This is a genomic window from Pelagibius marinus (genome assembly GCF_014925385.1).
Lineage (GTDB): Bacteria > Pseudomonadota > Alphaproteobacteria > Kiloniellales > Kiloniellaceae > Pelagibius > Pelagibius marinus.
On the sequence record NZ_JACSDK010000001.1, the window covers coordinates 668,551 to 722,546 of the forward strand.

Below are 53,996 nucleotides of genomic sequence, written 5' to 3' on the forward strand. Positions count from 1 at the left end.
GGGGGAAACGGAGGCAGTGTTCGGCGCCCCGCGGCATCCCTACACCCGGGCGCTGCTGGCGGCGGTGCCGCGCATCGGCGGGCCGCGCCGGCGGGCCGTCTAAAACCTCTACAGCGGCGCGCCGTGCAGCAGGGACTGGGCCAGCTCGGCCCACTCTTCCTCCAGGCTTTGGCGGCAGTGCGGCTTGCCGGCGCGCTGGTACCAGTAACCGGCATTGCTTTCATCACCCTCGACCCGGTGCAGGTAGGCGTGCACCCAGGCGCCCTCGGCGCTGCCGTCGTCCTGGGCGATGCCGTGGGCGGTGTCCCAGTTGCCCTTGGCGGCGTGCCACAGCGCCGTCAGCAGGGGCGGCTGACCCGCCGGCGGTTCCGCTTCCGTCAGGCTGGCGCGGAAGGCTTCGAAATCCATTGCGTCCTCTCCTGCAGTCAGTCGCGGAAGATCCGCTCGCCCTGCTCGTCGATGATCTGGCGCGCCTTGATGACGGCGAAGTCGTTGGCGGCTTCCGCCGAGGCGTGGGTGTCGGCGCGCAGGAAGCGGTGCTCCTTGACCTCGCCGCCGACCTCCTTGCGGATCACGCCGGCGGTCAGCCACTGACCGTTCTGCGGTTGGGCGGCCGGGGTAATCTTGAACCCCTGGTAGTCGACCTCGTTGCCTTCCCGGGCATCGCCGTCGGCGCTGCCGCCGCCACCGCCGAAAAACTTGCTGAAGAGGCCCATGTTCCCGTTCCTCCCGGCTGCTTGTTGTGCATGACAGGTTAGCGCGCGCAAGCCCTTCTTCCTACCGCCTCCTGTGATCTATGCTGACGGCCCGTTCCATGACCCCGCCCGGGGCCCCCGTCGGAGCCGTTTTCTTGAGCAGCCTGTACCATCCCGCCCTCTATGACCGTGATCCCCCCGTCGGCAGCTATTGGGAGGCCTCGGCCCCGCCGCTGGGCCGCGAAACGCCGCCGCTGCACGACACGGCCACCTGCGAGGTCGCGGTCATCGGCGCCGGCTACACCGGGCTGACCGCCGCCCTGACCCTGGCCGAGCAGCACGGGGCCGGGGTCGCGGTGCTGGAGGCCGGCACGCCGGGCTGGGGCGCCTCCGGGCGCAACGGCGGTTTCTGCTGCCTGGGCGGGGCGAAGCTCGGCTACGGCGTCATGGCCCGGCGCTACGGTCTGGCGGAGACGCGGCGCTTCTTCGCCGCCCAGATGGAGTCCATCGACCTGGTGCAGCAGACCTGCGCCGAGCGTGGCATCGACGCCGACATCACCGGCGGCGGCGAGATCCTGCTGGCGCACAAGGCGAGCCGCGGCGGCGCGGTGCTGCAGGCCGAACGCGAGGAACTGCGCGAACTGGTAGGGCTCGACTGCCCGGTGCTCGACAACGATGCCCTGGCCGCGCGCGGTCTCGCCGGCGCCGGCTTCCACGGCGGGCTGGAGCTGCCGCTGGGCGTCGGCCTGCATCCGCTGAAATACCTGCGCGGCCTGGCCCGCGCCGCCCTCGACGCCGGGGTAACAGTCTATGGCCACTCCCCGGTCACGGCCCTGCAGCGCGAGGGCGCGGACTTTCTTCTCGTGACGCCGCGCGGACGGTTGAGGGCGCGCAAGGTGATCCTCGCCACCAACGGCTACACCGAAGACGACAGCATGAGGCCGCTGGCCGGCCGCCTCATGCCGGCGCTCTCCAGCATCATCGTCACGAGGCCGCTGAGCGCGGCCGAGCAGAAGGCCCAGGGCTGGACCTCCATGGTGATGTGCGCCGACAGCCGCCGCCTGCTGCATTACTTCCGCCTGCTGCCCGACGGCCGCTTCCTCTGGGGCGGGCGCGGCGGCATCTCCGGCTCGCCGGCGGCGGCGGCGCGCTCGCAGGCCCGCCTGCGCCGCACCTTCGAGCATCACTATCCGGCCTGGCGCCACGTGGAGACGGAATACTTCTGGCGCGGCCTGGTCTGCCTGACCAAGCCGCTGGTGCCTTTCGTCGGCAAGCTGGAAGGCGAGGGGCTCTATGCCGCGCTGGCCTACCACGGCAACGGCGTCTCCTTCACCGCCTGGGCCGGGCGCGCCGTCGCCGCCCAGGTGGCCGGGGCGCAGGGCGCCGAGGCCCTGCCGGCGGTGCTGCGCGCGCCGCTGCCGCGTTTTCCGCTGCCCTTCCTGCGCAAGGCCTACCTGACCGGTGCCTACGCGGTCTACGGCGCGCAGGACGCGCTGACCTGATGCGCGCGGCGGCGCTCCTGCTCGGCCTTTTCTGCTGGGCGGCGCCGGCACTTGCGCTCGAAGATGTGCCGGGCTGGGGCGCCACGCGATGGGGCATGACCGCCGACGAACTGCGCGCGGCGCTCGGGTCGCGGGTGACCGAGCTGCCCGGGCGCTGGGTCTACGGCGGTGCCTATGCCGAGCTGGCGGTGGAAGAGGTCGAGATCGGCGGCCTGACCTTCACCGCCTATCTGCAGATGAATGACCGGACGGAGCGCCTGCAGCAGGTGCTGCTGGAGCGCCGCCGCACGGGGGCGGTGCCGGCGGCCTTCGAGCAGGTCATCGACGCCCTGACGTCACGCTACGGCCCGCCGGCTGAGGATTGCGCCCAGGCCAAGACCGGCGGGCAGCCGCTCGACTACGAAGTCACCTGGCGTTTCCCCACCACGATCCTGCACGCCAAGTTTCTCGACTTCTCCACCACCGCCGTCTTCTCGCGCGATCCCGAGGCCGAGCTCGACCCGCTGGTCATCGAGCGCAAGGTGCGCCGCAACCTCAGGCGCTCTATGCCGCGGCGCATCCTGCTGCGCTTCCACGACGCCGCGCGGGCGGACCTCGATCCGTCCTGCGCTTAGAGGTAGCTGCCCGTCAGCGTGAAGACCTCGCCGCCCAGGCCGAGCTTGAAGCGGGCGAGGCCGCGCTGGCTTTCGGTGTTGAGGCCGCCGAGGTCGAGCCACTGGATGCCGCTTTTCCGCAGTTCTTCGATGCCGTGCCACAGCAGCAGGTTATGGGCCTGGCCGGCGCGCCCGACGCCGCTGGTCCAGGAGGCCATGTAGGTGGCGCTGGCGCCGTGGCGCAGCAGGATGACGCCGGCCACCAGCTTGTCGCCCTGGCGGGCGGAGAGGGAAAGCAGGGCCTTGCCGTCGGCGGCGTCGATGGCGGCGATGAAATCGCCGGGCGGACCGACGAAGCGCTTCTTACGGCGGAAGGTGTCGTAGAGCAGCAGCGCCGCCTGCTTCTGTCGCGCCTTGCCGTCGAGGGAGATGGCAAGGCCCTCGCGCTCGGCCTTGTGCAGGGCCGCGCGCCACTTGCCCTGCAGGCCGGCCAGCAGGGCCTCCGGGCTTTGGCGCAGGTCGAGCCAGGCCGAGGCATAGCCGGTGACGACGCGGCGGAAGCCCAGGGCGTTCAGCAAGGCTTCACTGCGCGGGTCGTCGGGCAGTTCCGGCAGCCAGGAGAGGAAGTCGAGGCGCCGGCCGCGGTAGCGCCGGGCGATGGCGGCGCAGACGGCGGCGCCGCGCGGGTCCCCGAGCGGGTCCCCTGGCGGCTCGATGAGCCACACCGGGCCGCGCAGGATGCGGGTCACGCCGATGTGCCAGTAGGTCTTGCGGTAGGCCTGCACCAGGGCCAGCGGCGTCGAGCCGGCGGCGATGACGTGGCGCTCCATGGTGTAGTTGTGTTGGCCGGCGACCGCCTCGCCGTAGGCCCAGGACTGCTCCAGGCCGCTCCTGCCGGCCCGGCGGTAGAGCTCGTCCCAGGCCTCCCGCGCCGCGGGCTGCCAGGTCAGGTCGTCACCGATATCATCCAGGGAAGCCGCCAGCATGGGCGGCAGTTTCCCGGTTTTCCGCGATCACGGCAACGGCTAGTCTCGCAGCCATGACGGCGGATGGAAGAGACGACGACAAGAACGGCGGGGCCGTGCTGGGCCACGTCATCCCGCGGCGCCGCTTCACGCGCTGGGCGGTCTTCTATTTCCTGCTCTACTTCTGCCTGCCGGTGCTGCTGCTCGGCCTGGCGATCGACCTGGCGCTCTACGCCGTCTTCTCCGGGCTCTTCGGGCGCTGCTACGCCCTCTTCTGCCTTTTCGGCTAGCGCCTTTTCTAATTCGCCGGCCGGCCGGAAGTCTCCAGGGCGCGGCGCCCGGTCGTGGTGAGGGAAACCGAGAAGACCCCCGGGCTCACTTCCTTCTGAAGGATCCAGTGGGCCTGGCGGCACTCCTGCAGGGTGCGCCACAGGATGGTGCCCTCGGCCGACTCCAGCACGGCGATCTCGCCGGACATGCGGAGCAGTTCGAGGACAAGCTGCTGTTGGGGAAGAAGAGCCACGTCTGAGAGGTTTCCTGCAAGGTTGTCGAGACGGCCCGCTTCGTTCGCGGCGACGCCCGCCCTGGGTATGCCGCGCAGGTTACCTGCTTCGCGCGCTCCCGACGAGGGGGGAGGAGTGAGAGGCCGGTTTGCCGCGGCCGACCTCTCTCCTTTGCCTGGTGCCGGAAGGCCGGCACTCAAGTCTGTGGCGTCGGTCGCCTGTTTCCGGGCAAGCGCCGGATCAGTGCTGCACGCCGTCGGCCAGGACTCTACAGAGCTGGCTCACCGCCTCCTGATGACGGTCGTTGCTGATCCGTGTGAAGTTGCGGGCCAGGTCGAGGCACATGCGCTGGCGCTCGTTCAGCCGACTGTCTTCACTGTTCAGCCCTTCGTAGAAGAAGCCGATGTCAACGCCCAGGACCTTGGCGATCTCGAACAGCCGGCCCGCCGACACGCGGTTGATGCCGCGCTCGTACTTGTGGGCTTGCTGATAGGTCACACCGATCATCTCCGCGAGCTGCTGCTGGGTGAGCCCCAGCATGGTACGGCGCTCACGAATGCGCTGACCGACATACTTCTCGACGCTCTGGATGTTTGCAGACACAGTTTCCACTCGATCCCACCGTTGCAGTTGAGGTATGACCCCTTTTTTCATCAACCAGACTAATCATTATGATGCATATCATAATCACTTCATCGAGTAAATAAGACAAAGGGATTTTCGCCAGGATCGTGAGAGCGTTGTGGTGAGGTCCCGGGCCTTGGCCGGCCCCGGATCACCGACGCATCTCCTGAACTCGCGATACTATAATTTAAAAACAAATAGATAGTCCCCCTTTGGGGGGTGTTCGGCGGCACGTTGTCCGCCTTGGTGAAATGAGGGGCCGCTACTTAAACGTATGGCGCTAGGCCGTTGCATCAACCCACGGCGGCATGCTTTCCACAGCTAATCAAACGGAGGTCCGCTCGGGGCGGCCTTCCGCCGCGCGGCGCGGCCATGCCGCCTGTTGCCGCATTGCGTTTATTAGAGGGCGGCGCTCCGGGTCGGTACCAGGGGCAAATTAGAGGCCAACTCCCCATCCGCACTGTGTTTTTTGGTTCCCTGCGACAGCCGAGGTCGCCTGCGCGCGGGACAGCGCCCGCCCGGCCCGCTCGACTGGCTCGGGTCGATCCGCCCCGGTTCCGTATTGCGGGCCGGGCGGGACCGCGGGCACGGGTCCAGGGACAAGAAGGAACGCGTTTTGGACAAGACCATTCAGGCAGACCGCAAGCTGCGGCTCGCCGTCGCGCAGATCGAGGCCGGCCACGGCGACATCGAGGCGAACCTGCAGAAGCACCTCGACGTGATCGACGCCGCCCGCGCCGTCGGGGCCGAGGCGCTGCTGTTCCCGGAACTCTCGCTCACCGGCTACTGCGTCGGCGAGCAGAGCCTGGAACTGGCCATCGCCCGCGACCACGAGTTCATCCAGCGCCTCGCCGCGGCCAGCGGCGACATGTGGACGGTCTTCGGCTTCATCGAGGAAGGCGTGGCCGCCCAGATCCACAACTCCCTGGCGGTGCTGCACCAGGGCAACGTCAGCTTCCTGCACCGCAAGCTGAACCTCGCCACCTTCGGCAAGCTGGAGGAGGGCAAGCACTTCGCCGGAGGGCGCTTTCTGGAGACCTTCAATCTCGGGCCGCGCTGGCGGGCCGGCACCCTGATCTGCGCCGACTGCTGGAACCCCGCGCTGGTGCACCTGGCGGCGGTGCAGGGCGCGACCCTGCTGATGCTGCCCGTGGCCTCGGCCCTCGACGTGGTGGGCGGCGAGTTCGACAATCCGCTCGGTTGGCAGCGGGTGCTGGATTTCTACGCCATGGTCTATGGCATGCCGCTGGCCATGGCTAACTTCACCGGTGTGCAGAACGGCGCCACCTTCTGGGGCGGCAGCCGCATCCTCGACCCCTTCGGCAAGAACCTGGCCGAGGCCGGCGACAAGGAGACACTGATCCACGCCGAGCTGGATTTCCAGGCGGTGCTGGCGGCGCGCTATCACCTGCCGACGCTGCGCGACTCCAACCTGGACCTCATCTACCGCGAACTGGGCCGCCTCACCTGGCAGGTCGGCGTGCCGCCGGAAAGCCGCCCCGTCTAGCATCCCCGTCTAGCATCCCCGTCTAGGGTCAGGACCCATTAATTTCCCGATCTCGAATACGCATGGGGAATGCCGCATTTGTGGTTGCTAAAGATGGCGGTTGGCCCAAATGCGGACATTGGCAATCGATAATAATGTCTAGTTCGCGACATCCGACCTACCGGAACTTTGTGCCAGCAGCGGCCGGCCGCGTTAGCTGAGCCGAATGCCTGCTTCCGTATCGCGCTCCTGACTCCTGGCTCGCTCGCAATGCCTCGCGGGCGGTCAGGTCGGTCTCAGTCAGCGGCACTACTCTCTACCCTCGACGATGTCGCGCATGAAGCCCAGCCGCTCCATGATAGGTGCATCTGAGAACCGGAATAGATCGAACTGCGTCTCAGCCTGAAGCGACCAGGAGACCCAGCTTGGTACAACGAACAGATCGCCCTTCTCCAATCTATTCGTTTCGCCGTTCAGTACCACGGCGCCCGAACCTTGGAATACCTGGAACACGCTCGACCCGACCTCCTGACGCGCAGATGTCTCGACACCTGCCCGCAGACGATGGAACTCACAACGAATCGTCGGCATAACATCGCCGCCATTGGTCACGTTGACGTAACGAATTGCCGCATGACCCTGCTGGATCGTGGCGGGATTGCCCTCGTCCTCCAGCAAAAGCTGCTGGGTCAGGGCGTTGTCGGTGAACTCCCAGCGATATGCGCCGATCGGCGACGACACCGTATCCTGCAACTGCGATAGCGGACGCAGGCCGGGGTGGCACCACAGCCGCTCGCCCTGGCTGTAGTTCGGCGTAGCATTGTCAGTCACCCGGTCCGCGCCGAACTCAAAAAATCCCACGTCCATTTGTTGGCTGAATGGGATATCGAGCCCGTCGATCCAAGCCATCGGCTCGGTTGCGACATTGTGGTGGCCGTGGAACTTCCAGCCCGGCGTCAGCAATAGGTCTCCCCGCGACATGCGTACCGGATCGCCGTTAACCACGGTCCAGACGCCCTCGCCCTCGACGACAAAGCGGAACGCGTTCTGCGAATGGCGATGTTCTGGCGCGTTCTCGCCCGGGCAGAGATACTGGATCGCACACCACAGCGTCGGGGTTATATAAGCGCGTCCACCCAGACCGGGATTGGCCAGGCCAATGGCCCGGCGTTCGCCGCCACGACCAACGGGCACCAGATCACCCGACCGCTCAGCCAGCGGTAGCAAATCCGACCATTTCCAGACATGCGGCACGGCTCTAGGCTTTGGGTGCACAGGCATCAGATCGCCGGTCTGTGTCCAGAGTGGGTTCAGATGACTTTCCTCAAACCCCTTGTAAAGGGCGCGCAATTCTGGCGTGTCCTCGGGTTGCATTGTGTTGTCCATTGCTCTGTCCCTACTGAGGTTTCAGGTGGCATCGGGTTGGCGCGGCGGCGCGGCGTCGGCAAAAGCGGGCAGAGCATCGAGCTCCGAGAATATCCGCGCAATGTTTGGCCAGGTCTCGAGTTGAACGTAATTCCCGATTACTCATCCTCGGTCGATGCCTGTCTCGCTCTCATTGCCGAAATCCTGCCCGACTGGCATTGGCACATCGGGCACGGACCGGATGGGATCCTGCCTTATGCCGCGTTACGCAATCAGATTGGTCTGGACGATGACACGCAGATAAGTATCACGGCAAGCGCACCGACTTTACCGCTTGCGTTGCTCCATGCAGCGGCCAAGGCAATCATAGCCAGTAAACGTCGATAGAACGCCTGTCCCCGCAACCCACCCCCACCCCACGGGGGGCTTTGGGTTCCCAAGGGCGCGGTAATTCACGAATGGCAGCTTGGGGTCATTTTTCCGAATTGTCCGCTCGCAACCTGCTCTAAATGCGACACATTGCGAAAGTCTGCTTTTGGGGTTCCTCTCCTGCGCAACCCTTGATTCAAATGGCCAGGAGGAATTGCCTATGTCTGATCACTACTGGCTTACCGAATCTCAACTGGAGCGTATCCGACCCTACTTCCCACGATCCCACGGCAGGCCGCGTGTCGATGACCGCCTTGTCATCAGCGTGATTATCCACGTCATCCGCAACGGCCTGAGATGGCGGGACGCGCCTGAAGTTTATGGATCGCACAAGACCCTCTACAATCGCTTCGTCCGTTGGTCGCGAATGGGCATCCTTGATCGAATATTCAGTGGGCTGGTATCTGGCAGGACAGAGCCCGACACAGTCATGATTGACGCCACGCACCTGAAAGCTCACCGGACTGCTTGCAGTTTGGCAAAAAAGGGGCTGTTCCCCGCCGTATTGGCCGAACCAAAGGCGGCTTGAACTCCAAGCTTCATGCGCTGTGTGATGACAAAGGAAGACCGATTGTCTTCTGCTTGAGCGAAGGCCAGTTATCGGATCGTGTTGGAGCCAAACTGATCTATCCGGCAATGCCGAATGCCAAAGTCCTGATTGGCGATAAGGGCTATGACAGCAACGAGTTCCGCGATGCACTGAAGGCCCGCAAGATCAAAGCCTGTATCCCGCCGCGATCAAACCGTACCGCACCAAGTACCTACTCCAAGACGCTGTACAAGCAGCGTCACAAAATCGAAAACATGTTCGCAAAGTTGAAAGATTGGCGGCGCATCGCGACCAGATACGACCGCTGTGCACATACATTTATGTCGGCCATCTGCATTGCCGCAACCGTCATCTTCTGGATCAATCAACGAGTCCTGAGCGTAGCATCCCCATCTGCTTCTTCCGCGATGCTTGTGGTAGCTTGCCGGAATGCTGCTGCGTCTTGACAAAGAGGTGAAGGCCATCGCCGCCGGGGGGCTCTCCGCGGCCGAGGTCTATCGCCGCGAGGACCTGCACCGCCGCCGCGCGTCGCGGCCCCTGGCGCAGGGGCTGCTGCACTGCCCGGTCTGCGGGCACAGCGCGGCCGCCTTCCTGCCTTTCGGGCTCGGCGGCCGGCGCAACGCCCTCTGTCCGACCTGCGGTTCGCTGGAGCGCCACCGTTTTCTCTGGCTCTACCTGACACGCCATACGCGGCTGCTGCGCCAGGTGGCGCGGGTGCTGCACACGGCGCCGGAGCCCTGCCTGGAGCCGCGTCTGCGCGCCCTGCCCAACCTGCGCTACCAAAGCCTGGACCTCTTCGATCCGGCGGCCGACGTGCAGGCCGATCTCTGCGACCTGCCCTTCGACGACGGCCACTTCGACCTGCTGCTCAGCAGCCACGTCCTGGAGCATCTGCCCGACGACCGCCCGGCGCTGCGCGAGCTGGCGCGGGTGCTGCGTCCCGGCGGGCGCGCCGTGATCATGGTGCCCTACGATGCGGACCTGCCGGTGACCGAGGAGGGCGGCCAGGTGACCTCCCCGGCCGAGCGCCTGGCCCGCTTCGGCCACCCCTACCACTACCGCAACTACGGCGCCGACTTCCCGGCGCGTCTGGCGGCGGTCGGCTTCGAGGTGACGCCGGTGCGCGTGAAGCGCCTGCTGACGCCGCAGCGGCGGCGCTTCCACCGCCTCAACGACAACTTCCTCTTCGACTGCCGGCGGTGCCGATGACAGCCGCGCCCGCTCTGCGCCGCCGCCCGCGGCGGGTGGCCAGAGAGGTCATTGTCCTGCGGCGGCATCCGGGTATGCTGTCGCCCCGAAGGGCCGATGAAGTGAGGGTTTCGGGCGCGTGAACAGCGGGTCGAATGGAGGAAAGGCCGCCGGGATGAACCCGGGGGCAGGGGCCAGGCACAGCGGCGAGGCGCGCCAGAGCTTCGCCTTCCTGCTGCTGCCGCAGTTCTCCATGCTGGCCTTCAGCTCCGCGGTGGAGCCGTTGCGCGCGGCCAACCGGCTGTCGGGCGAAGCGCTTTACGACTGGCGCATCCTCACCGCCGACGGCCGGCCGATCAATTCCTCCAGCCGCATGCACCTGCTGCCCGACGGCGGCCTGGACGACGTCGGGCGGCCCGACTTCCTCATCGTCGTGGCCGGCCTGGAGGTGCAGCGCCTGCGCGAGCCCAGCGTCATCGCCGCCCTGCGCCGCCTGGCGCGCAGCGGCTGCCGCCTGGGGGCACTGTCGACGGGCAGCTACCTGCTGGCCTGGGCCGGGCTGCTGGACGGCTTCCGCTGCACCGTGCACTGGGAGAACCTGGACGCCTTCCGCGAGGACTTTCCGGATCTGGAGGCCACCGGCGAACTTTTTGAAGTCGACGGCGCGCGGCTGACCTGCTCGGGCGGCACCGCCTCCATGGACATGGTCCTCAGCCTCATCGCCGAGACCCACGGCCGCGACCTGGCGGCGCAGGTGGCCGAGCAGTTCATTCACGAGCGCATCCGCGACACCCACGACCATCAGCGCATGAGCCTGCAGGGACGTCTCGGCATCAGCCATCCCAAGCTGCTGCAGGTCGTCTCCCTGATGGAGGAGCATCTGGAGGAGCCCCTGGCGCGGGCCGAGCTGGCGCGCCGGGCCGGGCTCTCCACGCGCCAGCTGGAGCGGCTGTTCCGCCGCTACCTGGGGCGCACGCCGACCCGCTATTACCTGGAGCTGCGCCTGCATCGCGCCCGCGCGCTGCTGACCCAGACGGCCATGTCGGTCCTCAACGTGGCGCTGGCCTGCGGCTTCGTCTCGGCCTCGCACTTCTCCAAGTGCTACCGCGAGTTCTTCCACAAGATGCCGCGCGAAGAACGCCAGCAGGCCGAGAAGCGCGCACCCCAGCCGGGTCCGCTGCAGCCCGAAAGCGCGCGCCTGCCCAAGGGCGGCTGACTCTTCTTTTCAGGAACTGGAAGGGTGGCCGGAGTCTAGACGGCCAGACGCACGAAGGTGGCGTCGTCGGGCAGGATCTCCGGCTCGCCGCCGGCCTTGCGGTAGATGTCGCTGCCCAGCAGCGCGGCGTCACGGTGCCCGCTGAGGCTGGTCTGCGGCATGGCGGCCTGGGGTCGGCCTGCCGCGGCCTGCTGGCCCAGCACCTGCACCATGAAGGGCATGGAACTGAGGCGCGAGAAGTTGATGAGGCGCCCGCTGGCCGTCTCGCTGCGCGCCGGGGCGGTCCCCGTCTGGCGACGATCTTCGCCGGTCCTGCGGTTGTCCGCCCGGCGCTGATTGTCCGCGCGCGCGTTGCCGAGCTGCTCGCGCGCCTGGCGCTCGTCGATGGTGGATTGCTGGAACTCCGGCCGGCCCTGCCGGATCGCCTTGGCCGCCAGCACCGGCTGCACCCGCTGTTCGCCCTGGTCCGGCAGGGCGACAGCCGTCGCGCCCGGCGAAGCGCCGGGGGGCGGGAGAAGCTGTAGCCTTGGAACGGTGGTCATACCAGGGGTTTCCCAGGGGCTCCACGGAGTTCTATTTCTAGCCTCTACAATAGATGCATGCTGTGAAAAATTTATCAAGCATTGAATCTATTATGGTTTAAAAATTAACTAAATAAATTCACCATATTTTCTGTGACTTTATAGTGATTGCTCTCTTTTACAAACTATACACCATGGATGTTGTTCGGATGGCAAGGTTCCTCCGGCAGTATTTCATCCTTCATTAAGGGCCGCCTGTCACATTCGTTTAGGTTCGGGCATCGAGAGATGCCCCGGTCGGCTGGAACCCCGGGTTCATCCTCAGGGGTTCGACTTCAGGTAGGAGAGCGGAGCCGTGACCAAGTCCACCGTCGACAAAGCGCTCGTCGACAAAGCCCCCGGCGGTAAAGCCAGGACGAGGGACGATTGCCTGCAGACGCTGGCGCGCCTGGAGACGGCAATCCGCGCCTCCGGCGACGTGGTCTATGAATGGGACTTGGCGACCGACGAGATTATCTTCCGCGGCGACACCACCTCTCTCTTCGATAGCGAGGGTAAGGCCATGCCGCGCAGCGGCGAGGAGATGCAGGCGCGCGTCAGTCCCGAAGACGTGCCGCGCCGCCGCCGCGCCCTTTCCGACCACTTCGCCGGCACCTGCGACTACGACTGCGAGTTCCGCCTGCGCACCCGGCAGGGCGAATTTCAGTGGCTGCACGACCGCGGCGCCGTGGAATACTCCCCGGCCGGCACGCCGGCGCGCATGTCCGGCGTCATCCGTCTGGTGACCCTGCGCAAGCAGCAGGAAGAGCGCCTGGAATACCTGGCGAACTTCGACGACCTGACCGGCCACTTCAACAAGGTGCGCCTGCGCGAGGCGCTGGAGCACGCCCTGGCGCAGTCGATGCGCTTCGGCCAGTCCGGTGTCTACATGGTGATCGGCGTCGATCACCTGGACCGCATCAACACGGGCTACGGCTACGAGACCGGCAACGCGGTGCTGGTCGAGCTGGGCCGCCGCCTCGACAATTACCTGCGCGCCGCCGACGTTATCGGCCGCCCCGGCGGCGACTTCTTCGGCGCGATCCTCAGCGCCTGCTCCGAGGACCACGCGCAGATCGCCGCCGAGCGCGTGCTGCAGTCGATGCGTGACAATCCCATCACCGTCGGCGCCGACCAGGTGCATGTGACGGTCTCCATCGGCGCGGTGGTCATTCCGGCCCAGTCCAAGACTGCCGTCGACGCCATGACCAAGGCCGAAAGCGCCATGCAACAGGCCAAGTCCGCGGGCCGCGACTGCCTGCGCTTCTTCGCCCTCTCCGAGGAGCAGCGCCAGGGCTACCGCGCCAGCATGGACATCGGCGAGGAAGTGCAGCTGGCGCTGAAGGAAAACCGCATCGTCCTGGCCCATCAGCCGGTGGTCGACGCGGGCTCGCACAGGGTGACCTACTACGAGTGCCTGGTGCGCATGTACGACCGCGACGGCAAGCTGGTGCCGGCGGCGCAGTTCGTGCCGGCCATCGAACAGCTCGGCCTCATGCGCTCCATCGACAACCGCGTGCGCGACCTGGCGATTCTCGAGCTGGAGCGCAATCCCCAGGTCTCCCTGGCGATCAACATCTCCGGCCTCACCGCCACCGAGCGCTCCTGGTTCCGCGGCCTGGTGGCGCGGCTGAAGGAGCGCCGCGACATCGCCAAGCGGCTGATCGTGGAAATCACGGAGACCGCGGCCCTGCAGGACATCGACGAGACCTCGCGTTTCGTCTCGGCGCTGCGCGCGCTGGGCTGCAAGGTGGCGCTCGACGACTTCGGCTCGGGCTTCACGACCTTCCACCATCTGAAGGCCCTGACGGTCGACGTGGTGAAGATCGACGGCTCTTTCGTGCGCGACATCACGACGGACACGGAAAACCAGATCTTCATTCACAACCTGATGGCGCTGGCGCAGGCGCTGGGCGTCTCCACCGTCGCCGAGTGCGTGGAAACGCGCGAGGACGCCGACTATCTCTCCAAGGCCGGCATCGACCTGCTGCAGGGCTACTACTTCGGGCGTCCGGAAATCGATGGCCACCTGCGCGACGCCCAGCAGCCGGCCGCGCTGCTGGCCGCCGCGACCTTGGGCGCCGCCGGGGGCGACTGAGCCGCCGCCGGACCGGCCGTCGGCCGGACTATCTTCCGCCGATCAGGGCTTGTCTTTGTTGAGGGTGTCGATCTGCTTCTGCAGCAGGTCGATCTGCGCCTTCAGGGCGTCGAGGGATTCCTTGGCCTGGCCGCCCGCGGGCGTCTCGCCGCCGGCCTGGGGCGCGGCGCTGCCTTCGCCCGCCGGGCCTTCGTCCCCCTTGCCCTCGGCGCCGCCGAAGGGCGAGAACATGCGCATCGCGCTTTCGAAGAGCGCCATGTTCTGCTTGCTCATTTCCTCCAGGTTGCTGAAGGGGAACATGCCGCCGAAGGTTTCCTGCATCGACTGGCGCATGCGGTCCTGGTTCTGGGAGAAGGCGCCCATCATGTGCTCCAGGTACTGCGGCACCATCCATTGCATGGAATCGCCGTAGAAGGAGATCAACTGCCGCAGGAAGTTGATGGGCAGCAGGTTCTGCCCCTTCGATTCCTCTTCGACGATGATCTGCGTCAGCACCGAGCGCGTGATGTCGTCGCCGGACTTGGCGTCGTAGACGACGAAGTCGACGTTGTCCTGGACCATCTGACAGAGGTGGTCCAGCGTCACGTAGCTGCTGGTCGCTGTGTTGTAGAGGCGGCGGTTCGCGTATTTCTTGATGGTGATCGGCCCGCTGCCGTCACCCTGCTTCTTGCCGTTCTTTTCGGTGCCAGCCAAGTTCCAATGCCTTTCCCGTCGTTCGCATTTTCGTTCCGCCTTCCGGTTATCCGGCGCGGCGCCCTGCAGCGAGCTCTGCGAATGCGTGTTCCCTTGCGGTACCGGCCTCCGGCATTCTCCGGGAGGCACTTCCCTGATCGGTTCTTCCCGCTCCCGGCAGAAGGGGGCTGAGATCGTCGCCTTGCCGGCCCGCCAGAGGCCCGGAAATGCCGGAATTGATTACCGCATGTGCTAAGGGGATATTGCTGCGCCGCGTCACACACTGTCAACGTCTAGTCTCTCAGCGCGCCAAGGGGCGCGTTTTGGGCCGATTTCTGGACCATTTTCGCCCGCCGCCCGCGCCGCCCGCTGGCCAGGGCGCGGCGCGGGCCGCTATACTCCGCCCCGAAAACGGGAACAAGGCAGCCGGGAAGCGGGCGGCCGGGAAGGGCGCATGGCCAAGGACAAGCAGGCGGAACCACCCGAGGAGCTGGAAGAACTGGCGCGGCGCTACGTCGACCTCTGGCAGGACCAGATGACCGCTCTGGCCGCCGACCCGGAGTTCGCGGAATCCTTGCAAAAGGTCATGGCCGCCATGGGGGTGGCCGCCAGCGGCCTGCCGGCCATGTGGTCGGCCTGGCCCGCCGCCATGTCGACGCTGATGAGCGCCGCCCAGCCCGGCACCCAAATGGGGATGACGAATCCGCAGGGACAAGAGACAGATGACAAGCCAACAGGCGGAAAGCAGAACGGAAGTGGGCAGGCCGCCGGGCCGGGGGGCGCCGAGGCTGGGGCCGAGGCCGCTGCCGCTGCACCTCATGGCGGCGGGGCTGACCTGGGCGTCCTCGAGGAGCGCCTTGCCGCTCTGGAGCAACGGATCCGTAGCCTGGAAGGGGGATCTGGGCGCGCGCGCGGAGGCGCTAAGGCAAAGTCTAAACGGGACTGAGCCCGCCGCTTTCGCGGCGGCGGTGGAGCGCGAGGTGACCGGCCGCATGGCGGCGCTGGCCGCCGGGCTGGAGGCCTACCGCCACCATCCCTATCACCGTGACCTGCCGGACCCGCCGGTGCTGTGGCAGGAGGGCTCCTGCCGCCTGCTCGACTACGGCGCCCTGCCGGAGCTGGAAGGGGCGGCCGCCGAGGCAGGCGGTCCCAGCGTCCTGGTGGTGCCCTCGCTGATCAACCGGGCCTACGTGCTGGACCTCACCGCCGAGCGCTCGTTCCTGCGCTGGCTGGCCCGCCAGGGGCTGCGGCCGCTGCTGATGGATTGGGGGCGTCCCGGCGCCGAGGAGCGCGGCTTCACCCTGACCGACTACATCGCCGGGCGTCTGGAGCGCGCGCTCGACGCCCTGCGCGCCGAGGAGAAGGGCCGGGCGCCGCTGGTCATGGGCTACTGCATGGGCGGCCTGCTGGCATTGGGACTGGCGCTGCGCCGCCAGCACGATCTCGCCGGTCTGGTCCTGCTGGCGACGCCCTGGGACTTCCATGCCGAGAACGCGCCGCACAGCCGCATGGCCGCCGCCACCCTGCCGCTGGCGGCGCCGCTGCTGGAGCTCTCGGGGGAGATGCCGGTCGATTTGCTGCAGGCCCTCTTCGCCAGCCTGGATCCGCATCTGGTCGTGCGAAAATTTCTCGCCTTCGGGCGTCTCGACCCCGACAGCCCCAAGGCGCGCGACTTCGTTGCGCTGGAGGATTGGCTGAACGACGGCGTGCCGCTGGCCGCGCCGGTGGCGCGCGAGTGCCTGGGTCAGTGGTACGGCGAGAACGCGACCGCCGCCGGCCGCTGGCGGCTCGCCGGGTCCGTGGTCGACCCCGGCCGGCTCAGCTTGCCGACGCTCTGCGTCGTTCCCGCCCAGGACCGCATCGTGCCGCCTGCCTCCGCCATGGCGCTGGCCGAGGCCATTCCGGGCGCCGAGTGTCTGTGCCCGGAAGCGGGCCACATCGGCATGGTGGTCGGCGCGCGGGCGGAGAAGGCGGTGTGGCAGCCGCTGCTGACCTGGATCAAGGCGCGGGCCGCGCGGGCCGGCTAAACCGCCGATGAAATCATTGTCATCGTAGAGTCCCCAGGCGCGGCTTGCACCGGCGGGTCGTCTGTTCTTATATCGGGGCTGAGATCGATAAATCAGCGCGCAGGGCCGCCACCGGGCGTTCGTCTGTGCTAATGCGGCCCGCCGCGTCCAGATGCGGCGGTTCCTGTCCGCCACAAGGGAGATATCCGAAGATGACCGATGTCGTAATCGCAGGTGCTGCCCGTACCCCCGTTGGCGCTTTCAGCGGGGGCCTGTCCTCCGTTGCGGCCTCCTACCTCGGCGCCGTCGCCATCAAAGAGGCGATGAAACGCGCCAAGGTCGAGGCGGCGGAGGTCGACGAGGCGATTCTGGGCCAGATCCTCACCGCCGGCGCCGGTCAGAACCCGGCCCGCCAGGCCGCCGTCGAGGCCGGCATCCCCTACGAGAAGACCGCCTACCAGATCAACCAGCTCTGCGGCTCCGGCCTGCGCGCGGTGGCCATCGGCTCCCAGGCGCTTCTGACCGGCGATTCCAAGGTCGTCGTCTGCGGCGGCCAGGAGAGCATGAGCCAGGCGCCCCACGTGGCCCATCTGCGCAATGGCCAGAAGATGGGCGACCTGAAGATGGTCGACTCCATGATCAAGGACGGCCTCTGGGATGCCTTCAACGGCTATCACATGGGCAACACCGCCGAGAACGTCGCCAAGCAGTGGCAGATCACCCGCGAGGAGCAGGACGCCTTCGCCGCCGCTTCGCAGAACAAGGCCGAGGCCGCGCAGAAGGCCGGGCGCTTCACCGAGGAGATCGTTCCCGTCACCATCAAGACCCGCAAGGGCGACGTGGTGGTGGAGAGCGACGAGTATCCGCGCCATGGCGTGACCGCCGAGTCCCTGGCCGGCCTGCGTCCGGCCTTCGACAAGGAAGGCTCGGTGACCGCCGGCAACGCCAGCGGCATCAACGACGGCGCCGCCGCGGTGGTGCTGATGTCGGGCGAGGATGCCGCCGCGCGCGGCGTTGCCCCGCTGGCCCGCATCGTCTCCTGGGCGACCTGCGGCGTCGATCCGGCGATCATGGGCACCGGCCCCATCCCTTCCAGCCGCCGCGCCCTGGAAAAGGCCGGCTGGTCCGTCGACGACCTCGACCTGGTGGAGGCCAACGAGGCCTTCGCGGCCCAGGCCCTGGCGGTGAACAAGGACATGGGCTGGGATCCGGAGAAGGTGAACGTGAACGGCGGCGCCATCGCCCTCGGTCACCCCATCGGCGCTTCGGGCGCGCGGGTGCTGGTCACCCTGCTGCACGAGATGGCCAAGCGCGACGCCAAGAAGGGCCTGGCCACGCTGTGCATCGGCGGCGGCATGGGCATCGCCATGTGCGTCGAGCGTGATTAAGGGGAGCGTGATTAAGCGGGAGCGCGACTGGGGACGGGTGAAGAAACCGTCACCCGCGACGACGTGACGCTGGGCGGCCTTGCCGTGTTGCGGTATTTATGACGCGCAGAGCGGCCCGCCTTCAAGAGGGGCGGGCCGTTTTGCTGTTTGCCGGAAGCGGCCGCGGCCCCGAAGGGCGCATTGGCGGTAGCGGTGAGCAAAATGTTGGTTTTTTGCACTTGGGCAGCGGTGCAGCAGTTGGCGGTGTGGTTGTTCCGTGATTTGATTAGGTATGGCAACCAGACCGTCGTTCTAGACGGCTACGAACAGTCAAACGGGGAGGCTAGAATATGGCGCGCGTGGCTCTGGTGACAGGGGGAACCCGAGGGATCGGCGAGGCGATTTCCAGGGGATTGAAAGAGGCCGGCTTCACGGTCGCCGCCACCTACGGCGGCAACGACGAGGCGGCGAACAAGTTCAAGGAAGAGACCGGCATCCACGTCTTCAAGTGGGATGTCGGCGATTTCGATGCCTGCAAGGCGGGCATCGCCAAGGTCGAGGCGGACCTGGGCCCCGTCGACGTGCTGGTCAACAACGCCGGCATTACCCGCGACGGCACCCTGCACCGCATGACCCCGGAGAATTGGCGCGCGGTCATCTCCACCAATCTCGACTCGCTGTTCAACATGACGCGTAACGTCATCGAGGGCATGCGTGATCGCAACTACGGGCGCATCATCTCGATTTCCTCGATCAACGGCCAGAAGGGCCAGTTCGGCCAGGCGAACTATTCCGCCGCCAAGGCCGGCGTCTTCGGCTTCACCAAGGCGGTGGCCCAGGAAAGCGCCGCCAAGGGCATCACGGTCAACGCCATCGCGCCGGGCTACATCGGCACCGAGATGGTCCGCGCGGTGCCTGAAGAGGTGCTGAACACCAAGATCCTGCCCCTCATCCCGGTCGGCCGCCTGGGCGAGCCGGAGGAGATCGCGCGCTGCGTGGTCTTCCTGGCCGGCGAGGACGCGGGCTTCATCACCGGCGCCACGCTGACCGCCAACGGCGGCCAATACATGGCCTGAGGCGGGAGATGAGCGGCGATAGGCAGACCACCTATCCGCCGCTCAACACCCCGAAGCCGCTGGCCGAGAACGTCTGGGTCGTCGACGGCCCGGCCATTCGCTTCGGCCTCGGCTGGCTGAAGCTCAGCTTTCCCACCCGCATGACGCTGCTCCGCCTGGCGGACGGCGGGCTCTTCCTCCATTCGCCGACGGCGCTGTCCGACACCTTGCGCGCCGAGATCGGGAAGCTGGGCCCACCGCGCTGGATCGTCGCGCCGAACCGCATCCACTACTGGTGGGTGCCGGACTGGCACGCCGCCTTTCCGGAGGCTGAGGTCTACCTGGCCCCGCGCGTGCGCGAGCAGGCCGGCGGGCGCATCGACTTTCCGGCGCGCGAGCTCGAGGCCGCCCAGGGCTATCCCTGGGACGGCGAGATCGCCACCTTGCCGATACCCGGCAGCTACATGACCGAGGTTGTCTTCTTCCACCGCCCCAGCCGCAGCCTGGTCCTGACCGACCTGATCGAGAACTTCGAGCCGCGGAAACTCGGCTTCGTCATGCGCCGGCTGACGCGCTGGGCCGCCATCCAGGACCCCGACGGCCAGATGCCCCGCGACATGCGGCTGACCTTCAAGGGGCGGCGGGCGGAGTTGCGCCGGGCCGTCGAGACCATGATCGCCTGGGACCCGCAGCGCATTATCCTGGCGCATGGGCGCTGCTACGATCGCGACGGCGCGGGCGAATTGCGCCGCGCGTTTCGTTGGCTGCTGGACTGATATGAGGGAGAAAACCCATGCTTCGAGGATCCTGCCACTGCGGCGCCGTCACCTTCGAACTGGTCCGTCCGCCGGAGTGGCGCAACGAATGCAATTGCTCGATCTGCCGCCGCCTCGGCACCCTGTGGGGCTATTACCGCGAGGAAGAGGTGACCTTCACCAGCGGGGCCGATGCGACTGAGACCTATGTCTGGGGCGATCGCTCGCTGGCCTTCCACCGCTGCCGCACCTGCGGCTGCACCACCTATTGGCGCCGCCTGGGCTCGACGCCTGAGAGCCGCATGGGCGTCAACACCCGCCTGCTGGAGCCGGAGGATGTCGCGGGCATCCGCATCCGCCACTTCGACGGCGCGGACAGCTTCCGCTATCTGGACTAAAATGGCCGCGGAAAAGAACCGGGAGAAAAGCTCATGCCCCTGGGGCAGCTCATCGAATACGAGGACGCGAGCGACGAGGTGCGCGCCGTCTACGACGACATCATGGCGACCCGCAAGTCCGACTGGGTGAACAACTTCTGGAAGGCCCTGGCCCAGGACCCGCAGACCCTGAGGCGCACCTGGGAAAGCGTGAAGCAGGTCATGGCGCCGGGCGCGCTCGACCCGCTGACCAAGGAGATGCTCTACATCGCCGTCAGCGTCACCAACAACTGCGAGTACTGCATCACCTCCCACACCGCCGGCGCCATCCAGAAGGGCATGACCGACGAGATGCTGAACGAGCTGCTGGCCGTGGTCGGCATGGCCAACGAGACCAACAGCCTGGTCAACGGCTACCGGGTGCCGCTCGACGAACGCCTGCGCGCCCTGGCCCACGGCGAAGCGGACTAGGCTTCACGTGAACGACTATCCCAACCGTCCGCTCATCGGAGTCGGCGTCGTGGTCTTCAAGGACGGCCGCGTGCTGCTGATCCGCCGCGGCAAGCCGCCGCGCGAGGGCCAGTGGTCGCTGCCCGGCGGCCGCCAGCGCCTGGGCGAGCGCGTCGAGGAAACCGCGCGCCGCGAGGTGGCCGAGGAGGCGGGCATCGAGGTCGAGGTCGGCCCTCTGGTCGACGTGGTGGACTCCATCACCCGCGACGGCCAGGGCGCGGTGCAGTACCACTACACCCTGGTCGATCTGCTGGCCGAGTGGCGTGCGGGCGAGGCCGCGGCGGGCCACGACGCCGCGGAGGTCGCCTGGGCCGACCCGGCGGACCTCGCGCCCTACGATCTCTGGGACGAGACCCGGCGCATCATCGCGCTGGCGATGGAGAAACGGACGGCTGCCGGCTCAGAATGAGATCTTCGCCCAGGGATGGGCGCGCTGCTCGAAGACCGCCTTTTCGGGTTTCGGGAAGGTCGGATCGCCGAAGGTGCCGACCGCCACGGCGAACCAGTCCGGACGGAGCTCCGGCTCCCAATAGACTGTTCCGCCGCAGTCCGGGCAGAAGTGGAAGGTGAGCCCACGCCCGCTGTCGCCGAGGCGCCGCGTGGTCTTCTCGCTGCCCTCCGGCCTGGCCGCTTCACGCTTGAAGAACGCGCTGAGGCCGAAGGCGCTGCCGGTGCGCCGCTGGCAGTCGAGGCAATGACAGAGCGCGACCAGCTCCGGGTCGCCCTCGCAGACGATCCGAAGCTGGCCGCAGGCGCAGGAGGCGGTGCGTGTGTTCATCGGCTTCTTCTCTCCTCGGAGATCGGGGAAACACTAGCGAAACATCTGGCCGCTTGCCATCGTCGCGGCCGGCGGCTATCAGCGCCCCATGACTAGCGTGGCTCCAGATCCAGCGCTCGCGGCGCGGCGGTTTAAGGCGACGGCGATCGGCGGTATCGCCGTGCTGCTGTGGGCGCTGCTGGCGCTTTTCACCACCGGGGCGGCGGGCATTCCGCCGTTCCAGCTGCTGGCCATGACCTTCGCCGTGGCCTTCGCCGTCAGCCTTGCCGTGCTGGCGACGCGGGGGCGGCGCGCCTTCGCCGCCTGGCGCCAGCGGCCGGCGGTCTGGGCCCTGGGAGTCGGCGGGCTCTTCGGCTACCACTTTTTCTACTTCGTCGCCCTGGGCAACGCGCCGGCGGTGGACGCCAGCCTCATCGCCTATCTCTGGCCGCTGCTCATCGTGGTCTTCTCGGCGCTGCTGCCCGGCGAGCGGCTGCGCTGGTTCCACCTGGCGGGCGCGGCCATGGGCCTCATCGGCGCCGGGCTGCTGGTGACCAAGGGCGGCTCGCTGGCCTTCGATGCGCGCTACAGCCTGGGCTACCTGGCCGCGGTGGCCTGCGCGCTCACCTGGTCCAGCTACTCCGTCACCAACCGCCGCTTCGGCGCGGTGCCGACCGAGGTGGTGGGCGGCTTCTGCGGCGCCGTGGCGCTGCTCGCTCTGCTCTGCCACCTGGCGCTGGAGACCACGGTGACGCCCCAGGGCCTGCAGTGGCTGGCGGTGCTGGGCCTCGGTCTCGGACCCGTCGGCGCCGCCTTCTTCGTCTGGGACTACGGCACCAAGCACGGCAACATCCAGGTGCTGGGCGCGCTTGCCTACGCCGCGCCGCTGCTCTCCACGCTGATCCTCATTGGCTTCGGCCAGGCCGAGGCGACCTGGCAGGTGGGCCTCGCCTGCCTGCTGATCGTCTTCGGCGCCGTCCTGGCGTCCAAGGAAATGCTGCTGCGCCGCCGGCGCGCGGGCTAGATCAATCCTCGATCAGGAGTTTTCACCTGAGCGGGGATAGATTGATCTAGCTTGAAAGGGTAGAGCGACTTGTCCGCGTCCGCCCGGACGCGGGTTGCTCTAGCGCCTGCCCCGTAGGCTCATCGGCTGCCAGTCCGGCGGCGCCATCTCGAAACCCTCGAACTGGAAGGCCGGGGCCACGGTGCAGCCGCAGAGCGTCCAGGCGCCCAGGCTGCGCGCGCCCTGCCAGGCCTGGGCCGGGACCACCACCTGCGGGCGCTGGCCGACGGTCACCTCGGGACCCAGGCGGTGGGTCGCGGCCTCGCGCCCGTCCTCGGAGATCGTCAGCTCCAGCGGCGCGCCGGCATACCAGTGCCAGACCTCCGCCGCGTCGACCCGGTGCCAGTGCGAGACCTCGCCGGCCTGCAGCAGGTAATAGATCGCCGTCGAGGCGCCGCGCGCCGCCTCGTCCTCTCCCAAGGTGACGGGGTCGCGGAAGGTCTCGCGGAAGTGGCCGCCTTCCGGGTGCGGCTGCAGGGCCAGCTCGCGGATGATGTCGGCGGCGGAGAGGGCGTCCGTGGCGTCCGGCATGGGGCGGATCCTTGCTTGTTAACCCACGGTTAACCATAGCAGATCGCCCATTCCCGCACGCCAGCGCCCTGTGCTAAGTTATCCACACCATGTGGCATGACGTTGTCGATCTGCGGGAATTCTACGAGACCCGCCGCGGCCAGGTGGCGCGCCATATGGTGCGCCGCGCGGTGCGCTCGGTCTGGCCGGACGTGACCGGCCAGAGCGTGCTCGGCCTGGGCTTCGCCACACCCTACCTGCGCCAGTTCAAGAGCGAGGCCGAGCGGACCATCGCCTTCATGCCGGCTTCCCAGGGGGTCATGCACTGGCCGCCGGAGGGCCCGGGGCTGGTCAGCCTGGTGGAGGAGACCGAGCTGCCGCTGCCCGACTACTCGGTCGACCGGGTGCTGCTGGTGCACGGCCTGGAGAACAGCGAATCCCTGCGCGGCCTGCTGCGCGAGATCTGGCGCGTGCTGACCGGCGACGGTCGGCTGCTGGTGGTGGTGCCCAACCGCCGCGGCATCTGGGCGCGCTCCGACCGCACGCCGCTGGGCTGGGGCCATCCCTACAGCGGGGCCCAGCTCTCCCGCGTGCTGCGCGAGAACATGTTCATTCCGGCGCGCACCGAGCGGGCGCTCTACGTGCCGCCGATCGCCAACTTCACCTTCCTGCGCTCCGCCCCGGCCTGGGAGCGCATGGGCGCGCGCTTCTTCCCCACCTTCGCCGGCGTGGTGATGATCGAGTCCGGCAAGCAGCTCTATGCCGGCACCATGGCCCCCGCCAAGCAGCGCAAGTTCCGCCGCCCGGTGGTGGTGTCTTTCCCGCAGGCCGCCGGTCGGCTGCACCGCGAAAAGTCACCGAACTGAATCAGCGGGACGATTGAACCTTACTTCCGGCCCTGCGACGCGCTGCAATGTCCGGAAAAATTCACCCCGCGGCTTGGATCGGTTTTCAGAACCGGGATCGGCCGGTTACGGGCGCACACGCCATCGTGCGCAGGCATAACTTCAACCGAATAGATGCGGTTGATGCTTGCTCGCCTTGAATTCAGTGATTTCGTACTTGGCCACCCCGTTCTGTTGGAAGGGGTCCTCCGCCAAATGATCCTCCAACTCCGACTTGGTAGGGGACATCGCGATGATCACTCCGCCGGTACGAGGAACCTTTGCTCCAGATGCCAGAAACAGGCCAGATGCATAGCTTTTGTCGAGGAAGTCGATGTGTGCGGGTACATGTTGGTCGACTTCGCTTAACGGGACGATATAGGTGAGATCCACCACATAAAGGGATCTGACTTCAGACACTTCTGTCTCCTGTTTTGGCTTGAACTATGACGCAGCAGGTTTCATTGCCGAGGCTTGATAAAGCGGGAGAGCGCCTCTTCGCCATCTTCGCCGGCATGGTGATGATCGAGCCGGGCAAACAGCTCTACGCCGCTACCTTGAAGTCGGTCAAGCAGCACAGGTAACGCCGACCGGTGTTGGTCTCCTTCCCGCGGGCCGCCGGTCGGATGCATCGCGACCTGTCCGAGGAGTCCTGACCCTCAACCTGCCTGACCTGCATTGACGGAGCGACCTACTGCCGCTGCGGTGCCCTGCGCTGCGGCTGGGGGTCGCGTTGCGGCGTCGTGCGCCTGGCGGCGCCGCCGCAGTCCAGCTTCACGTTCACGCGGATCGCGAAGGTGTTGTCCTCGTCGCTCTCGTCGACCTGTTTGTCGGCGTCCATGACCACGCGGATGACGCTGAGGCCGCTGGGCAGGTCCAGCGTGAAGCTGCGCCAGCCGTCGGTCTGCTTGGGCGCCAGGTTGTGGGCCGACTGGTCGATCGTCGCCGAGCCGCGGTAGACCCTGTTCTTGAAGGGCCCGCTCTGGACGTCGCCCTTGTTGAAGGGACGGTAGCCGGCCTGGGTGAAGCGGCAGAGGTTGCGGTCCGGCCCCACGCCGGTGGCCGCGGCGAGCTGCGGCTTGTCGATCACCACGGTCGAGCCCCAGGGGTTGGGGCCGCCGGCCAGCACGAAGCCCAGGGTCGTGCCCATGATGTCGGCCTTGAGGCCGCTGGTGAGGCCGGCGCGCGGCAGCGCCGGGATCTGCGCCTGCTGGCGCGGCGGCGCCGGATCGCGGGCCGCGGCCAGGCCGCCGGGCTGGATCGCGGCGGTGCCGGGCTGGGGCGGTTTGGGCTGCATCTGCAGCGCCTTGGGCCCGCCCAGGGCGACCTGCGGCTGGCAGGTGACGTTATAGCTGTCGAAGGCGGAGACCACCTGGTTGGAGCCATCGGGCTTGGAGACCACTAGGCGCGCCGCGCCCTTGTGGACGTTATCCGGGTCCTGCTGGCCGGCCACCTGGCCCGGCGTCGCGGGCCCGCCGCTGCCGGGGAAGACCGGCTCCTCGGGCTGCTGCTGGATGGCGAGGCCGCCGCCGGGCTGGGTCATCACCACACCGCCGCCGCCGCTGCCGCCGCCGGAGGGCGCGGCGGGCAGGGGGATCGGAATGGGCAACTGCAGCACCTTGGAATAGGTGCCGCCCGCGGCAACGAGGCTGCTCTGGGACCAGTGCGAGGCCGTGCCGTTGTCGAACTCCAGGCGGTAGCGGAAGGCGCCGGGGCCGTTGCCCTCGACGATGGCCTGGCCGGTGAGCTGCAGGGGGCAGCTGCCGGTCAGGGTGCCGGGCACGATGTTGAAGGCCGCCTCGCTCAGCTGATAGCCGCTCGAATAGGCGCCCTGGTAGTTGGTTTCCGGCGCCACCGCCTCGGCGATCTGCGGATCGCCCTTGCAGCGCACTTTGAAGGGGATGGGGATCTCGTGCAGCGCGCCGCCGCCGGTAAAGCCCACGGCCAGCCTGGCAATCATCGGCGTGCCGTTGGTGGTGAAGCCTTCGGCCAGCAGGTCGTGCAGGGAGGCGCCGCCGTTCAACAGGCTCTGGCGCGTAGTGTGGCAGACGCCGGTGACGTTCTGGTAGATGCCGGGCGCGACGTCGATCTCGCCCAGCGGCGGGGTCAGGGTCGCGTACTTGGGGCCGCTGCTGAGCAGCTCCGGCACCACGTTGGAAGCCACGTAGCCGGCGGTGATGCCGACCACCGCCTCGCAGAGGTTGCCGTCGCAGTTGTCCTGGGCCGGCGGCTCGGGCAGCGAGGCCGGCTTGATCTGGACGAGGATGTAGTTGAAGGCCGCCGGCGGCTCGTTCCACGTCGCTTCCATGGAAAAGCGCCAGGGCACCACCGCCGTGTCCACCTGGCTCCAGTTGCCGGCGTTGTCCAGGCTGACGTTCACCCAGCCTTCGACGCCGGGCACGTTGGGCGCGTGCTGGAAGGTGAGGGAGGCCAGGTCCCCCGCCTGTGCGGGCGGCGCGGCGAGCCCGAAGCCGCCGAGCAGCAGGCCCAATGAGAGGGCGGATGAAAGCGCGGTGCCGCAGCCTTGCCTGCGGGAAAGGACAACCTTCTGCATCGTTGGCCTCCTTCGCCTGGGACGGACCGCCGGATAGACGGTCGGCTCCTTCTTTGTCGGCGCCAGCGCCGCAAAGGTTCAATCCACAGGTGTGTTCTGGCCGCAGGTCTAGAGCAGTAGTCTAGCAGGATCGGGGCGATCGCGCCGCTAGTCCTTGCGCAGGCGGAAAATCGCCTTTTCGCCGAAGAGGTTGGCGAGATGGGGGGTGTTCAGGCTGGCGCGGTGGGCGCGGCCGTTCAGGACCAGGGCCTCCTCGATCTCGATGCCGCAGTCGCCGCAGAGGGCGATGAAATCGCGGACCGTGCAGAGGTGGATGTTGGGCGTCTCGTACCACGGCTCGCTCAGCGCCTCGGTGACCGGCATGCGCCCCTTGAGGAGAAGCTGCAGGCGCACCCGCCAGTGGCCGAAGTTGGGGAAGGAGACGATGGCGTGGCGCCCGATGCGCACCATCTGCTCGACCACCTCGCGCGGGTTGCGCGTCGCCTGCAGGGTGAGGGAGAGGATGGCGTAGTCGAAGGCGCCCGCCGGGTACTCCACCAGGTCGCTGTCGGCGTCGCCCTGGATCACCGAGAGGCCGCGGGCGACGCTGGCGTTCACGTTCTTCTGCGACAGCTCCATGCCGCGGGCGGCGACGCTGCGCTCGCGCGCCAGGTATTCCAGCAGCGCGCCCTCGCCGCAGCCGATGTCCAGCACCCGGCTGCCCGGCGCGACCATGTCGGCGATGAGCTGCAGGTCGGCGCGCAGCGGGGTTTTGGCCAGCGCCGCCGGGGCCAGTGCGGTGGGGGCCGTTGCGGGGCGGGGCGCGTCGAGCGGGTTCATCGGCTGGTCGTCACCCGTTCAGTCCGCGGTGCTCGGCGCAGCCGGCGATGAAGCCCGCCAGGGTGTCGCGGAACTCCGGCTCGTCCAGCAGGAAGGCGTCGTGGCCGGCGTCGCTTTCGATCTCGACGAAGCTCACGTCGGCGGCCACGGCGTTGAGGGCGTGGACGATGTCGCGATTTTCCGAGGTCGGGAACAGCCAGTCGCTGGTGAAGGAGACGACGCAGAAGCGCACCGGCGTCTCGCGGAAGGCGTTGGCCAGCTTGCCGCCGTGCTCCTGGGCCAGGTCGAAGTAGTCCATGGCCCGGGTGATGTAGAGATAGGAGTTGGCGTCGAAGCGCTGCACGAAGGCGGCGCCCTGGTGGCGCAGGTAGCTCTCGACCTGGAAGTCGGCCTCGAAGCCGAAGGTCAGGGAGTTGCGGTCCTGCAGGCGGCGGCCGAACTTGCGGTGCAGCGCGGGCTCCGACAGGTAGGTGATGTGCGCGGTCATGCGCGCCACCGCCAGCCCGCGGTCGGGGTTCCTGCCCTCGGCGATGTAGCGTCCGCCGCACCAGTCCAGGTCGGCCATGATGGCCTGGCGGCCGACCTCGTGGAAGGCGATGTTCTGCGCCGTGTGGCGCGCCGCCGTGGCGATGGGCACGGCGGCGAAGACCTTTTCCGGGTACCTGGCCGCCCACTCCAGCACCTGCATGCCGCCCATGGAGCCGCCGATCACGCAGAACAGCTTGTCGATGCCCAGGTGGTCGATCAGCAGCTTCTGGGCGCGCACCATGTCGGCGACGGTGATGACCGGAAAGTCCAGCGCCCAGGGCTCGCCCGTCGCCGGGTTGATCGACTTCGGCCCGGTCGAGCCCATGCAGCCGCCCAGCACGTTGACGCAGATGACGAAGTAGCGCCGGGTGTCGAGCGGCAGGCCGGGGCCGACGATCTGGCTCCACCAGCCTTCCTTGCCGGTCACCGGGTGGCGGCTGGCCATGAACTGGTCGCCGGTCAGGGCGTGGCAGACCAGGATCGCGTTGGACTTCTCGGCGTTCAGCTCCCCGTAGGCCTGGTAGGCCAGGGTGAAGGGACCCAGGGCGACGCCGCAGTCCAGCATCAGGGGCGCGTCGCGGCCGAACTCCATGCTGAGCCCGGCCTTCAAGGCGGGGTCCGCCGCCATCCTCGGGGTCTGCATTTGGGCCCCCTCCCTGCGGGGGTGGTCCATCGCCATGGGTCAAATCCTTAAAGCCGCGGCCCTGAAGCAGCCTCGCCAGGCGGGGGCGCTTTCAGGGGGGCCGGGCCAGAGCCTGGACCCAACCCTAAATTGTTCGCCGGCCGCCGCCACGCCTGCCGTCGCAGGGCCGCTGCGGGGGCGTCCGGAGCCTCTTAGCTAGGGAGCCGGGCGTCCGCCTGTCAACGCTTTCTTGGCCATGGCAGGCTCCCGCCCCGGGCGGGGCCGAACCTCAGGTTTTCTTTGATTTTCCCGGGTTCAACGACTATCAGTAGCTCCGCCTTGGCTGCAGGTATCGGGCCCAGATGACTAACCAGACGCCATCCCTGGACGACTTGCGTCGCCAGATCGACGAGATCGATGATTCGATCCACGACTTGCTCATGCGCCGCACTGAGCTCGCGCGTCAGATCGGCGTGGCCAAGGGGCAGGGCGCCGTCTTCATGCGCCCGGGCCGCGAGGCGCGGGTGCTGCGCCGCCTAGTGGCGCGCCACGAGGGCGCCTTCCCGAAACCGGTGATTGCGCGCATCTGGCGGGAGATCGTCTCCGTCTTCACCCGTTTGCAGGGGCCCTTCGCCGCGGCAGCCTTTTCACCGCAGGAAGGGCCCGATCTTTTCGGCCTCGCCCGCGACCACTTCGGTTCGCTGACCCCGATCACCCGTTTCGAGTCCGAGATGGGCGTGCTGCGCGCCGTCTCGGGCGGCAAGGCCAACATCGGCGTGCTGCCGCTGCCGGAGGCCGACCGCGGCACCCCCTGGTGGCCCAAGCTGGCGCGCCACGGCAAGGCGACGCCGAAGATCATCGCCCGCCTGCCCTTCGCGCCGCTGGACGGCGGCCGCGGCGACTCCCCGCAGGGCGTGGTGGTTTCCCTGGCCGAGCCGGAGGAAAGCGGCGACGACCACGGCTACATGATCGTTGAGCTGGACGAGGCGGTTTCCCGCGGGGCGCTGAAGACCCTGCTGTCGGAGGCCGGTTTCCGGGTCTGCGGCATCCAGGCCTGGGTGGAATCGCCGGACCGCACCCTGCACCTGGTGGAGGTCGAGGGCTTCCTCGCCGCCGACGACGCGCGCATCGAGGCGCTGCTCGCCGAGGCCGAGAGCGTGAAGCACGCCTGGTCGGTGGGCAGCTTCGCGGTGCCGCTGAGCGCCGCCGACCTGGCCAGCACGCCGCGGAGCGCGTCATGAGCCTGAAGCCCCGCCCCGGCATCCTGGACGTCGCGCCCTACGTCGGCGGCGAGTCCAAGGCGGCCGGCGTCAACCGCGTCATCCGCCTGGCCTCCAACGAGAACCCCCTGGGCCCCAGCGCCCAGGCCATCGCCGCCTACGAGGCGGAGAAATCGCAGCTGCACCGCTATCCCGACGGCGGCGCCAGGGAACTGCGCCAGGCCATCGCCGAGGCTCAGTCCCTGCAGGTGGACCGCATCGTCTGCGGCGCCGGCTCCGACGAGTTGATCAGCCTGCTGGTGCGCGCCTACGCCGGGCAGGGCGACGAGGTGCTGTACAGCGAGCACGGCTTCCTGATGTACGCGATCTCCGCCAAGACCGCCGGGGCGACCCCGGTGGCGGCGCCTGAGGCCGACCTGACCACCGACGTCGACGGACTGCTGGCGCGGGTCACCGAGCGTACGCGCCTGGTCTTCATCGCCAACCCCAACAACCCGACCGGCAGCTACATCTCCGAGGCGGCGCTGCGGCGCCTGCACAAGGGCCTGCCGGACCGGGTGCTGCTGGTCGTCGACATGGCCTATGCCGAATACGTCTCGGCGCCCGACTACCCGCAGGTGGCGGACCTGGTGGAGAGCGCCGACAACGTCGTCATGCTGCGCACCTTCTCCAAGATCCATGGCCTCGCGGCCCTGCGCCTGGGCTGGGCCTACTGCCCGCCGGCGGTGGTCGACGTGCTGAACCGCGTGCGCGGGCCCTTCAATGTCAGCCAGGCGGCGCAGGCCGCCGGCACGGCGGCGGTGCGCGACCGCGATCACGTGGCGACGTCGGTCGCCCATAACCAGAAGTGGCTCGCCTGGTTCAGCGAGCAGGCGGCCAAGGCCGGCATCGAGCCGCTGCCCAGCGTCGGCAACTTCGTGCTGCTGCGCTTCCCCGGCGGCAGCGCCCAGGCCGAGGCCGTGCTGGCCGAGATGAAGCGCCGGGGCATCCTGCTGCGCACCATGGTCGGCTACGGCCTGCCCGACTGCCTGCGCGTGACCATCGGCACCGAAGAGGAGATGCGCGCCACCGCCGAGGCCCTGGCCGAGGTGATGTCATGAGCGCGTCCGCCCCCAGCAAGCGGAGCGGGGGCCCGCTGTTCAACAAGGTGGCGCTGCTCGGCGCCGGCCTCATCGGTTCTTCCCTGGCCTGGGCGGTGCGCGCCCGCGGGATCGTCGGCCACGTCGCCGCCTATTCACGCCGCGAGGAGACGCGCGCCACCATCGAGAAGCTGGGCTTCGCCGATTCCGTGCACGGCGACCCCGCGGCGGCGGTGAAGGACGCCGACCTGGTGATCTTCTGCCTGCCGGTCGGCGCCAACGAGGCGGTGGCCAAGGTCGTGGGTCCGCATCTGGCCGCCGGCGCCATCGTCACCGACGTCGGCTCGGTGAAGCAGGCGGTTATCCGCGACATCGGGCCCTATCTGCCCGAAGGCGTCGAGTTCGTGCCCGGCCACCCCATCGCCGGCACCGAGCATTCCGGTCCGGAGGCCGGTTTCGGCGACCTCTTCGAGCAGCGCTGGTGCATCCTGACGCCGGTGCCCGGCACGCCGGAGCCGGTGGTCGAGAAGCTGAAGACCTTCTGGGAGCGCTGCGGCTCCACCGTCGCCCTGATGGACGCCGGCCACCACGACAAGGTGCTGGCCATCACCTCCCACCTGCCGCACCTCATCGCCTACACCATCGTCGGCACCGCCGTCGACCTGGAGGAGAGCGAGCGCGCCGAGGTGGTGAAGTTCTCCGCCGGCGGCTTCCGCGACTTCACCCGCATCGCCGGCTCCGACCCGGTGATGTGGCGCGACGTCTTCCTCAACAACCGCGAGGCGGTGCTGGAAATGCTGCAGCGCTTCTCGGAGGACCTGACCGCCCTGCAGCGGGCGATCCGCTGGGGCGAGGGGGAGACGCTGGAGGGGCTGTTCCGCCGGACCCGCGAGATCCGCAGCGGCGTCATCGACGCCCACCAGGCCGGCACTTTCGACGCTAGAGAACCGGAGCAACTGGGAATAGCGGGATCGGCCCCAGATAAAGCAGGCCCTGGCGAAGACTGATCGGCGCCGCCAGCACCGTTTCCCCCGTTTCCCCGTCCGGCCGGCCCATGGCCGCCACCGCGATCTGCGCGGCCAGCGCCGCTTCCGGCTTGATCTCGCCGCTGTCGATCAGCCGGCTGATGATCTTGTTGGCGCCCTTCAGTTCCGCTTCGAAGAGCCCGGCCGGGCGCAGCGCCTCGTCCAGGCCCAGGCGGCCCTCGGCCCGCAGGTCGAGCGGCCCCCAGAGCGCCACCAGGTGGTGAAAGCGCCAGCGCCCGCCGCCGTCACGCCAGGCCGGCAGGGCCTCTTCGGGCTTGCCCGGCGGGATGCCGCCGACCAGCGTCGAGTCGAAGGAGAGGCGCGCTACCGCGTCGCCCAGCGGGCCGCCGCGGCCCGGCGGCAGCTCGACGAAGAGGGCCTCGCCCACCAGGTCGACCTCATCCAGGGCGTCACCCCCATTCCCCTTGTCGCCCTCGCGCAGCGGGCCGAGCCGCGCGGTGAGCCGCTGCAGGGTGACGGTCTCGATGTCGGCGCCGCTGACCTGCAGCACGCCCAGGTCGACCATGGCCATCTCCACCTTGCCGTCGCTCTTCAATACGACGCGGCCGCTGGCCTCCTCGGCGGAGACGTCGGCTTGCTTGCGCTCCGGCGTGCTGCCCAGCTCCTCGGCCAGCCCGGCGGGCAGGACGAGGCGGTGCAGGCCGGGAAAGCGCAGGTCGATGGTGAAGGGGTCCCACAGCTTGGCCTCGCCGTTGACCGGCGGCCCCTGCCAGACGAGGCCCTGGGGCGTAACCACCCGCGGCTCGCGGAAGGTGACGGAAAGCGCGAAGGGAAAGCCGGCGAACTCGGGCCCCTGGTAGGCGATGTCGTAGCCGCGCTCGACCTGCTCGGCGCGCCACTTGGCGATGCCGCTGTCCAGCGCCTGGCGGGCCCAGAGCCAATAGCCGGTGAGCGCGCCGGCGATCAGCAGCAGCGCGAAGGTGGTGGCGACGGCAAGGCGATAGCGGGACATGGCCGGCATGATAGGAGCCCGGAAGGCCGCTTGCAGCCCCCAATTCGCCCCCCGTTTCAACGCCGGGCGGAGGGTGGCTTGCATCGCCGGGCATGGGCCCTAACATGCCGAGTGATCAATCATTGCAGCCGGTCCCGATGACGCCCCCCAAGCTGCCGACACTCGACGACCTCCAGAACCTCTCGGCCGAGGAACTGGCGGCGCGCCGCCTCAGCCTGCCGCCGGGCGAGGATTTCTGGGTCTTCGGCTACGGCTCGCTGATGTGGCATCCCGGCTTCCCGCATCTGGAGGTGCGCCTCGCCCGCCTGCGCGGCTTTCACCGCAGCTTCTGCGTCTACTCGCACCGCTATCGCGGCACCCCTGAGGTGCCCGGGCTGGTGCTGGGCCTCGACCGCGGCGGCTCCTGCCACGGCATGGTCTACCGGGTGCCGGCGGCCGAGGGCGAAGAGGTGCTGGACTATCTCTACGAGCGCGAGATGGTCACCGGCGTCTACCGCCCCTCCTGGCGCCGGGCGGAGACCGAGCACGGCCAGGTCAGCGCCATCACCTTCGTGGTCGACCGCGACCACCGTCAGTACGCCGGGCGCCTCGGCCACGACGACATGGTGGAACTGATCCTGCAGGGCTGCGGCAACCGGGGGCCCTGCATGGAGTACCTGGAGAACACCGTGCACCACCTGCGCAACCTGGGCGTCAAGGACCGCGGCCTGGAGCGCCTGCTGAAGGAAGTCGCCCGCCGGCGCGAGGAGAAGCCATGAAACCCATCACCCGCGAGGCCGTCGCCGAAACCGAAAGGCTGATCCGGCCCTACGTCCGGCGCACCCCGGTGCTGGCGGTCGACCTGGAGGATTTCGGTCTCGCTCCGCGTCCGTTGGATCTGAAGCTGGAGTTCCTGCAGCACTCCGGCTCCTTCAAGGCGCGCGGCGCCTTCGCCAACCTGCTGACCCGCAAGGTGCCCGAAGCCGGCGTGGTGGCGGCCTCCGGCGGCAACCACGGCGCCGCCGTGGCCTATGCGGCCAGGAAGCTGGGCATTCCCGCGACCATCTTCCTGCCCTCGGTCACCTCGCCGGCCAAGGCCGAGCGTATCGAGCGCTACGGCGCCAAGCTGGTGGTCGGCGGCGAACGCTACGCCGACGCCCTGGCGGCCAGCGAGGCCTTCGTGGCCGAGAGCGGCGCCCTGCCGGTGCACGCCTTCGACCAGCCGGAGACCCTGCTGGGCCAGGGCAGCGTCGGCCTGGAGATCGAGGCGCAGCTGCCGGAGATCGACAGCCTGCTGGTGGCCACCGGCGGCGGCGGCCTGATCGGCGGCATCGCCGCCTGGTTCGCCGGGCGCATCAAGGTGGTGGCGGTGGAGCCCGAGGGCGCGCCGACCCTCTACAAGGCGCTGGCCGCGGGCCACCCGGTGGACGCCGAGGCCGAGGGCATCGCCGCCGACTCCCTGGCGCCGCGCCAGGTCGGCCAGTTGATGTTCCCCCTGGCCAAGGCCCACGTGGCGCGCTCGGTCCTGGTCAGCGACGACGACATCCGCGCCGCCCAGCAGGCCCTCTGGGACACGCTAAGGGTGGTGACGGAGCCGGGCGGGGCGGCGGCCATGGCGGCGCTGCTCACCGGCAAATACCGCCCGGCGGCGGACGAGCGGGTGGCCGTGCTGCTCTGCGGGGCCAATACCACCGCCGTTGACTTCGGCTGAATCCCCCGGGAAACCCGCGGAAATCCTGGACTTTCCGGCCTCGCGCAGCCGTGAGGGTGACGTCACATTTTAGTGTAGTGACGTGATTTGATCGTCCCGGGGGAGGCCAAATATCTCTAAGCCAGCAGGCAGAGGCCTGCGCCCCGCTAAGGGGATTGGAATAACAGGAGATGTGAGGTTTCCCCCATGATGCGCAAACTCCTTCTGGCCTCGGCCCTGTCAGTCATGACGCTGGGCGCGGCCCAGGCCGGTGAGCAGTACGTCGATGAGACCGGCTATGCGGTAAGCGGCTACGACCCCGTCGCCTTCTTCGACCTGAAGCAGAACCCGGTCGGCAAGAAGCAGCCGGAAGCGGTCCCCGGCAAGGCAAGTATCACCGCCGAGTACAACGGCGCGAAGTGGGCCTTCGCCTCGGAGGCCAACCGCGACAAGTTCCTGGCCGATCCGGAAAAGTACGCCCCGGCCTATGACGGCCACTGCGCCTATGGCGTTGCCAAGGACGGCAAGGTGCCGGGCAACCCCAATCTGTGGCGTATTCTCGACGGCAAGCTCTACCTGAACATCACTCCGACGGTGGTGGGCTTCTGGGAGAAGGACATCGACGGCTTCCTGAAAACTTCCGAGAGCAATTGGGAATCGCAGGAATCCAAGCCGGCTTCGACCCAAAGCTGGAAGAAGATCAAAGACAACGACGGCACCTACTCGGTCAACGCGCCGCTGATGCCGGAAGCGCTGACCAACTGATTTGCGTTTCGGGCGGCCAAGGCCCGGAAACAGCCGACAGCATTGAGAGTTGATAAGGAGAGTCCTCGAATGGCTGAAAAGACGAAAATGATGAGCGCCGCGATGATTGCCGGCGCGGTGGCCCTGGCGGTTTCGGCGACGGCGGAAGTGAACTCGGCTTCGGCCCAGGCCAAGGAGAAGTGCTACGGCATTTCGATGGCCGGCCAGAACGACTGCGCCGCCGGTCCCGGCACCACCTGCGCCGGTACCTCGACCGTCGACTACCAGGGCAACGCCTGGAAGCTGGTGCCCGCCGGCGACTGCGCGAAGTACGGCGTCGAGGAGTCCGAGGCCAAGTACGAGCTGCCCGGCGACCGCAAGGGCTCGCTCGAGGCGCTGGAGCGCGACCGGCCGGCCTGAGGCTGGTTCTGAAGGAGTTCCGCAGCCCGGCCGTGATGCCACGGCCGGGCGCGGTTTTCCCGGCAGCGTGAACTGGAGGATGGCTGGCATGGCGGTTTCGGCGGAGATTCCGGCACGCGCCGGGGTGGGGCTGAAGGCTCAGCACTACGATGCCATCCTGGGCAGCCGCCCCGACGTCGGCTGGTTCGAGGTGCATGCCGAGAACTACATGGGCGCCGGCGGTCCGCCGCATCACTACCTGGAAGCCATCCGTCGCGACTATCCGATTTCGCTGCACGGCGTCGGCCTGTCCATCGGCGCCGAGCGTCCCCTGGACGAGGATCACCTGGCGCGCCTCAAGGCGTTGAACGCGCGCTATCAGCCGGGTCTGGTCAGTGAGCATCTCGCCTGGTCGACCCACAACGACGTCTTCTTCAACGACCTGCTGCCGCTGCCCTACACCGGTGAAGCCGTGGAGCGGGTCAGCGACCACATCGACCGCCTGCAGGAGGTGCTGGACCGGCGCATCCTGCTGGAGAACCCATCCACCTACGTCGCCTTCGAGAGCAGCGAGATGAGCGAGCTGGACTTCCTGCAGGCCGTCTCTCTGCGCAGCGGCTGTGGCCTGCTGCTGGACGTGAACAACGTGCTGGTCTCCGCCACCAACCAGGGCTACAGCGCTGAGGCCTACATCGACGCCTTTCCCATGGCGCTGGTCGGCGAGATCCACCTGGGCGGCCACGCCCGCGACCGCGACGACGCCGGGCAGCCGCTGCTGATCGACGCCCACGACCGCCGGATCGACGACAAGGTCTGGACGCTCTATGCGCGCGCCATCGCGCGGGCCGGCGTGAAGCCGACGCTGATCGAATGGGACAACAACCTGCCGGGCTGGCGCGAACTCTTCGCCGAGGCGCGCACCGCCGACCGCCTGATGTCGGCTCAGGACGCCCTGCGCCGCGACCGCCGAAAGGGGCTGGAGGCCGGACATGCGACGGTTGGCTGACCTGCAGGCGGACTTCGCCGCGGCGCTCAACGACCCGGCGCTGCCGGCGCCGGCGGACGTGCGCCGCCAGGTGAAGCTGCCGCAGAGCCGCCGCTTCGACGTTTACCGCAACAACATGATGGTGAGCCTCATCGAGGTACTGGAGGCCACCTTTCCGGTGGTCCAGCGCCTGGTCGGCAGCGACTTCTTCAAGGCCGCGGCCAAGGTCTACATCCGCCAGGCGCCGCCGCGTTCCCCGGTGCTGCTGCTCTACGGCGAGACCTTCGGCGACTTCCTCGACGGCTTCGAGCCGGCGGCGGGGGTGCCTTACCTGGGCGACGTGGCGCGCCTGGAGTGGGCGCGTGTCAATGCCTATCACGCCGCCGACGCGGAGCCGCTGACCATCGAGCACCTGGCGGCGGTGCCGCAGGCGCAGCTGGCGCAGACGCACTTTACGCTGCATCCCTCGCTGCGGCTTGTCAGTTCACGTTTTCCCGTGGCCTCCCTCTGGGCGGCGACCAGCGGGGCGGACCCGCAGGCCGAGGTCGATATGAAGCGCGGCGAGGACGCCGCGGTGCTGCGCCCCATGCTGGCGGTCGACCTGCGCCTGCTGCCGCCGGGCGGCCATGCCTTCATGGCCGCGCTGGCCGGGGGGCACCCCCTGGGAGAGGCGGCGGACCTTGCCGCGCGGGCGGTCGAAGACTTCGATCTCGCCTGCCACCTGCAGGGGCTGTTTCAGCTCGGCGCCGTCGCTGCCCTTCAGCCGCCCGAACCGATTCAAGAACAGGCATAGAGTTCGAACGATGACTCAAGCAATCTCCCGCGCGCTGCGCCTCTACCGTCGCGCCGTCGGCCTGACCGAGGCTCGCCTCGACGGCTGGTTCCTCGGTCTGCTGGCGCGCTTCCTCTTCGCCGCCGTGCTGCTGGTCTATTACCTCAACTCGGCCAGCACCAAGGTGGGCGAAGGCATCGCCGGCTTCTTCTCGGTCGGCGACAACGCCTATTTCCAGATCCTGCCGAGCGTGGTGGAGGCCTACAACTACGACGCCTCGCAGGTACCCTTCTTCCCTTACGACCTGATCGTCATCGCCGGCACCTACGCCGAGTTCATCCTGCCGATCCTCATCGTGCTGGGCCTCTTCACGCGCCTGGCGGCGCTGGGCATGATCGGCTTCACCCTGGTGCAGAGCTACGTCGACATCGTCTTCCACGGCGTTGACGCCAAGACCATCGGCGCCTGGTTCGACCGCTTCTCCGATGCCGCCATCCTGGACCAGCGCGCTCTCTGGGTCTTCCTGCTGGTCACCCTGGTGGTCAAAGGCGCCGGCGCGGTCTCGCTGGACTGGGTGTTGGGGAAGAGGCTGCTGGCGAAACCGGCGGGGCAGCAGGTCGCGGCCTAGCTACTTTCTCGGTCGTCACCCTCGGATTTATTCCGAGGGTCCAGGGGCAACACCTCGGCGCCCGCCCTGGATGCTCGGGACAAGCCCGAGCATGACGGCAAGTAACCTAAGCCACCAGGCCGACCTTGCGGCGGCCTTCCTCGGTCTTCAGCGAGAAGTCGTCGCCGTCGTACTCCGAAGCTTCCTTGGTGCAGAGCCAGGCGATGGCCTTGGCCGGCCACTCCGGCGAGATGTGCGCCGAGGGGTCGAGCTGGCTCACCGGGTTGATGCCGGAGCTCTTGATGGCGACCTGCATGCCGGTGGCGACCGTGCCGGGGCTCATGCCGACGACACGGATGCCCTTATCGGCATACTCCTTGTGGACGCAGCGGGTGAGCATCAGCACCGCCGCCTTCGACGAGCAATAGTGGCTCCAGCCTTCCAGCGCCGAGGTCGCGGCGCCGGAGCTGACGTTGACGATGACGCCGGAGCCCTGCGCCTCCATGAGCGGCAGCACCGCGCGCAGGCCGTGGTAGACGCCCTTCACGTTGATGTCGATGGCCTCGTCCCAGCCGGCGGGATCGGACTCGGCCAGCCGCGCGATGGGTTCGATGACGCCGGCGTTGTTCACCAGGATGTCGACGCTGCCGAAGCTCGTCTTGCAGAGCGCTACCGCCGCGGCGACGTCGTCGTAGCTGGCGACGTTGCAGGCGATGGCCTTGGCCTTGCCGCCGGCTGCGGTGATCTTCGCCGCGACCTCCTCGATGGCGCCGCTGCTGCGCGCGGCCAGCACCACGGCCACGCCCTGGCGCGCCAGTTCCTCGGCGGTGGCAGCGCCGATGCCCTTGCTGGCCCCGGTCACGATGGCGGCTTTGCCCTGAAGCTCCTGCATTGTGAATCCTCCTGAAATTACCCGCACACCCAGCCTGTCACCCTCGGGCTTGACCCGAGGGTCCATGGGGGTGCAGCGAAGCGCTTGGTCTGGATGCTCGGGACAAGCACGAGTATGACGAACATCTTGCTGAGAGATAGTGATCAGCCAGGAATATTTCTAGAACTGTTCTTCGTCTTCGGAAAAGCGGCCGCGTTGCTCGAACAGCTTGAGGGTCGATTCGGCCGCCATACGGAAGGTGCGCCATTGTTCGAGCTCACTCAACGCTTGGGCGTCGAAGATGTCCTCGTTCGTCTGTTCGGCGCAGTGGTCCCAGATGGCATGAAAGCGGCGAATGGCGGCCTGCTCAAGCTCCGAGAAAACCGGTTCGGCGAAGAAGTCTTCCTTGGGTTCCGTGACCCAATCCTCCCACCTATTGATGACCTCAAAGGCACCGGAGCGTGCAATGCCTTCGAACGAAGAGGCTTGTTCGAGAACATCGGCGATGCGATTCCTCACCCGCTGTTGCAGCAGGGTCTTGCTGATGTCTTCAGACACCTGCGTGCCTCATCCGCACTTGGAATAGCCGCAGGCGGTGCAGAGGTCGCAGCCTTCCTGGCGGATCAGGCTGGCGCCGGCGCACTTGGGGCACTGGGCGAAGCGGGTGCCGCTTTCGGGGCCGCCCAGGTTTACCACCGCCTTCTGCTCCTCGCCTTGCGGCGTCTCCTTGGCCTGCAGGAAGCCGATGTCGATCATGTGGCGCTCGATGACGCCGCCGATGGCGGCCAGCAGCGAGGGCACGTAGCGCCCTTCCATCCAGGCGCCGCCGCGCGGGTCGAAGACGGCCTTCAGCTCCTCGACCACGAAGGAGACGTCGCCGCCGCGCCGGAACACCGCCGAGATCATGCGCGTCAGCGCCAGGGTCCAGGCGTAGTGCTCCATGTTCTTGGAGTTGATGAAGATCTCGAAGGGCCGGCGGCGCGGCTCCTTGCCGGAACCTTCCTGCACGATGTCGTTGAGGGTGATGTAGATGGCGTGGTCGCTCTCCGGCCAGCGCAGCTTGTAGGAGCGTCCGGGCAGCACCTCGGGGCGCCCCAGGGGTTCGGTCATGTAGACCACGTCGCCGCCTTGCGGCGCAGGGCCCAGGGCCGGCGCCGCCGCGGCGGCGGCTTCGGCGGGCACCAGCTCGCTGCTCGCGGTGTCGGGATGCGCCTCGCCGGCGCCGGTGGAGAGCACCGCGCCGGTGATCTCGTTGGGCCGGTAGGTGGTGCAGCCCTTGCAGCCCAGGTCGTAGGCCTGCTGGTAGACGTCCTTGAAGGCCTCGAAGGAGATGCTGGCCGGCAGGTTGATGGTCTTGGAGACCGAGCTGTCGATATAGCGCTGCACGGCGGCCTGCATGACCACGTGGGCCGCCGGCTCCAGGGTCTGGGCGTTGACGAAGGCCGGGGGCAGGGGGGCGTCTTCGCCCTTCAGGCGGCGGAACAGGCGGTAGGCGTAGTCGCTGACCTCCTCCTCGCGGCGGCTGCCGTCGGCCTGCAGGATGCGGCGCTTGTAGACGAAGCTGAAGACCGGCTCCAGGCCCGAGGAGATGTTGTCGGCCAGCAGCGAGATGGTGCCGGTGGGCGCGACCGAGGTCACCAGGGCGTTGCGGATGCCGTGCCGGGTGATGGCTTCGCGCACGTCCTTGTCCAGTTCTTGGATCGACTCGCCGGCCAGGTAGGGCTCGCTGTCGTAGAGCGGGAAGGGGCCCTTCTCCTTGGCGAGTTCCACGGAGGCGAGGTAGGCGTGGCGGCGCAGGGCGGCCAGCCAGCGCTCGGTCGTCTTCACCGCCTCGGCGCTGCCGTAGCGCAGGCCGCAGCAGATCAGGGCGTCGGCCAGGCCGGTGATGCCCAGGCCGATGCGGCGCTTGGCCATGGCCTCCTGGCGCTGCGCCTCCAAAGGAAAGCGCGAGACGTCGATGGCGTTGTCCAGCATGCGCACCGCCGTCGGCACCAGCTCGGCCAGGGCCTCCATGTCCAGCGCCGCGTTCTTCTCGAAGGGGTTCTTGACCAGGGCCGCCAGGTTGATCGAGCCCAGCAGGCAGGCGCCGTAGGGCGGCAGCGGCTGCTCGCCGCAGGGGTTGGTGGCGCGGATGGTCTCGCAGTAGTGCAGGTTGTTGCGCTGGTTGATGCGGTCGATGAAGATCACGCCCGGCTCGGCGGCGGCGTAGGTCGCCTGCATGATCTTGTTCCACAGATCGCGCGCCTGCACGGTGCGGTAGACGGTGCCGCCGAAGACCAGCTCCCAGGGCTGGTCCTCGCGCACCGCCTGCATGAAGGCGTCGCTGACCAGCACCGAGAGATTGAACATGGAGAGCCGCCCGGGCTCCTGCTTGGCGGTGATGAAGGCCTCGATGTCCGGATGGTCGCAGGCGAGCGTCGCCATCATGGCGCCGCGCCGGGAGCCGGCCGACATGATGGTGCGGCACATGGCGTCCCAGACGTCCATGAAGCTCAAGGGCCCGGAGGCGTCGGCGCCGATGCCGTGGACCACGGCGCCCTTGGGGCGCAGGGTCGAGAAGTCGTAGCCGATCCCGCCGCCCTGCTGCATGGTCAGGGCGGCCTCCTTCAGGTTCTCGAAGATGCCGCCCATGTCGTCGGGGATGGTCCCCATGACGAAGCAGTTGAACAGCGTGACCTTGCGCTCGGTCCCCGCCCCGGCCTGGATGCGCCCGGCGGGCAGGAAGCGGAAATCCTCCAGCGCCTCGAAGAACTTTGATTCAATTGAGCTTCTGGCCGCCGACTCGGCCTCGCCCTGGGCCTCTGCCGCGGCCAGCGCCCGGGCGATCCGCCGCCAGGAATCGGCGATGGTTTTGTCCACAGGCTCGCCGGGAGCCGTCTTCAGGCGGTATTTCATGTCCCAGATTTCCTGGGAGAGGGCCGGCAACTTGGTCATTTCGGCGCCTTTCGCCCGCTGTTAAGGGCAGTCCAGGCCACGATATTTGGCGGAAATAGGAGCCTGACGATAGGTCCGGGTCGGGCCCCGGTCAAGCCGCTGTTCCCCCTTCGTTTCGTCTGCCGGAGTCGGATAGGAATTCATCCTTCGCAAGAGAGTCTCCGGGAAATTCGCGTCAGCGGCGTGATCTGTCCACAACTTTGCACACAGCTATTTTTGCGCGGGGGACTTGCTTTCGATTCCGCTTTGGGCAGCCGACTCGGGCGCCGGCCCGGTGAGGGGGGCGGAGGAGGCTCCCGCGAGGGCCCGGCTGCGTCCCTCGATGGCCTGCTCCAGGCGGGCCAGGAAGTCCTTGCGCTGCAGCCCCGGGGGGATCTGCGGCAGGAACTCCAGGGTGATGGTGCCCGGCAGCTTCCAGAAGCTGTTGCGGCGCCAGAAGAGGCCGGAATTGAGCGCCACCGGGACCACCGGCACCTGCAGCTGGCCGTAGAGCGCGGCCACGCCGGGCTGATAGGGGCGCTGCTGCTCCGGGGCGACGCGGGTGCCCTCGGGAAATATCACCATGGGCCGGCCCTGCGCGGCGACCCGTTTGGCCGCGGCCACCATCTTGCGCAGCGCCTTGGCGCCGCCGCGGCGGTCGACGGGAATGAGGCCGGCGCGCCAGAGGTAGAGGCCGAAGAGCGGGATGCGCATCAGCTCCTGCTTCAGGACGAAGCTGTGGTCCCACAGCAGGATGGAAAAGATGATCGTGTCCCAGGCCGACTGGTGCTTGGCGGCGATCAGCACCGGTCCCTCGGGCAGGTTCTCCCGCCCGCGCACCTGGTGCTTCAGGCCGCAGATCAGCCTGAGGGCGGCCAGGATGGGATGCGACCAGACGCGCCCCAGGACGTAGATGCCCTTGCGCGGGCCCAGCAGCAGCGGCAGGCCGACGATGACGCAGAGCGCGGTCCAGCCGTAGAAGAAGACGTTGAACAGGAAGGAGCGCAGCGCGGTCATGCCGGAACCCTGCCCCCGGTCACGCGAGGACCGCGAAGAGCGGGTCGAAGAGGCCGCGCACCAGGGCCACCAGATACTTGCTGTACTCGGTGATCAACAGGCTGCTGCTGCCCGGCCACAGCCACCAGTCGTCGCTCCTGAAGTGTTCGGGGAAGACCGGATGGGGCACGACTTCGATGTCCGGCATGAAGCGGCGGAATTCCAGCAGCGAGCGCGGCATGTGGTAGGTGGCGGTCACCAGGCGCAGCGAGGTGAAGCCCTGTTCCTTCATCCAGGCGGCGGTCTCCACGGCGTTGCCGCGGGTGTTGTCGGCCTCGTAGCCCAGGACCACGCAGCAGGAAAGGTCCTCGGGCGAGTGCTGCGAGAGGTCGAGAAGCTGGCGCACGTCGACCCCGTGGTAGACGCCGGAGACGAAAAGCTTGCGGCCCATCTTGGCGCTCAGGAGGTCGAGGGCGACGCCCAGGCGATCGCTGCCGCCGGTCAGCACCACGATGGCGTCGGTCTGGCGCCGGCCGTCATCGACCTGGGTCGGCATCAGTGTGGTGAACCACAGGAACCCGATACCGTAGGCAAGCGTCAGCAGCAGCGTCACCACGACCAGTCGCCTCAGGCGACGCCAGCCGTGGCCCGACGCCTTGGCCCTGTCCTGTCTGAGGCTTCGCATGCGCATGGCTCGGATCTATCGTACGTTTCTCTAGGGCATGCGCGCCAGGGTGCGCAACACCGTGATGCGGGCGGTCAGCATGGCGACCAGGGCCGCGGCGACCGGCAGCAGGACCAGTAGAGACCATTCGTGGGGCTCCAGCCGCAGTTCCGGCAGCAGGCCGGTATCGATTCGCTGCAGCAGGAAGCGCGCCAGATAGAGCGTCGGCAGGGCGCAGAGAAAGCCCAGCAGCCCGCCGCGCAGGCCCAGACTGAGGGCGTGGTTCTGGAACTGCCGGGCGACGTAGGAATCCTGCGCGCCGATCAGGTGCAGCAGCTCGATGGCCCGGTTGTGGGCGGCCAGGCCCATGCGGGTCACGAAGGCGACCATGATGCAGGCCGCCGCAACCACCAGCAGCACCACCACCGCGGCCATGATCTCCACCGCCCGGGCGAGGTCCAGCAGGCGCGCCAGCCAGCGCTGGTGGTCGTCCAGCAGGCTGCCGGGGGCCAGTTCCTGTGCCGTGGCGCGCAGCGCCTCCATGTCGGGCGGGCCGCCCGTGTCGATGGTGACGGCAACCAGGCGCGGCAGCGGCAGGTCGCCGGCCACCACCGCATCGCCCAGCCAGGGCTCCAGCAGCGCCGTCATCTCCTGCGCGTCCATGGGCTCGACCGCCAGCACGCCGGGCGTCGCGGCCAGCGCCTGGGTGAGCGCGTCCAGCGCCGGGCCGTCCGTGGCCGCCGCGGCCTCGGCGGGGATCTGCAGGGTCAGGGCGCCGGCCAGGCCGCTGTCCCAGCGGGCGGCCAGCTTGTTCACCGACAGCGCGCCGGCCAGGGCCAGCGCGGCCAGGTAGACCATGATGGCCACCAGCAGCGGCAGGTAGCGCCCGGAGACGTCGCGGTCCAGGGGAACGGGCTTGCGCAGGCGCCCTCTGGCTTTGGATGCGGCGGCCATGACGTCAGGCGGTTCCGGCCTGCGGCCGGGGCGCCGGGCCGGCATCGAATTCCACCGCCTCGCCATCGCGCAGGCGGGTCACCGGATGGCGGAAGCGCTCGACCAGCGATTCGTTGTGGGTGGCGATGACCACGGTGGTGCCGATCTTGTTCAGCTCCTCGAAAAGATACAGCAGGCGTACCGCCATGCGGTCGTCCAGGTTGCCGGTCGGCTCGTCGGCCAGCAGCAGGCTGGGCCGCGCGATCACGGCGCGGGCGATGGCGACGCGCTGTTTCTGGCCGCCGGAGAGCGTCGGCGGCAGGGCGTCCATGTGGTCGGCCAGGCCGACCCAGGCCAGCAGTTCCTCGACGTCCTTGGCGCTGCGCCCGCCTGCCTGGCCGCTGATGTGCAGCGGCAGGGCGACGTTTTCACGCGCCGTCAGGTGGTCGAGCAGGCGGAAATCCTGGAACACCACCCCGATTCGCCGCCGCAGCAGCGCCGTTTCCCGGCGCGAGAGCCCGGCCACGTCTCGCCCGAAAAGAGCGACTCGGCCGGCCGTGGGATGCTGGGCGAGATACATCATGCGTAAGAGCGAAGACTTGCCCGCGCCGCTGGGACCGACCAGGAAATGGTAGGATCCCGGGTCGAACTGCAGGGAGATTCGCTTCAGGATTTCCGGCCCGTTTCCATAGCGCAGCACGACGTCCTCGAAGCGAACCAAGGTGCATTTTCCCTTTTCCGGAAGCTCGAATCGAAAATGGCATAGGCAAGTCAGTCCCGTAAAGGGTTCTGCTCCTGCCTTGCTTTGCCCATACCTCACTCATATAAGGTTAGCGTGACATCTCCCCGGAGGGCAGAAGTCGTCCATGATAGTTTCTTGTCCTGCCTGTGAAAGCCGCTTCGAGGTCGATCAGGAACAGCTCGGCTTCAAGGGCCGAATCGTCCGCTGCGGCAAATGCGGGAACTGCTGGCACCAGATGCCGGACAACGACCCGCGTGCGGCTGTGGCCGAAGAGCCGGGGCCGCCGCCGCGCCGCCGTCCACCACCGCCGCCGCCCAAGAAGAAGGGCCGCGGGGTTGCCGTCGGCTGGCTGCTGCTGCTGCTGCTCATCGCCGGCATCGCCGCCGGCGGCTGGTACGAGCGGGAGCGAATCGTCGCCCAGTTCCCGCAGCTCGCCGATGCCTATGCGCTGCTGGGTATTCCCGTCACGCGGCCCGGCCCGGTGCTGGACCTGAAGGTCCTGACCCCCAGCAGCGACGTGGTCGAGGGCGATACGGTCATCACCGTGCGCGGGACGGTGACCAACATCTCCGACCGCAAGCAGGAGGTGCCGCAGCTGCGCGCGCAGTTGACCGGCAAGTCCGGCGACGTGCTGTCGGAGTGGGTTTTCGACACGCCCCAGGTCGAACTCGATGCCGGCGGCAGCGTCGACTTCGAAACCCAGACCAGGAATCCGCCCGCCGGGGCGCAGAACGTCAGCGTCTTCTTCGTCGAAGGCTCTCGCTAGGCCGCCCGGCCGCCGTGCCCCTTTTGGGGCGAGGTACGCGCCGGGGCCGGGCCGCGGGCCCTTATGCACAGCCCCGTTAAGCCAAATTAAGCGTTGTTTAACCACGCCGGTGGCAGTTTGAACGGCGAGGGACGGGCTGCTTTGCGGCTGCGACTCCGCGGCGCGAAAGCGGCGGTTTCCGGTCGGTTCGTCCCGAAATTCAGGTCCGCAGGAGACGAAGACACCATGGCGCGCATTCTGGTCGCAGAAGACGACACCGCCGTTCAGAGTTTTGTCAGCCGTGCCCTCGTGCACCGGGGCCACAAGGTCACCTCGGTGGAGGACGGCGTGCAGGCGCTGGAGGCGCTCGACCGCGACAGCTTCGACCTGCTGATCACCGACATCGTCATGCCCAGCCTGGACGGCATCGGCCTGGCGCTGAAGGTGGCCAAGGATTTCCCGGCCCTGCCGGTGCTGCTGATGACCGGCTACTCCGCCGAGCGCCAGCGCGCCCACAACCTCGAGGAGCTGATCTGCGAGGTCATCACCAAGCCCTTCACGCTGCAGGAAATCTGCGAGGCCGCCGAGGCGGCGCTGAGCGCGGAGGAGATGACCTGCCACTGACTGCGGCAGGTTCCCCGGGTTCTCGTTAGGCCCGGTTCTCTCAACTTTCTCAAATCGTCACCCTCGGGCTCGACCCGAGGGTCCATCTCTCAGCGGCACTAGCCGGCGGGCGGCACCATGGATGCTCGGGTCAAGCCCGAGCATGACAATGGTGGGATGGTGCCAAGACGCAAAGGGGCGACTCCGGAACAGAGTCGCCTTTCTCGTTCTCAGAACTGGTCGAGCAGGCGGTCGAGGTAGTCCAGCTCGATGGTTGGGCGGCTGCGTTCGCCGCGGCGCCGGCGCAGTTCGTCGACGATCTCTCGGGTGCGGCGCAGCTCCATCTGGTCGGGGATCTGCACGCCCTCGCGGTTGACCTGGCCCTGGCCCGGGCCCTGGGACTCGCGGCCCAGGGGATCACGCTGGTTGCCGTTCGGGCGGGCGCCGACCTGGCCCTCGCCCTGGCCCTCGCCGGGGGCGAACATCTCCATGAACTGGTCGAGGGCGGACTGCATGCCCTGCTGCAGCTGGTCGAGCGAGCGGGTCTGCGAGGGGACCGCCTGGCCCGGCTGATCGTTGCCCAGCGCGTCGCGGGCATCGCGCATCTCGCGCTCGGCCCGGCCCAAGGGGCGCGGGATCTCGCCCAGGGCGTCGCCGAGCTGGCGCATCAGCTCGCCGAGCTGGCGGCGCAGCTGTTCCTGGCGCTGGGCGTCGGCCTGGTTCTGGCCGCCCTGGCGCGGCTGGCCCTGCTCACCCTGCTGGCCTTGCTGATTCTGCTGCGAACGCTCGAAGCTGCGGTCCAGCAGCTCCTGCTGCTCGCGCATCATCCGCTCCAGGTCGCGCATCATCTTCGAGGCTTCCTGCATGTCCTGGTTCATCTGCTGGGCGTAGGGGTTGGCGCGCAGGTTCTCCAGCATGTCGCGCAGCTGCGAGAGCAGGTCACGCGCGGCGTCCTTGGCGCCGGAGCGCGCCAGCTCGCGCGCCCGCTCCAGCATCTCCTGCAGGTCCTGGCGGTTCAGCAGCTGGCTGTTCGGCGGCATCTCCTGGTTCATCATCTCCTGGCCGTCCTGCTCGGCCAGCTGGTCGCGCATCTGCTCGATCATCTCGTCGAGGAAGTCGTTCAGCGCCTGCTGCAGCTCGTCGATCAGGCGCTCGATCTCCTCGTCGGAGGCATCGCGCTCCAGGGCCTCCATCAGGGCCTCCTGCGCCTCGCGCAGGCGCCGCTCGGCGATGGCCAGCTCGCCGTCCTCGATGCGCAGGGCGGCGTTCCACAGCAGCTCCTGCACCTCGGCGATCGCCTCGCTGGCGCCGTCGTAGATCAGCCGCCGCTCGGCCGAGCGCAGGGTCAGGGCGACGACGATGTCGTGGTAGAAGTGTTCGGGATGCTCTGAGATCCCGCTGAGCGCCTGCACCACCGGCAGGCGGCGGTCGGGATTGATCGTCAGCTCCTTGCGCAGTTCCACCAGGGCGCGGGCAATGGGGTGGTTGAAGATGCGCTCGGGGATCACGGTGCGCAGCTTCTCGCTGCGTCCTTCCTGGCCCGGCTGATCCTTGGCCACCAGTTCGATCTCCACCGGCAGACCGGCCCAGGGGTGCGGGGTCAGGTCATGATAGGTTGTGGCCTCGCTGGTCTTGGGGCTGGCGCCGGCCAGCACCAGGTCCAGCTCCATGGGCGGCGCCTCGGGCTGGTCGAGCCGGCGCACCACGGCCGTGACGTCGGCCAGGCCGTAGTCGTCGCTGGCCTGATAGGTGATGCGCAGGGCCGAACGCTCGGTGCGCGCCGGCGGCGCCTGGAAGGCGACCTCCGGGGCGTTGTCCGGCACCAGCTCCAGCGGCCAGGCGGCGAGGGTGCGGCCGTCCTGCTCGATGGCGAGCTGGTCGCCCTCGGTCAGGGCGTGCTCCAGGCGGTAGGCCTCATGGGCGAAGTTCTCGAAGGGCTCGGCGGCGCCGGCGATCTGCAGGCTGGGCGCGCCGCTGCCGCCCTGCACCTGGGCCAGCAGCACGCTGCCCGCCGGCACCCGCAGAGCCTCCCGCGGCGGTCCGGCGGCCTGCGCTTCGGCTTCGGTCTCGCCGGCGCCGATCTGCGCTTCCAGATAGATCGGCGCGAGGCCGGTGTAAGCCGGCGGGTTGATCCAGGCGTCCAGGCTGGGCGGCAGGCGTGTTTCGCGGGTGAAGCTGGGGGTCACGGCGCCGGCCAGGCGGGTGCCGACGTTGCCTTCGGAAGCGGCGAAGCCGACCAGCACCAGCAGCACCACCAGGCCGCGCAGGGCCCAGGGGTCGAAGGCCGCCATGCCGGGGCGCGGCAGGCCGACGCGCAGCTGGCCCAGGCGGGCGATGACCCGGCGCTGGTGGGCGCGCCACAGGGCCCGGGCCTCGACGTCGGCGGTGCCGGCGGCCATGCGGTCTTCCAGGGCGGTCAGCGGGCGGTGGTCCAGGCCGCTGTCACGCTCCAGGCGGCGCTTGCCGGCCTGTTCGTCGGGCAGGGCGATGCGGCGCAGGGCATGTCCCAGGGCGCCCAGTGCGGCGAGGGCGAAGGTCGCCAGCAAGACGCTGTGCAGCCAGCCGGGCAGGCCCGGCAGGATGCCGGAGAGGGCAAGGGCGAGGAAAATTCCGAGGACGCCGAGCAAGGGCCAGACGGCGGGCCAGATGATCTCCCAGGCGACGGCGCCGCGCGCCAGCGTCAGCAGCAGGCCGAAACGGGCCAGGGTGCGTTTGGGGTCGACCTGCCTGGGATCGGTGCCCCCAGCGGCGTCGCCCTGGGGGCTTTCCGCGCGGGGGGCGGAAGGGGAACGGTCGGGCCCTCTATCGGTCATGCGCGTTTCCTGTCCTTCGTCCAGGCACCAGCGGCCCCTTGCCCCTCAGCGAGGCCGCGAGCAGTCCAAAAAACGTCCCCCTCTGTGCGAAACTAGGCCGTTACGACCGTAAACCCAGTTCCGAAAAAAACTCTAAAGGACTCAAGCCGCACCGCGCCTTTCCCGGGAAAGGCCGGCTGTGGGATTTGATCCCTCGGGGCTCTCCCCCTCCAGCCAGTCCGGCAGGCGGTCCTGTCCGATCATTGTGTCATAGTCCATGCGCGCGCGCACTAGCGCGTGACGATCGCCGCGCACCAGGATTTCCGGGGATAACGGCCGGGAATTGTAGGTGGACGCCATCACAAAGCTGTAAGCGCCGGCCGAGGAGAAGGCCAGAAGGTCGCCCTCGGCCAGCGGCGGCAGGGGCCGCTGCTTGGCGAAGGTGTCGGTCGATTCGCAGACCGGCCCGACCACGTCGACGGGCCTCAGCTCGGCATCGGCGGCCGGCGCGCGCAGCGGAATGATCTCGTGCCAGGCCTCGTAGAGCGAGGGGCGGATCAGGTCGTTCATCGCCGCGTCGATGATGACGAAGCGCCGCGGGCCGTTGTCCTTCACGTAGATCACGCGGGTGACCAGCATGCCGGCGTTGCCGACCAGCAGGCGTCCCGGCTCGAAGACCAGCTCGGCATCCAGGTTGGAAACCAGGCCGCGCACCATCTCGGCATAGGCGCTGACCCGCGCGTCGGCCTGGCTGACGGCGTGGTCGGCCAGGTCGGCGGCGTCCAGGTCGGCGGCGTCCAGGGCGGCGGGGTCCAGCCCCGGCACCCGGTGCTGGTAGTCGATGCCGATGCCGCCGCCGAAGTCGAGGCGCTTCAGCGGCAGGCCCGCGCCGCGCAGGTCGTGATACAGCGCGATCAGCCGCTCGAAGGCCAGGCGGTAGGGCGCCACGTCGGTCAGCTGCGAGCCGATGTGCACGGCCAGGCCCTCGACGCGGATGCCCGGGATGTCCCGGTTGGCGAGCAGGAAGTCGCGCGCGTCGGCGGCGTTGATGCCGAACTTGGTGTCGGCGCGCCCGGTGGTGATCTTGTCCAGGGTGCCGGCGTCGACGTCGGGATTGACGCGCAGGGCGACCGGGGCGGTGACGCCGCGCGCCGTGGCGACCTCCGACAGCTGCTTCAGCTCCGAAAGCGATTCCACGTTGAACTGCATGATCCCGGCGTCCAGCCCGGCGGCCAGCTCGCGGCCGGTCTTGCCGACCCCGGCGAAGACGATCTTCTGCGCCGGCACGCCGGCGGCCAGCGCGCGGCGCAGTTCGCCCTCCGAGACCACGTCGGCGCCGGCGCCCAGCGCCGCGAAGGTGCGGATCACCGCCTGGTTGGAGTTGGCCTTCAGCGCGTAGCAGATGGTGGCCGGCAGGCCGGAAAGCGCCTCGGCGAAGAAGCGGTAGCCGTGTTCAAGGGCATCGGCGGAGTAGCAGTAGAAGGGCGTGCCGAACTCCGCCGCCAGCGCTTCCAGCGCCACGTCGGAGGCGTGCAGCCGCCCCTCACGGTAAGAAAAGAAATGACTGGTCATCTGGTCGGCTTTCCTGGCGCCACACGCGGCGGCGCGCTCATTCAATAGATCCTGGCATTCAGCAGGTCTTGGAGTTCAGTAGGTCTTGGTCCGCGTGCGTTTCTCGTCGCCGGTGGTGAAGATCCAGAAGGGGTCATTGCGCTCGCCGGACTCTTCTTCGCTGTCGGCGCCGGGCGTCACCGTGCTGGGGGCCGGATAGGCGTGCGGATAGGTATAGGCCTCTTCCTCTCCGGCCACCGGTTTGGGCGGGCCCTTCTTGCCGCAGGCGGCAAGGCCGAGCACCAGGCCGGCCGAGAGGGCGGCGGTCAGCAGGACACGCGGAAGGCTGGCCGGAATGCGGGGGGTCATAGGAAACGCTCCTTGGCGGCGGCGACGGCCTCGCGCACCCGATCGGGCGCGGTGCCGCCGGTGCTGATCCGGCTGGCCACCGCGTTCTCGACGGAGAGCACGGAGAAGATGTCCTCGGTGATGCGCGGCTCGACGGCCTGCATTTCGGCCAGCGGCAGTTCCTCCAGGCCGCAGCCGCGTTCCTCGGCCAGCTTCACGATGCTGCCGGTGACGTGGTGGGCCTGGCGGAAGGGCATGCCCAGCACCCGCACCAGCCAGTCGGCCAGGTCGGTGGCGGTGAGGAAGCCGTGCGCCGTGGCGGCCTTCAGCGCGGCGCGGTCGGCCTTCATGTCGGCGACCATGCCGGTCATGGCGGTGACGCAGAGCTGCAGCGTGTCGGCGGCGTCGAACAGGGGCTCCTTGTCTTCCTGCATGTCCTTGCCGTAGGTCATCGGCAGCCCCTTCATGACCACCAGCAGGCTGTTCAGGGCGCCGATCACGCGGCCCGCCTTGCCGCGGATCAGCTCGGCGGCGTCGGGGTTGCGCTTCTGCGGCATGATCGAGCTGCCGGTAGTGAAGGCGTCGGACAGCTGGACGAAGCGGAAGCCGGCCGAGCACCACAGGACGATCTCCTCCGACAGGCGCGAGAGGTGCAGGGCCAGGATGGCCCCGGCGGCCATGAACTCCAGCACGTAGTCGCGGTCGGAGACGGCGTCCATGGAGTTGGCCATGGGGCGGTCGAACTCCAGGGCGCTGGCCGTGGCCTGGCGGTCGATGTCGAAGGAGGTGCCGGCCAGGGCGGCGGCGCCCAGGGGCGACTCGTTCATTCGCCGGCGGCAGTCCTGCAGCCGCCCGCGGTCGCGGCCCAGCATTTCCACGTAGGCCAGCATGTGGTGCCCGAAGGTCACCGGCTGGGCGGCCTGCAGATGGGTATAGCCCGGCATCACCGTGTCGGCTTCGGCCTCGGCCTGGTCGATCAGCACCGCCTGCAGCTCGCGCAGGGAAGCTTCCAGGCGGTCGACCGCCTCGCGGGTCCACAGGCGCACGTCGGTGGCCACCTGGTCGTTGCGCGAGCGCGCGGTGTGCAGGCGCCCGGCGGGCTCGCCGATCAGCTCGGCCAGGCGCGCCTCCACGTTCATGTGGATGTCTTCCAGGCTGGCCTTGAATTCGAACTGCCCCGCCTCGATTTCAGAGAGAATGGCGTCCAGGCCGGCCAGGATGGCCGCGCCGTCCTCCTGGCTGATGATGCGCTGGTGGACCAGCATGGCGCAGTGCGCCTTGGAGCCGGCGATGTCCTGGGCGTAGAGTCGCTTGTCGAAGCCGATCGAGGCGTTGATCTGCTCCATGACCTCGGCAGGGCCGCCCGCGAAGCGCCCGCCCCACATGGTGTTGGCACCGGGGGTGTTCGCACCGGGGGTGTTCGCACCGGGGGTGTCGGCGTTCTGGTCGGCTCCGCTGTCGGCGGCCAGCTTTTTGATTTCTGCGTTCATCTGCTTTTAGGAGGCTTTCGCGTCCATGATCGTTCAGCTCGGGGTCATAAGAAAAACCCTCGCGGCCGTCGGGCTCGCCGCGCTGGCCTTCGCCCTCTGTGTCCCGGTGGCTTCGGCCCCCGATGCGTCGGAACAAGAGCGGCTGGCGGAGTCCGGCGGCGCGCCTGCGGCCCCAGAGGGCCCCTTCGCCGAGGACTTTACCTTCTCCGATCCGCCGGTGCCAGCGCCGAGCGCGGTTTTCCAGGCCCTTGAGGGGGGCGAGACGAGCTTCGCCGACTTCCGCGGCAAGGTGGTGCTGGTGAACTTCTGGGCCACCTGGTGCGCGCCCTGCGTGCGGGAAATGCCGAGCCTGGAGCGCCTGCACACGGCGCTGGCGGGCGAGGGCTTCACCGTGCTGGCGATCTCCCAGGACCGCGGCGGCGCCAGCGTGGTCGCGCCCTTCCTGGCCCGCCTCGACCTGCAGCGCCTGCCGGTCTACCTGGATCCCAAGGGCAAGCTGGCCCGCGCCTTCGCCCTCAAGGGCCTGCCGACCAGCTTCATCATCGACCGCCGGGGCCGGGTGGTCGCCGGCCTGGTCGGCCCGGCGGAGTGGGATTCCCCGGAATCCCTCGCCTTCATGCGCCACTACCTGCGGCTGGGACAACCGGGGGCGGAGGAGGCCCCGGCCGAGGCCCCCCAGGACACCCGGCGTCCCCTGCCGGCGACGAACACTCCCGGTTGAAAAAGTAGAAATATAACACTCAATTGCACGGCAGGCTTGTAGTCGGCGCCGGCTCTGGCGAATATAGGGGGCCTGCGAACAGTCCGGCCCGCCGCCTGCCATAGCATGTGGGGCGGGCCGCTTGGGGAAGGAGGTGTTGGCCATGGGGTATCGACCTGCCCGCCCGCTTCTTCGGCCGTTCCGACTGCCGACGTCCGTGCTCCCGCTGCTGCTGACGGCCTCCCTGGGGCTCGCCGCGCCGCTGACCGCCCCGGAGGTGGCGGCCCAGGCGGTGGCCCAGGAGGCGATCCGTAATACCACCACAGGGGCCACCCCGGAGGCCATCGGGGGGGAGGCCGCGCAGGACGCCATGGTTTTCGACGTGCTGCGTGACGGCGATAAGATCGGCGAGCACCGCCTGGACTTCGAACGGCTGGACGGCACCCTCAAGGTCTCCGTCGAAACCGAGATGAAGGTGAGCTTCGCCTTCGTCACCCTGTTCCGCTACGAGCACAAGCGCGTCGAGCGCTGGCGCGATGGCGAACTGGAATCGCTGGCCGGCATGACCCATGACGACGGCGAGGAGTTCGAGGTCTCCATCGTGCGCAAGGAAGGCTTCTACAGCCGCACCGTCAACGGCACCGAGGAGGAGATCCGGGAGCCGCTCTCGGTCGACAGCCTGTGGAGCAAGGATCGCCTCAGCGCCGGCAAGCTGTTCTCGGTGGCCAGCGGCGAGAGCTACCGCGTGCGCTCCAACATGCTGGGCTGGGAGACCATCGAGGCGAAGGGCGGATCCATGGAGGCCGAGCACGTGAAGCTCTCCGGCGAGGTCGAGCGCGATCTCTGGTACGGCCCCTCGGGCGAGCTCCTGAAGGTGCAATACGAAGGCGCCGAAGGCGAGACGTTTGAGTATGTGCGCCGC

The 53,996-nt window shown here is 68.3% G+C and carries 58 protein-coding genes and 1 pseudogene (2 of these 59 only partly in view); 33 read left to right on the top strand and 26 right to left on the bottom strand.

Features of this window, described 5'->3' with window-relative positions:
• A protein-coding gene (locus tag H7X47_RS03250; protein ID WP_193367156.1) for an ATP-binding cassette domain-containing protein crosses the window boundary here: on the top strand, positions 1 to 103 show its 3' end. The gene continues 716 nt to the left of window position 1, outside the view; the window shows 103 of its 819 coding nt (coding positions 717-819); its start codon lies beyond the left edge, outside the window; it ends in the stop codon at positions 101 to 103.
• A gap of 5 nt (positions 104 to 108) precedes the next feature.
• On the opposite strand, the gene H7X47_RS03255 is transcribed toward H7X47_RS03250, so the two are convergent.
• Together H7X47_RS03255 and H7X47_RS03260 are read right to left on the bottom strand one after the other, a co-directional pair.
• Positions 109 to 408 (bottom strand): hypothetical protein, encoded by a 300-nt coding sequence (locus H7X47_RS03255; protein ID WP_193367157.1) that lies wholly within the window; start codon positions 406 to 408, stop codon positions 109 to 111.
• A gap of 17 nt (positions 409 to 425) precedes the next feature.
• Entirely contained in the window at positions 426 to 716 is a 291-nt protein-coding gene (locus H7X47_RS03260) for an HlyU family transcriptional regulator (protein ID WP_193367158.1), read from the bottom strand.
• 134 nt (positions 717 to 850) lie between these two features.
• Here H7X47_RS03260 and H7X47_RS03265 point away from each other — a divergent pair, with 134 nt between their 5' ends.
• Both H7X47_RS03265 and H7X47_RS03270 read left to right on the top strand, forming a co-directional pair.
• Entirely contained in the window at positions 851 to 2,197 is a 1,347-nt protein-coding gene (locus H7X47_RS03265) for an NAD(P)/FAD-dependent oxidoreductase (protein ID WP_193367159.1), read from the top strand.
• A complete protein-coding gene (locus tag H7X47_RS03270) occupies positions 2,197 to 2,811 on the top strand; it encodes a hypothetical protein (RefSeq protein ID WP_193367160.1) in 615 nt (204 codons plus the stop codon). The genes H7X47_RS03265 and H7X47_RS03270 overlap by 1 nt, the downstream gene beginning before the upstream one ends.
• Here H7X47_RS03270 and H7X47_RS03275 read toward each other — a convergent pair.
• Entirely contained in the window at positions 2,808 to 3,776 is a 969-nt protein-coding gene (locus H7X47_RS03275; RefSeq protein ID WP_193367161.1) for a GNAT family N-acetyltransferase, read from the bottom strand. The genes H7X47_RS03270 and H7X47_RS03275 overlap by 4 nt on opposite strands.
• A 53-nt stretch (positions 3,777 to 3,829) precedes the next feature.
• Between H7X47_RS03275 and H7X47_RS03280 the strand changes: the two genes are divergently transcribed.
• The gene (locus H7X47_RS03280; RefSeq protein WP_193367162.1) at positions 3,830 to 4,045 is read left to right on the top strand and encodes a hypothetical protein; all 216 of its coding nucleotides are present in this window, start codon (positions 3,830 to 3,832) and stop codon (positions 4,043 to 4,045) included.
• Positions 4,046 to 4,053: 8 nt separating this feature from the next.
• Here H7X47_RS03280 and H7X47_RS03285 read toward each other — a convergent pair whose 3' ends face one another.
• Positions 4,054 to 4,278 carry a hypothetical protein gene (locus H7X47_RS03285; RefSeq protein ID WP_193367163.1) on the bottom strand — a complete coding sequence of 75 codons (225 nt, stop codon included), beginning with the start codon at positions 4,276 to 4,278 and terminating at the stop codon, positions 4,054 to 4,056.
• A 220-nt stretch (positions 4,279 to 4,498) separates the two neighbouring features.
• A complete protein-coding gene (locus tag H7X47_RS03290) occupies positions 4,499 to 4,861 on the bottom strand; it encodes a helix-turn-helix domain-containing protein (RefSeq protein ID WP_319633515.1) in 363 nt (120 codons plus the stop codon).
• 637 nt (positions 4,862 to 5,498) lie between these two features.
• Here H7X47_RS03290 and H7X47_RS03295 point away from each other — a divergent pair.
• Entirely contained in the window at positions 5,499 to 6,389 is an 891-nt protein-coding gene (locus H7X47_RS03295) for a nitrilase-related carbon-nitrogen hydrolase (RefSeq protein WP_227010130.1), read from the top strand.
• A gap of 288 nt (positions 6,390 to 6,677) precedes the next feature.
• Here H7X47_RS03295 and H7X47_RS03300 read toward each other — a convergent pair whose 3' ends face one another.
• Positions 6,678 to 7,754 (bottom strand): cupin domain-containing protein, encoded by a 1,077-nt coding sequence (locus H7X47_RS03300; protein WP_227010131.1) that lies wholly within the window; start codon positions 7,752 to 7,754, stop codon positions 6,678 to 6,680.
• 568 nt (positions 7,755 to 8,322) lie between these two features.
• Here H7X47_RS03300 and H7X47_RS03305 point away from each other — a divergent pair.
• The 3 genes and pseudogenes from H7X47_RS03305 to H7X47_RS03315 all read left to right on the top strand — a co-directional run.
• Positions 8,323 to 9,074, top strand: a pseudogene (locus tag H7X47_RS03305) (IS5 family transposase); the annotation flags it as partial.
• Positions 9,075 to 9,141: 67 nt separating this feature from the next.
• Entirely contained in the window at positions 9,142 to 9,921 is a 780-nt protein-coding gene (locus H7X47_RS03310; protein ID WP_193367165.1) for a class I SAM-dependent methyltransferase, read from the top strand.
• Positions 9,922 to 10,075: 154 nt separating this feature from the next.
• Entirely contained in the window at positions 10,076 to 11,116 is a 1,041-nt protein-coding gene (locus H7X47_RS03315) for a GlxA family transcriptional regulator (RefSeq protein ID WP_193367166.1), read from the top strand.
• 35 nt (positions 11,117 to 11,151) lie between these two features.
• Here H7X47_RS03315 and H7X47_RS03320 read toward each other — a convergent pair whose 3' ends face one another.
• The gene (locus H7X47_RS03320; protein ID WP_193367167.1) at positions 11,152 to 11,658 is read right to left on the bottom strand and encodes a hypothetical protein; all 507 of its coding nucleotides are present in this window, start codon (positions 11,656 to 11,658) and stop codon (positions 11,152 to 11,154) included.
• Positions 11,659 to 11,992: 334 nt separating this feature from the next.
• Between H7X47_RS03320 and H7X47_RS03325 the strand changes: the two genes are divergently transcribed.
• Positions 11,993 to 13,774 carry a putative bifunctional diguanylate cyclase/phosphodiesterase gene (locus H7X47_RS03325; RefSeq protein WP_193367168.1) on the top strand — a complete coding sequence of 594 codons (1,782 nt, stop codon included), beginning with the start codon at positions 11,993 to 11,995 and terminating at the stop codon, positions 13,772 to 13,774.
• 42 nt (positions 13,775 to 13,816) lie between these two features.
• Here the strand turns inward: H7X47_RS03325 and phaR are convergent, their stop codons facing one another.
• Positions 13,817 to 14,467 (bottom strand): polyhydroxyalkanoate synthesis repressor PhaR, encoded by a 651-nt coding sequence (phaR, locus tag H7X47_RS03330; RefSeq protein ID WP_193367169.1) that lies wholly within the window; start codon positions 14,465 to 14,467, stop codon positions 13,817 to 13,819.
• 433 nt (positions 14,468 to 14,900) lie between these two features.
• Here phaR and H7X47_RS25695 point away from each other — a divergent pair, with 433 nt between their 5' ends.
• The 8 genes from H7X47_RS25695 to H7X47_RS03365 all read left to right on the top strand — a co-directional run bounded on the left by H7X47_RS25695 (position 14,901) and on the right by H7X47_RS03365 (position 20,925).
• Positions 14,901 to 15,392, top strand: a complete 492-nt coding sequence (locus H7X47_RS25695) for a hypothetical protein (protein ID WP_227010132.1) — start codon at positions 14,901 to 14,903, stop codon at positions 15,390 to 15,392.
• 34 nt (positions 15,393 to 15,426) lie between these two features.
• A complete protein-coding gene (locus H7X47_RS03335) occupies positions 15,427 to 16,473 on the top strand; it encodes an alpha/beta fold hydrolase (protein WP_319633516.1) in 1,047 nt (348 codons plus the stop codon).
• A gap of 191 nt (positions 16,474 to 16,664) precedes the next feature.
• On the top strand, positions 16,665 to 17,840 hold the full coding sequence (locus tag H7X47_RS03340; RefSeq protein WP_193367171.1) for an acetyl-CoA C-acetyltransferase: 1,176 nt from the start codon (positions 16,665 to 16,667) through the stop codon (positions 17,838 to 17,840).
• Positions 17,841 to 18,169: 329 nt separating this feature from the next.
• The gene (gene phbB, locus H7X47_RS03345) at positions 18,170 to 18,895 is read left to right on the top strand and encodes an acetoacetyl-CoA reductase (RefSeq protein WP_193367172.1); all 726 of its coding nucleotides are present in this window, start codon (positions 18,170 to 18,172) and stop codon (positions 18,893 to 18,895) included.
• Positions 18,896 to 18,903: 8 nt separating this feature from the next.
• Positions 18,904 to 19,650 (top strand): DUF4336 domain-containing protein, encoded by a 747-nt coding sequence (locus H7X47_RS03350; RefSeq protein ID WP_193367173.1) that lies wholly within the window; start codon positions 18,904 to 18,906, stop codon positions 19,648 to 19,650.
• Between the two features lie 17 nt (positions 19,651 to 19,667).
• Positions 19,668 to 20,027: a GFA family protein gene (locus H7X47_RS03355; protein WP_193367174.1), complete on the top strand. Its 360-nt coding sequence runs from the start codon at positions 19,668 to 19,670 to the stop codon at positions 20,025 to 20,027.
• A gap of 33 nt (positions 20,028 to 20,060) precedes the next feature.
• Positions 20,061 to 20,477: a carboxymuconolactone decarboxylase family protein gene (locus H7X47_RS03360; RefSeq protein WP_193367175.1), complete on the top strand. Its 417-nt coding sequence runs from the start codon at positions 20,061 to 20,063 to the stop codon at positions 20,475 to 20,477.
• A gap of 7 nt (positions 20,478 to 20,484) precedes the next feature.
• Positions 20,485 to 20,925: an NUDIX hydrolase gene (locus tag H7X47_RS03365; protein WP_193367176.1), complete on the top strand. Its 441-nt coding sequence runs from the start codon at positions 20,485 to 20,487 to the stop codon at positions 20,923 to 20,925.
• Here H7X47_RS03365 and H7X47_RS03370 read toward each other — a convergent pair.
• Complete coding sequence (locus H7X47_RS03370; RefSeq protein ID WP_193367177.1) at positions 20,917 to 21,294, bottom strand: GFA family protein; 378 nt, start codon at positions 21,292 to 21,294, stop codon at positions 20,917 to 20,919. The two genes, H7X47_RS03365 and H7X47_RS03370, sit on opposite strands and share 9 nt — an antisense overlap.
• A gap of 88 nt (positions 21,295 to 21,382) precedes the next feature.
• Between H7X47_RS03370 and yddG the strand changes: the two genes are divergently transcribed.
• Positions 21,383 to 22,297, top strand: coding sequence for an aromatic amino acid exporter YddG (yddG, locus tag H7X47_RS03375; RefSeq protein WP_193367178.1), 915 nt, complete (start codon positions 21,383 to 21,385; stop codon positions 22,295 to 22,297).
• Between the two features lie 99 nt (positions 22,298 to 22,396).
• Here yddG and H7X47_RS03380 read toward each other — a convergent pair whose 3' ends face one another.
• Positions 22,397 to 22,867 (bottom strand): cupin domain-containing protein, encoded by a 471-nt coding sequence (locus H7X47_RS03380; protein WP_193367179.1) that lies wholly within the window; start codon positions 22,865 to 22,867, stop codon positions 22,397 to 22,399.
• A gap of 89 nt (positions 22,868 to 22,956) precedes the next feature.
• On the opposite strand from H7X47_RS03380, the gene H7X47_RS03385 reads away from it, so the two are divergent.
• Positions 22,957 to 23,712, top strand: a complete 756-nt coding sequence (locus H7X47_RS03385) for a class I SAM-dependent methyltransferase (protein ID WP_193367180.1) — start codon at positions 22,957 to 22,959, stop codon at positions 23,710 to 23,712.
• Between the two features lie 141 nt (positions 23,713 to 23,853).
• On the opposite strand, the gene H7X47_RS03390 is transcribed toward H7X47_RS03385, so the two are convergent.
• From H7X47_RS03390 to metX, 4 genes are all read right to left on the bottom strand, one after another.
• Complete coding sequence (locus tag H7X47_RS03390; protein ID WP_319633517.1) at positions 23,854 to 24,150, bottom strand: YciI family protein; 297 nt, start codon at positions 24,148 to 24,150, stop codon at positions 23,854 to 23,856.
• Between the two features lie 271 nt (positions 24,151 to 24,421).
• A complete protein-coding gene (locus tag H7X47_RS03395; RefSeq protein ID WP_193367181.1) occupies positions 24,422 to 26,284 on the bottom strand; it encodes a hypothetical protein in 1,863 nt (620 codons plus the stop codon).
• A 147-nt stretch (positions 26,285 to 26,431) separates the two neighbouring features.
• Positions 26,432 to 27,103: a methionine biosynthesis protein MetW gene (gene metW / locus H7X47_RS03400; protein WP_193367182.1), complete on the bottom strand. Its 672-nt coding sequence runs from the start codon at positions 27,101 to 27,103 to the stop codon at positions 26,432 to 26,434.
• A gap of 10 nt (positions 27,104 to 27,113) precedes the next feature.
• The gene (metX, locus tag H7X47_RS03405; RefSeq protein WP_193367183.1) at positions 27,114 to 28,274 is read right to left on the bottom strand and encodes a homoserine O-acetyltransferase MetX; all 1,161 of its coding nucleotides are present in this window, start codon (positions 28,272 to 28,274) and stop codon (positions 27,114 to 27,116) included.
• Positions 28,275 to 28,615: 341 nt separating this feature from the next.
• On the opposite strand from metX, the gene pheA reads away from it, so the two are divergent.
• Genes pheA through H7X47_RS03420 form a run of 3 tightly spaced genes read left to right on the top strand, consistent with a single transcriptional unit; the run spans position 28,616 to position 31,559 of the window.
• On the top strand, positions 28,616 to 29,494 hold the full coding sequence (gene pheA, locus H7X47_RS03410) for a chorismate mutase (RefSeq protein ID WP_193367184.1): 879 nt from the start codon (positions 28,616 to 28,618) through the stop codon (positions 29,492 to 29,494).
• Positions 29,491 to 30,573: a histidinol-phosphate transaminase gene (hisC, locus tag H7X47_RS03415; protein ID WP_193367185.1), complete on the top strand. Its 1,083-nt coding sequence runs from the start codon at positions 29,491 to 29,493 to the stop codon at positions 30,571 to 30,573. Before pheA ends, hisC begins: the two co-directional genes overlap by 4 nt.
• Complete coding sequence (locus H7X47_RS03420; RefSeq protein ID WP_193367186.1) at positions 30,570 to 31,559, top strand: prephenate/arogenate dehydrogenase family protein; 990 nt, start codon at positions 30,570 to 30,572, stop codon at positions 31,557 to 31,559. Before hisC ends, H7X47_RS03420 begins: the two co-directional genes overlap by 4 nt.
• Here the strand turns inward: H7X47_RS03420 and H7X47_RS03425 are convergent.
• Entirely contained in the window at positions 31,492 to 32,559 is a 1,068-nt protein-coding gene (locus H7X47_RS03425) for a DUF2125 domain-containing protein (RefSeq protein ID WP_193367187.1), read from the bottom strand. The two genes, H7X47_RS03420 and H7X47_RS03425, sit on opposite strands and share 68 nt — an antisense overlap.
• 128 nt (positions 32,560 to 32,687) lie before the next feature.
• Between H7X47_RS03425 and H7X47_RS03430 the strand changes: the two genes are divergently transcribed.
• The 7 genes from H7X47_RS03430 (at position 32,688) to H7X47_RS03460 (ending at position 37,747) form a co-directional block, all read left to right on the top strand.
• Positions 32,688 to 33,308: a gamma-glutamylcyclotransferase gene (locus H7X47_RS03430; RefSeq protein WP_193367188.1), complete on the top strand. Its 621-nt coding sequence runs from the start codon at positions 32,688 to 32,690 to the stop codon at positions 33,306 to 33,308.
• Complete coding sequence (locus H7X47_RS03435) at positions 33,305 to 34,240, top strand: threonine/serine dehydratase (protein ID WP_193367189.1); 936 nt, start codon at positions 33,305 to 33,307, stop codon at positions 34,238 to 34,240. The genes H7X47_RS03430 and H7X47_RS03435 overlap by 4 nt, the downstream gene beginning before the upstream one ends.
• A 186-nt stretch (positions 34,241 to 34,426) precedes the next feature.
• A complete protein-coding gene (locus H7X47_RS03440) occupies positions 34,427 to 34,984 on the top strand; it encodes a YHS domain-containing (seleno)protein (RefSeq protein WP_227010133.1) in 558 nt (185 codons plus the stop codon).
• Between the two features lie 69 nt (positions 34,985 to 35,053).
• The gene (locus H7X47_RS03445) at positions 35,054 to 35,383 is read left to right on the top strand and encodes a BufA1 family periplasmic bufferin-type metallophore (protein WP_193367190.1); all 330 of its coding nucleotides are present in this window, start codon (positions 35,054 to 35,056) and stop codon (positions 35,381 to 35,383) included.
• Positions 35,384 to 35,471: 88 nt separating this feature from the next.
• Positions 35,472 to 36,368, top strand: a complete 897-nt coding sequence (gene bufB, locus H7X47_RS03450; RefSeq protein ID WP_322096448.1) for an MNIO family bufferin maturase — start codon at positions 35,472 to 35,474, stop codon at positions 36,366 to 36,368.
• Positions 36,352 to 37,140, top strand: coding sequence for an HvfC/BufC N-terminal domain-containing protein (locus tag H7X47_RS03455; RefSeq protein WP_193367192.1), 789 nt, complete (start codon positions 36,352 to 36,354; stop codon positions 37,138 to 37,140). The genes bufB and H7X47_RS03455 overlap by 17 nt, the downstream gene beginning before the upstream one ends.
• 10 nt (positions 37,141 to 37,150) lie before the next feature.
• Positions 37,151 to 37,747: a DoxX family protein gene (locus H7X47_RS03460; protein ID WP_193367193.1), complete on the top strand. Its 597-nt coding sequence runs from the start codon at positions 37,151 to 37,153 to the stop codon at positions 37,745 to 37,747.
• Between the two features lie 106 nt (positions 37,748 to 37,853).
• Here the strand turns inward: H7X47_RS03460 and H7X47_RS03465 are convergent, their stop codons facing one another.
• The 7 genes from H7X47_RS03465 to ftsE form a co-directional block, all read right to left on the bottom strand.
• Positions 37,854 to 38,618: an SDR family oxidoreductase gene (locus H7X47_RS03465; RefSeq protein WP_193367194.1), complete on the bottom strand. Its 765-nt coding sequence runs from the start codon at positions 38,616 to 38,618 to the stop codon at positions 37,854 to 37,856.
• A 159-nt stretch (positions 38,619 to 38,777) separates the two neighbouring features.
• A complete protein-coding gene (locus H7X47_RS03470) occupies positions 38,778 to 39,155 on the bottom strand; it encodes a hypothetical protein (protein WP_193367195.1) in 378 nt (125 codons plus the stop codon).
• A 9-nt stretch (positions 39,156 to 39,164) separates the two neighbouring features.
• A complete protein-coding gene (locus H7X47_RS03475; protein WP_193367196.1) occupies positions 39,165 to 41,531 on the bottom strand; it encodes an adenosylcobalamin-dependent ribonucleoside-diphosphate reductase in 2,367 nt (788 codons plus the stop codon).
• Between the two features lie 210 nt (positions 41,532 to 41,741).
• Positions 41,742 to 42,527: a lysophospholipid acyltransferase family protein gene (locus H7X47_RS03480; protein WP_193367197.1), complete on the bottom strand. Its 786-nt coding sequence runs from the start codon at positions 42,525 to 42,527 to the stop codon at positions 41,742 to 41,744.
• A gap of 19 nt (positions 42,528 to 42,546) precedes the next feature.
• The gene (locus H7X47_RS03485) at positions 42,547 to 43,191 is read right to left on the bottom strand and encodes a YdcF family protein (RefSeq protein ID WP_193367198.1); all 645 of its coding nucleotides are present in this window, start codon (positions 43,189 to 43,191) and stop codon (positions 42,547 to 42,549) included.
• A gap of 30 nt (positions 43,192 to 43,221) precedes the next feature.
• A complete protein-coding gene (locus H7X47_RS03490; RefSeq protein WP_193367199.1) occupies positions 43,222 to 44,124 on the bottom strand; it encodes a cell division protein FtsX in 903 nt (300 codons plus the stop codon).
• 4 nt (positions 44,125 to 44,128) lie between these two features.
• A complete protein-coding gene (ftsE, locus tag H7X47_RS03495) occupies positions 44,129 to 44,824 on the bottom strand; it encodes a cell division ATP-binding protein FtsE (protein ID WP_193367200.1) in 696 nt (231 codons plus the stop codon).
• Positions 44,825 to 44,969: 145 nt separating this feature from the next.
• On the opposite strand from ftsE, the gene H7X47_RS03500 reads away from it, so the two are divergent.
• Positions 44,970 to 45,611 carry an MJ0042-type zinc finger domain-containing protein gene (locus H7X47_RS03500; protein WP_193367201.1) on the top strand — a complete coding sequence of 214 codons (642 nt, stop codon included), beginning with the start codon at positions 44,970 to 44,972 and terminating at the stop codon, positions 45,609 to 45,611.
• A gap of 225 nt (positions 45,612 to 45,836) precedes the next feature.
• Positions 45,837 to 46,214: a response regulator gene (locus tag H7X47_RS03505; protein WP_193367202.1), complete on the top strand. Its 378-nt coding sequence runs from the start codon at positions 45,837 to 45,839 to the stop codon at positions 46,212 to 46,214.
• 209 nt (positions 46,215 to 46,423) lie between these two features.
• Here H7X47_RS03505 and H7X47_RS03510 read toward each other — a convergent pair whose 3' ends face one another.
• From H7X47_RS03510 to argH, 4 genes are all read right to left on the bottom strand, one after another.
• Positions 46,424 to 49,006, bottom strand: coding sequence for a TIGR02302 family protein (locus tag H7X47_RS03510; protein ID WP_193367203.1), 2,583 nt, complete (start codon positions 49,004 to 49,006; stop codon positions 46,424 to 46,426).
• 141 nt (positions 49,007 to 49,147) lie between these two features.
• Positions 49,148 to 50,557, bottom strand: coding sequence for a diaminopimelate decarboxylase (gene lysA / locus H7X47_RS03515; RefSeq protein WP_193367204.1), 1,410 nt, complete (start codon positions 50,555 to 50,557; stop codon positions 49,148 to 49,150).
• 75 nt (positions 50,558 to 50,632) lie between these two features.
• A complete protein-coding gene (locus H7X47_RS03520; RefSeq protein WP_193367205.1) occupies positions 50,633 to 50,905 on the bottom strand; it encodes a hypothetical protein in 273 nt (90 codons plus the stop codon).
• A complete protein-coding gene (gene argH / locus H7X47_RS03525) occupies positions 50,902 to 52,269 on the bottom strand; it encodes an argininosuccinate lyase (RefSeq protein ID WP_193367539.1) in 1,368 nt (455 codons plus the stop codon). The genes H7X47_RS03520 and argH overlap by 4 nt, the downstream gene beginning before the upstream one ends.
• A gap of 130 nt (positions 52,270 to 52,399) precedes the next feature.
• Between argH and H7X47_RS03530 the strand changes: the two genes are divergently transcribed.
• Positions 52,400 to 53,095 (top strand): TlpA disulfide reductase family protein, encoded by a 696-nt coding sequence (locus tag H7X47_RS03530; protein ID WP_193367206.1) that lies wholly within the window; start codon positions 52,400 to 52,402, stop codon positions 53,093 to 53,095.
• A gap of 142 nt (positions 53,096 to 53,237) precedes the next feature.
• Positions 53,238 to 53,996: the 5' portion of a DUF6134 family protein gene (locus H7X47_RS03535; RefSeq protein ID WP_193367207.1), read on the top strand. 3 nt of this gene lie beyond the right edge of the window; the window shows 759 of its 762 coding nt (coding positions 1-759); the start codon lies at positions 53,238 to 53,240; its stop codon lies off the right edge, out of view.

Coding starts and splice junctions, on each gene's coding strand:
- H7X47_RS03255 (WP_193367157.1), bottom strand. CDS start 408: ATGGATTTCGAAGCCTTCCGCGCCAGCCTGACGGAAGCGGAACCGCCG.
- H7X47_RS03260 (WP_193367158.1), bottom strand. CDS start 716: ATGGGCCTCTTCAGCAAGTTTTTCGGCGGTGGCGGCGGCAGCGCCGAC.
- H7X47_RS03270 (WP_193367160.1), top strand. CDS start 2,197: ATGCGCGCGGCGGCGCTCCTGCTCGGCCTTTTCTGCTGGGCGGCGCCG.
- H7X47_RS03275 (WP_193367161.1), bottom strand. CDS start 3,776: ATGCTGGCGGCTTCCCTGGATGATATCGGTGACGACCTGACCTGGCAG.
- H7X47_RS03280 (WP_193367162.1), top strand. CDS start 3,830: ATGACGGCGGATGGAAGAGACGACGACAAGAACGGCGGGGCCGTGCTG.
- H7X47_RS03300 (WP_227010131.1), bottom strand. CDS start 7,754: ATGGACAACACAATGCAACCCGAGGACACGCCAGAATTGCGCGCCCTT.
- H7X47_RS03310 (WP_193367165.1), top strand. CDS start 9,142: ATGCTGCTGCGTCTTGACAAAGAGGTGAAGGCCATCGCCGCCGGGGGG.
- H7X47_RS03315 (WP_193367166.1), top strand. CDS start 10,076: ATGAACCCGGGGGCAGGGGCCAGGCACAGCGGCGAGGCGCGCCAGAGC.
- H7X47_RS03320 (WP_193367167.1), bottom strand. CDS start 11,658: ATGACCACCGTTCCAAGGCTACAGCTTCTCCCGCCCCCCGGCGCTTCG.
- H7X47_RS25695 (WP_227010132.1), top strand. CDS start 14,901: ATGGCCAAGGACAAGCAGGCGGAACCACCCGAGGAGCTGGAAGAACTG.
- H7X47_RS03340 (WP_193367171.1), top strand. CDS start 16,665: ATGACCGATGTCGTAATCGCAGGTGCTGCCCGTACCCCCGTTGGCGCT.
- phbB (WP_193367172.1), top strand. CDS start 18,170: ATGGCGCGCGTGGCTCTGGTGACAGGGGGAACCCGAGGGATCGGCGAG.
- H7X47_RS03350 (WP_193367173.1), top strand. CDS start 18,904: ATGAGCGGCGATAGGCAGACCACCTATCCGCCGCTCAACACCCCGAAG.
- H7X47_RS03355 (WP_193367174.1), top strand. CDS start 19,668: ATGCTTCGAGGATCCTGCCACTGCGGCGCCGTCACCTTCGAACTGGTC.
- H7X47_RS03360 (WP_193367175.1), top strand. CDS start 20,061: ATGCCCCTGGGGCAGCTCATCGAATACGAGGACGCGAGCGACGAGGTG.
- H7X47_RS03370 (WP_193367177.1), bottom strand. CDS start 21,294: ATGAACACACGCACCGCCTCCTGCGCCTGCGGCCAGCTTCGGATCGTC.
- yddG (WP_193367178.1), top strand. CDS start 21,383: ATGACTAGCGTGGCTCCAGATCCAGCGCTCGCGGCGCGGCGGTTTAAG.
- H7X47_RS03380 (WP_193367179.1), bottom strand. CDS start 22,867: ATGCCGGACGCCACGGACGCCCTCTCCGCCGCCGACATCATCCGCGAG.
- H7X47_RS03385 (WP_193367180.1), top strand. CDS start 22,957: ATGTGGCATGACGTTGTCGATCTGCGGGAATTCTACGAGACCCGCCGC.
- H7X47_RS03395 (WP_193367181.1), bottom strand. CDS start 26,284: ATGCAGAAGGTTGTCCTTTCCCGCAGGCAAGGCTGCGGCACCGCGCTT.
- metW (WP_193367182.1), bottom strand. CDS start 27,103: ATGAACCCGCTCGACGCGCCCCGCCCCGCAACGGCCCCCACCGCACTG.
- metX (WP_193367183.1), bottom strand. CDS start 28,274: ATGCAGACCCCGAGGATGGCGGCGGACCCCGCCTTGAAGGCCGGGCTC.
- pheA (WP_193367184.1), top strand. CDS start 28,616: ATGACTAACCAGACGCCATCCCTGGACGACTTGCGTCGCCAGATCGAC.
- hisC (WP_193367185.1), top strand. CDS start 29,491: ATGAGCCTGAAGCCCCGCCCCGGCATCCTGGACGTCGCGCCCTACGTC.
- H7X47_RS03420 (WP_193367186.1), top strand. CDS start 30,570: ATGAGCGCGTCCGCCCCCAGCAAGCGGAGCGGGGGCCCGCTGTTCAAC.
- H7X47_RS03425 (WP_193367187.1), bottom strand. CDS start 32,559: ATGCCGGCCATGTCCCGCTATCGCCTTGCCGTCGCCACCACCTTCGCG.
- H7X47_RS03430 (WP_193367188.1), top strand. CDS start 32,688: ATGACGCCCCCCAAGCTGCCGACACTCGACGACCTCCAGAACCTCTCG.
- H7X47_RS03435 (WP_193367189.1), top strand. CDS start 33,305: ATGAAACCCATCACCCGCGAGGCCGTCGCCGAAACCGAAAGGCTGATC.
- H7X47_RS03440 (WP_227010133.1), top strand. CDS start 34,427: ATGATGCGCAAACTCCTTCTGGCCTCGGCCCTGTCAGTCATGACGCTG.
- H7X47_RS03445 (WP_193367190.1), top strand. CDS start 35,054: ATGGCTGAAAAGACGAAAATGATGAGCGCCGCGATGATTGCCGGCGCG.
- bufB (WP_322096448.1), top strand. CDS start 35,472: ATGGCGGTTTCGGCGGAGATTCCGGCACGCGCCGGGGTGGGGCTGAAG.
- H7X47_RS03455 (WP_193367192.1), top strand. CDS start 36,352: ATGCGACGGTTGGCTGACCTGCAGGCGGACTTCGCCGCGGCGCTCAAC.
- H7X47_RS03460 (WP_193367193.1), top strand. CDS start 37,151: ATGACTCAAGCAATCTCCCGCGCGCTGCGCCTCTACCGTCGCGCCGTC.
- H7X47_RS03465 (WP_193367194.1), bottom strand. CDS start 38,618: ATGCAGGAGCTTCAGGGCAAAGCCGCCATCGTGACCGGGGCCAGCAAG.
- H7X47_RS03475 (WP_193367196.1), bottom strand. CDS start 41,531: ATGACCAAGTTGCCGGCCCTCTCCCAGGAAATCTGGGACATGAAATAC.
- H7X47_RS03480 (WP_193367197.1), bottom strand. CDS start 42,527: ATGACCGCGCTGCGCTCCTTCCTGTTCAACGTCTTCTTCTACGGCTGG.
- H7X47_RS03485 (WP_193367198.1), bottom strand. CDS start 43,191: ATGCGAAGCCTCAGACAGGACAGGGCCAAGGCGTCGGGCCACGGCTGG.
- H7X47_RS03490 (WP_193367199.1), bottom strand. CDS start 44,124: ATGGCCGCCGCATCCAAAGCCAGAGGGCGCCTGCGCAAGCCCGTTCCC.
- H7X47_RS03500 (WP_193367201.1), top strand. CDS start 44,970: ATGATAGTTTCTTGTCCTGCCTGTGAAAGCCGCTTCGAGGTCGATCAG.
- H7X47_RS03505 (WP_193367202.1), top strand. CDS start 45,837: ATGGCGCGCATTCTGGTCGCAGAAGACGACACCGCCGTTCAGAGTTTT.
- H7X47_RS03510 (WP_193367203.1), bottom strand. CDS start 49,006: ATGACCGATAGAGGGCCCGACCGTTCCCCTTCCGCCCCCCGCGCGGAA.
- lysA (WP_193367204.1), bottom strand. CDS start 50,557: ATGACCAGTCATTTCTTTTCTTACCGTGAGGGGCGGCTGCACGCCTCC.
- H7X47_RS03520 (WP_193367205.1), bottom strand. CDS start 50,905: ATGACCCCCCGCATTCCGGCCAGCCTTCCGCGTGTCCTGCTGACCGCC.
- argH (WP_193367539.1), bottom strand. CDS start 52,269: ATGTGGGGCGGGCGCTTCGCGGGCGGCCCTGCCGAGGTCATGGAGCAG.
- H7X47_RS03530 (WP_193367206.1), top strand. CDS start 52,400: ATGATCGTTCAGCTCGGGGTCATAAGAAAAACCCTCGCGGCCGTCGGG.